Annotated in this window: 38 protein-coding genes (1 of these 38 cut by a window edge); 17 read left to right on the forward strand and 21 right to left on the reverse strand. The window is 55.9% G+C overall.

Annotated features, from left to right (window positions below; genetic code table 11):
* Both ilvA and ACR0NZ_RS08455 read right to left on the reverse strand, forming a co-directional pair.
* Positions 1-1,048, reverse strand: partial view of a threonine ammonia-lyase IlvA gene (ilvA, locus tag ACR0NZ_RS08450; RefSeq protein ID WP_480518215.1) — the 5' portion only. 179 nt of this gene lie to the left of the window's left edge; the window shows 1,048 of its 1,227 coding nt (coding positions 1-1,048); its start codon is at positions 1,046-1,048; its stop codon lies beyond the left edge, outside the window.
* Between the two features lie 58 nt (positions 1,049-1,106).
* Positions 1,107-1,808 (reverse strand): hypothetical protein, encoded by a 702-nt coding sequence (locus tag ACR0NZ_RS08455; RefSeq protein WP_480518217.1) that lies wholly within the window; start codon positions 1,806-1,808, stop codon positions 1,107-1,109.
* Between the two features lie 201 nt (positions 1,809-2,009).
* Between ACR0NZ_RS08455 and ACR0NZ_RS08460 the strand changes: the two genes are divergently transcribed.
* The 4 genes from ACR0NZ_RS08460 (at position 2,010) to msrA (ending at position 4,962) form a co-directional block, all read left to right on the forward strand.
* Complete coding sequence (locus ACR0NZ_RS08460) at positions 2,010-3,236, forward strand: argininosuccinate synthase (RefSeq protein WP_480518219.1); 1,227 nt, start codon at positions 2,010-2,012, stop codon at positions 3,234-3,236.
* Between the two features lie 32 nt (positions 3,237-3,268).
* Entirely contained in the window at positions 3,269-3,673 is a 405-nt protein-coding gene (locus ACR0NZ_RS08465) for a DUF1810 domain-containing protein (RefSeq protein WP_480518265.1), read from the forward strand.
* A gap of 79 nt (positions 3,674-3,752) precedes the next feature.
* Positions 3,753-4,034, forward strand: a complete 282-nt coding sequence (locus ACR0NZ_RS08470; protein ID WP_267363740.1) for an SCP2 sterol-binding domain-containing protein — start codon at positions 3,753-3,755, stop codon at positions 4,032-4,034.
* A gap of 256 nt (positions 4,035-4,290) precedes the next feature.
* Positions 4,291-4,962 carry a peptide-methionine (S)-S-oxide reductase MsrA gene (gene msrA, locus ACR0NZ_RS08475; RefSeq protein WP_480474382.1) on the forward strand — a complete coding sequence of 224 codons (672 nt, stop codon included), beginning with the start codon at positions 4,291-4,293 and terminating at the stop codon, positions 4,960-4,962.
* On the opposite strand, the gene ACR0NZ_RS08480 is transcribed toward msrA, so the two are convergent.
* The gene (locus ACR0NZ_RS08480) at positions 4,959-5,831 is read right to left on the reverse strand and encodes a ribokinase (protein ID WP_480518221.1); all 873 of its coding nucleotides are present in this window, start codon (positions 5,829-5,831) and stop codon (positions 4,959-4,961) included. The two genes, msrA and ACR0NZ_RS08480, sit on opposite strands and share 4 nt — an antisense overlap.
* Before the next feature lie 3 nt (positions 5,832-5,834).
* Positions 5,835-8,090, reverse strand: a complete 2,256-nt coding sequence (locus tag ACR0NZ_RS08485) for an NADP-dependent malic enzyme (protein WP_480494020.1) — start codon at positions 8,088-8,090, stop codon at positions 5,835-5,837.
* A gap of 161 nt (positions 8,091-8,251) precedes the next feature.
* Between ACR0NZ_RS08485 and mutS the strand changes: the two genes are divergently transcribed.
* A complete protein-coding gene (mutS, locus tag ACR0NZ_RS08490; protein ID WP_480518267.1) occupies positions 8,252-10,867 on the forward strand; it encodes a DNA mismatch repair protein MutS in 2,616 nt (871 codons plus the stop codon).
* A 56-nt stretch (positions 10,868-10,923) separates the two neighbouring features.
* Here the strand turns inward: mutS and ACR0NZ_RS08495 are convergent, their stop codons facing one another.
* Entirely contained in the window at positions 10,924-11,487 is a 564-nt protein-coding gene (locus ACR0NZ_RS08495; protein WP_480494021.1) for a nucleotide exchange factor GrpE, read from the reverse strand.
* A gap of 10 nt (positions 11,488-11,497) precedes the next feature.
* Positions 11,498-12,562, reverse strand: coding sequence for a heat-inducible transcriptional repressor HrcA (hrcA, locus tag ACR0NZ_RS08500; protein WP_480494022.1), 1,065 nt, complete (start codon positions 12,560-12,562; stop codon positions 11,498-11,500).
* A 112-nt stretch (positions 12,563-12,674) separates the two neighbouring features.
* Here hrcA and rph point away from each other — a divergent pair, with 112 nt between their 5' ends.
* From rph to ACR0NZ_RS08520, 4 genes are read left to right on the forward strand one after another with little or no spacing between them, the layout of a single operon-like run.
* Entirely contained in the window at positions 12,675-13,388 is a 714-nt protein-coding gene (gene rph / locus ACR0NZ_RS08505; RefSeq protein WP_170326129.1) for a ribonuclease PH, read from the forward strand.
* Positions 13,385-13,999 (forward strand): RdgB/HAM1 family non-canonical purine NTP pyrophosphatase, encoded by a 615-nt coding sequence (gene rdgB / locus ACR0NZ_RS08510; RefSeq protein WP_480494023.1) that lies wholly within the window; start codon positions 13,385-13,387, stop codon positions 13,997-13,999. The genes rph and rdgB overlap by 4 nt, the downstream gene beginning before the upstream one ends.
* A complete protein-coding gene (gene hemW / locus ACR0NZ_RS08515) occupies positions 13,989-15,143 on the forward strand; it encodes a radical SAM family heme chaperone HemW (protein ID WP_480518223.1) in 1,155 nt (384 codons plus the stop codon). The genes rdgB and hemW overlap by 11 nt, the downstream gene beginning before the upstream one ends.
* Positions 15,144-15,145: 2 nt before the next feature.
* Positions 15,146-15,499 (forward strand): YbaN family protein, encoded by a 354-nt coding sequence (locus ACR0NZ_RS08520; RefSeq protein WP_480474389.1) that lies wholly within the window; start codon positions 15,146-15,148, stop codon positions 15,497-15,499.
* Here ACR0NZ_RS08520 and ACR0NZ_RS08525 read toward each other — a convergent pair.
* The 7 genes from ACR0NZ_RS08525 to ACR0NZ_RS08555 all read right to left on the reverse strand — a co-directional run bounded on the left by ACR0NZ_RS08525 (position 15,489) and on the right by ACR0NZ_RS08555 (position 22,860).
* Positions 15,489-16,385 carry a ParB/RepB/Spo0J family partition protein gene (locus tag ACR0NZ_RS08525; RefSeq protein ID WP_480518225.1) on the reverse strand — a complete coding sequence of 299 codons (897 nt, stop codon included), beginning with the start codon at positions 16,383-16,385 and terminating at the stop codon, positions 15,489-15,491. The genes ACR0NZ_RS08520 and ACR0NZ_RS08525 overlap by 11 nt on opposite strands.
* Before the next feature lie 20 nt (positions 16,386-16,405).
* Entirely contained in the window at positions 16,406-17,209 is an 804-nt protein-coding gene (locus ACR0NZ_RS08530; RefSeq protein ID WP_209506882.1) for a ParA family protein, read from the reverse strand.
* Positions 17,202-17,822 (reverse strand): 16S rRNA (guanine(527)-N(7))-methyltransferase RsmG, encoded by a 621-nt coding sequence (gene rsmG / locus ACR0NZ_RS08535; protein WP_480518227.1) that lies wholly within the window; start codon positions 17,820-17,822, stop codon positions 17,202-17,204. The genes ACR0NZ_RS08530 and rsmG overlap by 8 nt, the downstream gene beginning before the upstream one ends.
* Positions 17,819-19,687 carry a tRNA uridine-5-carboxymethylaminomethyl(34) synthesis enzyme MnmG gene (mnmG, locus tag ACR0NZ_RS08540; protein WP_480518229.1) on the reverse strand — a complete coding sequence of 623 codons (1,869 nt, stop codon included), beginning with the start codon at positions 19,685-19,687 and terminating at the stop codon, positions 17,819-17,821. Before mnmG ends, rsmG begins: the two co-directional genes overlap by 4 nt.
* A 12-nt stretch (positions 19,688-19,699) precedes the next feature.
* Complete coding sequence (gene mnmE, locus ACR0NZ_RS08545; RefSeq protein WP_480474393.1) at positions 19,700-20,986, reverse strand: tRNA uridine-5-carboxymethylaminomethyl(34) synthesis GTPase MnmE; 1,287 nt, start codon at positions 20,984-20,986, stop codon at positions 19,700-19,702.
* Between the two features lie 30 nt (positions 20,987-21,016).
* Positions 21,017-22,288: a transcription termination factor Rho gene (gene rho, locus ACR0NZ_RS08550; protein ID WP_480494027.1), complete on the reverse strand. Its 1,272-nt coding sequence runs from the start codon at positions 22,286-22,288 to the stop codon at positions 21,017-21,019.
* Between the two features lie 122 nt (positions 22,289-22,410).
* Positions 22,411-22,860 carry a CopD family protein gene (locus ACR0NZ_RS08555; protein WP_480518231.1) on the reverse strand — a complete coding sequence of 150 codons (450 nt, stop codon included), beginning with the start codon at positions 22,858-22,860 and terminating at the stop codon, positions 22,411-22,413.
* A gap of 405 nt (positions 22,861-23,265) precedes the next feature.
* Here ACR0NZ_RS08555 and ACR0NZ_RS08560 point away from each other — a divergent pair, with 405 nt between their 5' ends.
* From ACR0NZ_RS08560 to dnaQ, 4 genes are read left to right on the forward strand one after another with little or no spacing between them, the layout of a single operon-like run.
* Entirely contained in the window at positions 23,266-23,865 is a 600-nt protein-coding gene (locus tag ACR0NZ_RS08560) for a Maf family protein (protein ID WP_480518233.1), read from the forward strand.
* Complete coding sequence (locus tag ACR0NZ_RS08565; protein WP_480518235.1) at positions 23,862-24,695, forward strand: shikimate dehydrogenase; 834 nt, start codon at positions 23,862-23,864, stop codon at positions 24,693-24,695. The genes ACR0NZ_RS08560 and ACR0NZ_RS08565 overlap by 4 nt, the downstream gene beginning before the upstream one ends.
* On the forward strand, positions 24,692-25,285 hold the full coding sequence (gene coaE, locus ACR0NZ_RS08570) for a dephospho-CoA kinase (RefSeq protein ID WP_480518237.1): 594 nt from the start codon (positions 24,692-24,694) through the stop codon (positions 25,283-25,285). Before ACR0NZ_RS08565 ends, coaE begins: the two co-directional genes overlap by 4 nt.
* Positions 25,278-26,000, forward strand: a complete 723-nt coding sequence (gene dnaQ, locus ACR0NZ_RS08575; RefSeq protein WP_480518239.1) for a DNA polymerase III subunit epsilon — start codon at positions 25,278-25,280, stop codon at positions 25,998-26,000. The genes coaE and dnaQ overlap by 8 nt, the downstream gene beginning before the upstream one ends.
* 24 nt (positions 26,001-26,024) lie before the next feature.
* Here the strand turns inward: dnaQ and secB are convergent, their stop codons facing one another.
* Both secB and ACR0NZ_RS08585 read right to left on the reverse strand, forming a co-directional pair.
* Positions 26,025-26,525: a protein-export chaperone SecB gene (secB, locus tag ACR0NZ_RS08580; protein ID WP_209506872.1), complete on the reverse strand. Its 501-nt coding sequence runs from the start codon at positions 26,523-26,525 to the stop codon at positions 26,025-26,027.
* Between the two features lie 54 nt (positions 26,526-26,579).
* On the reverse strand, positions 26,580-27,080 hold the full coding sequence (locus ACR0NZ_RS08585; protein WP_480518241.1) for an FxsA family protein: 501 nt from the start codon (positions 27,078-27,080) through the stop codon (positions 26,580-26,582).
* 108 nt (positions 27,081-27,188) lie between these two features.
* Between ACR0NZ_RS08585 and ACR0NZ_RS08590 the strand changes: the two genes are divergently transcribed.
* Genes ACR0NZ_RS08590 through ACR0NZ_RS08600 form a run of 3 tightly spaced genes read left to right on the forward strand, consistent with a single transcriptional unit; the run spans position 27,189 to position 29,475 of the window.
* On the forward strand, positions 27,189-27,851 hold the full coding sequence (locus ACR0NZ_RS08590) for a Tim44/TimA family putative adaptor protein (RefSeq protein WP_480474400.1): 663 nt from the start codon (positions 27,189-27,191) through the stop codon (positions 27,849-27,851).
* A complete protein-coding gene (gene mltA / locus ACR0NZ_RS08595) occupies positions 27,848-28,888 on the forward strand; it encodes a murein transglycosylase A (protein ID WP_480518243.1) in 1,041 nt (346 codons plus the stop codon). The genes ACR0NZ_RS08590 and mltA overlap by 4 nt, the downstream gene beginning before the upstream one ends.
* A complete protein-coding gene (locus ACR0NZ_RS08600; protein ID WP_480518245.1) occupies positions 28,888-29,475 on the forward strand; it encodes a Smr/MutS family protein in 588 nt (195 codons plus the stop codon). The genes mltA and ACR0NZ_RS08600 overlap by 1 nt, the downstream gene beginning before the upstream one ends.
* Here ACR0NZ_RS08600 and ACR0NZ_RS08605 read toward each other — a convergent pair.
* The 6 genes from ACR0NZ_RS08605 to ACR0NZ_RS08630 form a co-directional block, all read right to left on the reverse strand.
* Positions 29,472-30,692, reverse strand: coding sequence for an MFS transporter (locus tag ACR0NZ_RS08605; RefSeq protein ID WP_480518247.1), 1,221 nt, complete (start codon positions 30,690-30,692; stop codon positions 29,472-29,474). The two genes, ACR0NZ_RS08600 and ACR0NZ_RS08605, sit on opposite strands and share 4 nt — an antisense overlap.
* Entirely contained in the window at positions 30,689-31,789 is a 1,101-nt protein-coding gene (locus ACR0NZ_RS08610; RefSeq protein WP_480474404.1) for an alpha/beta hydrolase, read from the reverse strand. Before ACR0NZ_RS08610 ends, ACR0NZ_RS08605 begins: the two co-directional genes overlap by 4 nt.
* A 153-nt stretch (positions 31,790-31,942) precedes the next feature.
* Positions 31,943-33,637, reverse strand: a complete 1,695-nt coding sequence (locus ACR0NZ_RS08615; RefSeq protein WP_480518249.1) for a Na/Pi cotransporter family protein — start codon at positions 33,635-33,637, stop codon at positions 31,943-31,945.
* A gap of 4 nt (positions 33,638-33,641) precedes the next feature.
* Entirely contained in the window at positions 33,642-34,439 is a 798-nt protein-coding gene (locus ACR0NZ_RS08620) for an inositol monophosphatase family protein (protein WP_480474406.1), read from the reverse strand.
* A gap of 364 nt (positions 34,440-34,803) precedes the next feature.
* Complete coding sequence (locus ACR0NZ_RS08625) at positions 34,804-35,670, reverse strand: glycosyltransferase family 2 protein (protein WP_480518251.1); 867 nt, start codon at positions 35,668-35,670, stop codon at positions 34,804-34,806.
* Positions 35,671-35,736: 66 nt separating this feature from the next.
* Positions 35,737-38,007: a methyltransferase domain-containing protein gene (locus ACR0NZ_RS08630; RefSeq protein WP_480518253.1), complete on the reverse strand. Its 2,271-nt coding sequence runs from the start codon at positions 38,005-38,007 to the stop codon at positions 35,737-35,739.
* 810 nt (positions 38,008-38,817) lie between these two features.
* On the opposite strand from ACR0NZ_RS08630, the gene ACR0NZ_RS08635 reads away from it, so the two are divergent.
* A complete protein-coding gene (locus tag ACR0NZ_RS08635) occupies positions 38,818-39,978 on the forward strand; it encodes a rhamnan synthesis F family protein (protein WP_480518255.1) in 1,161 nt (386 codons plus the stop codon).
* Positions 39,979-40,373: the final 395 nt, after the last annotated feature.

The following is a 40,373-nucleotide window of genomic DNA, read 5'->3' on the forward strand; positions in this document are numbered from 1 at the left end:
CCTCGGGGCCGAGAATATTCAGGAACTCCTTCAGGGCACCGGGTCGCTGCGGCAGGCGCAAGATGAAGTACTTTTTCACACCGGAATACCGCTGTGCGCGTTCCTTGACCTCGGGCAAGCGTTCGAAATCGAAATTGCCGCCGGATGTCAGGCAGACTACGGTCTTTCCGCGCACAAAGCTTTGGATATCGCCTACTGCCTCGATCGCCAGCGCCCCCGCAGGTTCCAGCACGATGCCTTCGACATTCAGCATCTCGATCATGGTGGTGCAGATACGATCCTCGGACAGGACCAGAACATCCGACAGGTGACGTGATTTCAACAACTCGAACGGCTTTTCACCGATCCGCCCGACCGCCGCGCCATCGACAAAGGTATCCACTCGATCCAGCGAAACAGGATGCCCCGCCGCCAGGGCTGCGCGCAGACAGGCCCCTCCGGCCGGTTCGACGAACAGGCAATGGGTGCGATCCCCGAACCATGTAGCCACACCGGCAGACATGCCGCCTCCGCCCACGGGAAGCACAACGTGATCGGGCGCACCGCCCATCTGCCTTTCGATTTCAACCGCCAGCGACGCCTGTCCTTCGATCACATCGGCATCGTCAAAAGGCGACAGGAAATACCCGCCCTGCTGTACGCACCACGCCTGAGCGGCAGCGAGCGTGTCATCGAAATAGTCACCGATCAGATGAATCTCGACGTTATCCCCGCCAAAAATGCGGGTTTTCTGGATCTTCTGCTGAGGCGTCGTGACCGGCATGAAGATCACGCCCCGGACGCCCAGATGCCTGCACATGAAGGCCACGCCCTGCGCGTGATTGCCCGCGCTGGCACAGACGAACAGGTCCTGCCCCTGCTGCTTGCGCATTGCGTTGAACGCACCGCGGATCTTGTAGGAGCGCACCGGGCTCAGGTCTTCGCGCTTGAGCCAGATATCCGCCCCGTAACGGTCGGACAGGTGGGCATTGCGCTGCAACGGCGTTGCCGGGAAGACAGAGCGCATCGCCTTTTCGGCGGCGCGGGCGCGAGTCATGAAGTCAGTCATGCGGCATTCCCTGCCCCATCAGCGCGATAAGGGCAAGGAATACATATGTGTACGCGGGTCAGGAGAGTTGGCGTTTTTCAATAAAGACGCCATACATGGTTGTCAGGATGCTGACGTTGATCAACGGCAGGATCAGCATTCCAAAAAACAATGTCAGTAAGATGCCTAACAGAGGAATAAACGCCAACCCGGTGAATATTAGCTGAACCAGAAATTGGAACAGAAAATTCACGATCAAAAGAACAATAATAGCCCCCGATGCACCCTGAGTGCTGTTCCATACATCTGCCAGAGTCGCCGGGTGCCCGATAGCTGCCGCTGGCAAGACGATAGAAAGGCGATAAAAGCAGACAACCAGAAAGATGGCATAAACAGCGACAAGCGCGAATCCGATTGAGCCGCCACTCAGTGCTGACATAACAAAGCCCACCGGAAGGAATGCAATGGCCATCAAAATTCCCAACATCAGAAAGCGACCGAAATAGGCCAGAATCCTGTCGAAGCGGAATGTCGGGAGTATTCCCGTGGGATATTCTTCCATCAGGATGAAGCGGTGCCATGACACTGCGATCCAGAACATGGTAACGGACATTACCGCCAGTAAAACGACCACAAAGACAAAGGCTGAACCTGCGGTTGCACCTGGCGGCAACGCGCCTGTGTTGTCTTCAAGCGCCTCAAGCGGAATACCAAGCGCCAAAAACACGCCCACGATGATGATTGTCGCAATTAGAGCAGGGCCAACCGTTATCTGTAGCACCTGCTTGATGTTTCCAAATACCATCCGCACAGAATGCAAGAAAATCTGCCATCCCAACATTTTAAACCGCCCCTTCAACCAATGCTTGTTATTCTCTGCACCCGTTTCACCCCATTTCAGGTACTGCGTCAATCCTCACAACTTGCCCCCGCGTCCAAAACCCGCTAGGGGCCAATCGTTCTACGCATAAAGGGAAGTCAGATGTCCGCGCCCAAGAAAGTTGTTCTGGCCTATTCCGGTGGCCTTGATACCTCGATCATTCTGAAATGGCTGCAGACCGAGTATGGCTGTGAGGTCGTGACCTTCACTGCCGATCTGGGTCAGGGCGAGGAGCTGGAGCCCGCGCGCCAAAAGGCCGAACTGCTGGGGATCAAGCCCGAGAACATCTATATCGAGGATATCCGCGAGGAATTCGTCCGCGATTTCGTCTTCCCGATGTTCCGTGCCAATGCGCAATATGAAGGTCTGTACCTGCTGGGCACCTCGATCGCGCGGCCGCTGATCTCGAAACGCCTGATTGAGATCGCTGACGAAACCGGTGCTGATGCCGTCGCCCATGGTGCAACCGGCAAAGGCAATGACCAGGTCCGGTTCGAACTGGCAGCATATGCGCTGAACCCCGATATCAAGGTGATCGCCCCCTGGCGTGAATGGGATCTGACCAGCCGTACCAAGCTGCTGGAGTTTGCCGAGCAGAACCAGATTCCGATTGCCAAGGACAAGCGTGGTGAGGCGCCGTTCTCGGTCGATGCGAACCTGCTGCATACCTCATCCGAGGGCAAGGTTCTGGAAGACCCTGCCGATATGGCGCCCGACTATGTCTATCAGCGCACCGTCCACCCCGAGGACGCCCCGAACGAGCCTGAGTTCATCGAGATCGGCTTTGAAAAAGGCGACGCGGTCAGCATCAACGGTGAGGCGATGAGCCCGGCTACGATCCTGACCAAGCTGAACGAATACGGCGGCAAGCACGGTATTGGCCGTCTGGACCTGGTCGAAGGCCGTTTTGTAGGCATGAAGTCGCGCGGTATCTACGAGACACCCGGCGGCACCATCCTGCTGGAAGCGCACCGTGGCATTGAATCCATCACCATGGACCGTGGCGCGATGCATCTGAAAGACCAGCTGATGCCGCAATATGCGGAACTCATCTATAACGGTTTCTGGTACAGCCCCGAGCGCGAGATGCTGCAAGCCGCCATCGACAGGTCGCAAGAGCATGTCACCGGCACCGTTCGCGTGAAGCTGTACAAAGGTCTGGCCTCGACCGTGGGTCGCTGGTCGGATCATTCGCTGTACTCTGAGGCGCATGTGACCTTCGAAGAGGATGCAGGTGCGTACGATCAGAAAGATGCGGCAGGCTTTATCCAACTGAATGCGCTGCGTCTGAAACTGCTGGCTGCGCGCAACAAGCGCCTGTCCAAGTGATCGACGAAGACGATAGCGACGACGAACTCGACATGTTCATCGAGGCGCAGGACACGGTTTGGGCCGATGTCCTGCGCGAACTTGAACAGGGGCAGAAAACCAGCCACTGGATGTGGTTCGTGTTTCCGCAACTGGCCGAGCTAGGCCAATCCCATATGGCACAGCTCTACGGCATTGAAGATCTGGACGAGGCGACACGCTATCTGAACCACCCGGAACTGCGCGACCGGCTTAGGCAGGCGGCCTCGCTGATGTTGCTGCACGCAGGACGCGATGCCAGCGACATTCTGGGCGGGATTGACGCGAAAAAGCTGCGATCTTCGATGACATTGTTTTCGTCTGTGGCAGATGCTCCGCCCGAGTTTCGTGCTGTTCTGGACGCCTTCTATGGCGGTAAGCCTTGTGACCGGACGGTTCAGATCCTCGGCGCATCGTGATCAGAAGTTCCAGTTGGGTCAGCCTTGCCTGTTCGGCACCTGACGCATTACGCATTCGGAAACCGTGAAAGGATCCCGAATGCTTCAGGACATCGCCGATGGAATTCAAAAAGGGCTGAACGGCAAAAGCTTTGACGGTTCGCTCAAATTCGATTGCGGCGCGGACGGTGTGATTGTTCTGGCGGACAATCAGGCATCGACGCAGGACCGGGACACGGATTGCACAATCCGCATCTCGCAGGAAAACCTGACCAAGCTGCTGACCGGAAAGCTGAACCCCATGACCGGCGTTGCTTTGGGCAAGCTCAAGATCTCGGGCAATATGGGTGTTGCGATGAAGCTGGGGCAACTGCTGGGCTGAATTTGCCGCAAAGCTGGCCTTTGGTCCGAGTCCAGCCAGACTGGCGGTTCCACCCGCGGTGTATCGCAGTTCCGCATCGGGATACCTGTCGCGCATGATCTGTTGCAAATGAGCGGAGGTTTCGCCCACCCATCAAATGAGCCGTATACAGGTGATCGCAGACGATAAACTCGTCTCACCAGCGCGTGACATTGCATGACAGGCAATTGCAAGGCGGTCGAACCCGCGTCAATCTCATCTTAAAAGGAGACCTGACATGATGCGGACTGCTTATTTCGAAACCGTCAGACCAGCCCTTCTGTTTACACTGATTGCATTGGCTGCCCTGTTGCGCGCGCTGCCTGCCCCGGCTGCAGGAACCGAAACGCTGACGGTGGCCGGAGGGTGTTTCTGGTGCGTGGAATCCGATTTCGAATCCGTGCCCGGCGTTATCGATGCGGTGTCGGGGTACACCGGCGGGACATCTGCGGACCCGACATATGATCAGGTTTCAAAAGGGGGGACCGGCCATTACGAGGCGGTTCAGATCACGTTCGATCCGGCGCGGGTTTCTCGCGCATCGTTGCTGAGCATGTTTTTCCGGTCGGTTGACCCGACAGACGCCGGTGGCCAGTTCTGCGACCGGGGCGAAAGCTATCGAACTGCGATATTCGTCTCTAACACAGGAGAAAAGGCGCTGGCGGAACAAGCCAAAACAGACGCGCAGCAAGCGCTGGGGCAGACCATTGTCACCCCGGTTCTGAGCGCAGGACCCTTTTACCCCGCCGAGGCGTATCATCAGAATTATTACAAAGGCAACAAACTGGTCCTTACCCGCTTTGGACCAAAGCGTCAGCACAACGCCTACAAAGCGTATCGCAAAGCCTGTGGTCGTGACGCGCGCGTCAAGCAGCTTTGGGGCGGGGAAGCGCCATTTGCAGGGTCCTAGTCAAAGGATGCGTCACGCACTTCTTTCAGATCGGGAATGACATCCGCCGTTCCGTGCCGCATGACCATCAGAGCTGCGGCGCGGTTTGCCTGCAATATGGCCTGTTCCATTGGCATTCCGCGATCCATGCCTGCCAGCACATAGCCGGTGAAGGTGTCGCCTGCCCCTGTGGTATCCACCGCCCGCACCTTATGCGCGGGAAACTCGACCGGATCGTTGCCCTGCTGCAAGTACCTCGCGCCTTTTGAGCCGAGGGTAACGATGACATGCCGAACAGGCAGATCGGCGATGCTCAGACCGGTTTCCTGACGCAGCTGCTCGGCCTCCACCTCATTCAGGATCAGAAAATCCAGAAAAGGCAGAACGCCCTGAACGGCCTGTGCCTGAAACGGGGCTGCGGCATAACAGACGGTCAAGCCAAGCTTGCGCCCCAGCTGCGCCGCTTCGACCTGGGCATTGGTTTCATTCTGCAAGATCAGCAGATCACCGGTGTTTGCCGAGGCCAGCGCCTGCCCCAGATGGGCGGGTTCCAATGCGTGATTGGCGCCGGGATACAGGATAATCAGGTTCTCCCCCTCGGCATCCACCGCAATGATGGCGTGGCCCGTGGGAACATCCACCTCAGAGATATGGCGTGTATCCACACCATATTCTGTTAGTCGATCCTTGGCCCAGCGCCCATCGGGCCCCACGGCACCTATATGGCTGACGCGTGATCCCGCACGCGCAGCGGCCACCGACATGTTGGCCCCCTTGCCGCCCAGAAACCGATCCAGCCTACGGGCGGCCAGGGTTTCCCCCGGCGCAGGCAGATGCGGCAGGTCATAGACCATATCCGCGTTGATCGAGCCGAGATTCCAGATCGTCATGATTTATCCGATGTCGCAAGAGGCCAGAATGGCCATATTCAGAATATCGTTCGCGGTCGAGACGGTCGAGCAGATCTGGATCGGCTTGTCGATGCCTGACAGGATCGGGCCAATCACGGTGGCTCCACCCATTTCCTGCATCAGCTTGGTCGAGATTGATGCCGAATGCCGGGCCGGAACGATCAGGATATTCGCCGGACCGGTCAGGCGCGAGAACGGATAGGCCGTTTGCTGTTCGACGTTCAGGGCAACGTCCACCGTCATTTCACCCTCGTATTCAAAGTCAACGCCGCGCCGATCCAGCACAGCCGGGGCCCGGTGCATCTTTTCAGCACGTTCTGACACCGGATAGCCAAAAGTTGAGAAGCTGACAAAAGCCACGCGGGGCTCCAACCCCATATGCCGGGCAACTGCGGCCGAACGTTCGGCAATATTCGCCAGATCGTTTTCGTCAGGCCATTCATGCACCAGTGTGTCGCCAATCAGGACAATCCGGCCTTTATGCAGCAAAGCTGTCACACCGGCGGCACCATTGGCGGCATCGGCATCAAACACATGGTTGATCCGGTCGAGCACATGCGCAGACTTGCGGGTTGCGCCGGTGACCAGACCGTCACCATGCCCATGGGCCAGCATCAGCGACGAAAACACATGCCGGTCCCGTGCGGCCAGACGATGAATATCTTTGCGGTCAAAGCCCTTACGCTGCAAGCGCTGATACAGGAAGTTCGAATAGGTTTCGAGGTGCGTGGTATTGGCGGCATTCACGACCTCGATTTCGCGTACAGCGTCGCCCAGGCCCGTGGCTTCCAGTTTGGCCTTAACATCGTCTGGCCGACCCACCACAAGCGCCTTGCCGAAACCTGACCGCTGATACATGACCGCTGCGCGCAATACCCGGGGATCGTCGCCCTCGGCGAAAATCATGCGGCTTTGCGCCTGACGCGCTCGGGCGTTCAGACCGCGCAGGATGCTGGCGGTCGGGTCCATCCGGGATTTCAGACTCAGCTCATACGCGTCCATATCGATAATCGGACGGCGCGCGGCACCGGTGTCCATCCCTGCCCTGGCAACAGCCGGCGGGATGCGATGGATCAAACGCGGGTCGAACGGGGTGGGGATGATATAGTCCCGCCCAAAAGTCAGCGACTTGCCATAGGCCATGGCGACCTCATCCGGCACATCCTCGCGCGCCAGATTGGCAAGTGCGTGGGCGCAGGCGATCTTCATCTCATCATTGATGGCGCGGGCATGAATGTCCAACGCGCCTCGGAACAGGTAAGGGAAGCCCAGAACGTTATTCACCTGGTTTGGATAATCGCTGCGCCCGGTGGCAACGATCGCATCCACGCGAACCTCGTGCGCTTCTTCCGGAGTAATCTCGGGGTCGGGGTTGGCCATCGCAAAGATGACAGGATTGTCGGCCATGCTGGCAACCATATCCTGCGTGACCGCGCCTTTCACCGAAACACCCAGGAACACATCCGCCCCCTTCATCGCGTCTTCCAATGTGCGCAAGTCGGTTGTGATCGCGTGGGCCGATTTCCACTGGTTCATGCCCTCTGTCCGGCCCTGATAGATCACGCCCTTGGTATCGCAGACAATGCAGTTTTCATGCCGCGCGCCCATTGCCTTGAGCAGTTCGATACAGGCAATCCCCGCGGCACCTGCGCCATTCAGAACGATTTTCACGTCCTCGATCTTCTTGCCCGAGATATGCAGTGCGTTCAGCAGGCCCGCCGCACAGATCACGGCCGTGCCGTGCTGGTCATCGTGAAAGACGGGGATGTCCATCTCTTCCTTCAGTCGCTGTTCGATGATGAAACACTCGGGCGCCTTGATGTCTTCCAGATTGATGCCGCCAAAGGTTGGCCCCATCAGACGCACTGCACGGCAGAATTCGTCCGGGTCTTCGGTGTCCAGCTCGATATCGATCGAGTTCACGTCGGCGAACCGTTTGAACAGGACCGATTTGCCTTCCATCACCGGTTTCGAGCCCAGCGCGCCGAGGTTACCAAGGCCCAACACCGCCGTCCCGTTCGAGATTACGGCCACCAGGTTGCCCTTGTTGGTATAGTCATAGGCCGTTTCCGGGTTTTCCGCGATAGCCTCGCAGGGAACGGCCACACCCGGGCTGTAGGCCAGCGACAGATCTCGCTGCGTTGTCATGGGGACGGTGGCCTGCACCTCCCACTTGCCGGGGGTGGGGTCCAGGTGAAAGGCCAATGCCTCTTCTTTGGTGATCTTCGCTTTGGGCATCTTAAATGTCGTTTCCATGACTTCAGGGCTGACGCCTCATAGCGCAGGAGAACGCCCGCCTCAACGAGAATGAGTTTTCGGCTTTTACAGAAGATGCGGGATTTGTAAGGTCGCGCCCGGAATACGCCAAAAGGGGGCCGCTTTTGTCCACAGTCACGCCAATGATGGCGCAATACCTCGAAATCAAAGAGGCCCATCCGAATGCCCTGCTGTTTTATCGCATGGGTGATTTCTACGAGATGTTTTTCGAGGATGCCGTCAACGCTGCCGAGGCGCTGGATATCGCGCTGACCAAGCGCGGCAAGCACAATGACGAAGACATCCCGATGTGTGGCGTGCCGGTGCATTCGGCCGAAGGGTACCTTTTGACCCTGATCCGCAAGGGCTTTCGCGTTGCGGTCTGCGAACAGTTGGAAAGCCCGGCTGAAGCAAAGAAAAGAGGCTCTAAATCGGTCGTAAAACGTGATGTCGTGCGACTCGTCACGCCCGGAACACTGACCGAGGATGCGTTGCTTGAGGCGCGCCGACACAACTTTCTGGCTGCCTATGCCGAGGTCCGGGACGACGCCGCGCTTGCCTGGGCCGATATTTCGACGGGCGCGTTTCACGTGATGCCACTGACCTCGGTCCGGCTCAGCCCCGAGCTTGCCCGGCTTGCGCCCTCCGAACTGATCGTGGCCGATGGAACGCAGGAAAAGCTGAACGAAACGCTGCTTGATCTGGGGATTTCACTGACGCCGGTCGGGCGCGCCAGTTTCGACAGCACGGCGGCGGAAAAGCGCATCTGCGGGCTGTTTCACGTGGGTGCCTTGGACGCGTTCGGCAATTTCGGCCGCGCCGAAGTGTCCGCGATGGGCGCGCTGATCGACTATCTGGAGATTACGCAAAAGGGCAAACTGCCCCTGCTGCAAACGCCGCTGAAAGAATCTGAGGATCGGGTCGTTCAGATCGACGCTGCAACGCGTCGAAACCTTGAGCTGACCCGTTCCCTATCTGGCGGGCGCGCAGGATCGCTTCTTTCTGTCGTTGACCGGACCGTTACCCCCGGCGGCGCGCGATTGCTGGAACAGCGGCTTTCAAGCCCTTCTCGAAATCTGGATGTGATCCATGCCCGGCTTGACGCAGTCAGTTTCACCGCTGGTGACAGCTTGATCGCGTCTGATCTGCGCGAAGCCTTGCGCAAAACCCCGGATCTGGACCGCGCCCTGTCGCGTTTGTCACTCGAGCGCGGCGGACCTCGTGACCTGACAGCCATACGCAACGGGCTGACACAGGCGGCCACGATTGCCGAAATCTGCACCGATCAGGATTTGCCTGTGTTGCTGGCGACCGCGCTTCAGAACCTTGTTGGTTTCGATGACTTGCTGACTTTGCTGGACGAAGCGCTGGTGGCCGAACCCCCGCTTCTGACCCGCGACGGAGGCTTTATCGCGCCAGGTTTTGATACTGAATTGGACGAGGCCCGCACCCTGCGCGACGAAGGCCGGTCCGTTATCGCCGGGTTTCAACGAAAATACGTCGAACACACCGGCATCACCTCGCTGAAAATCAAGCACAACAACGTGCTGGGCTATTTCATCGAAACCACGGCCACCCATGCCGAAAAGATGCTGAACCCACCCTTTAGCGAAGCCTATATTCATCGCCAGACGACAGCCAACCAGGTGCGGTTTACAACCGTCGAACTGTCCGAGATCGAAACTCGTATCCTGAACGCCGGAAATTTGGCGCTGGAGATTGAAAAGCGGCTCTATCAAAGGCTTTCTAGCACAATACTGGACCTCGCTGCCCGATTGAATCAGGCCGCCCGCGGGCTTGCCGAACTGGACTTGACGACCGCCTTGGCTGATCTTGCACGGGGTGAAAACTGGTGCCGCCCAAAGGTTGACGGCTCTCGCGCATTCAATGTGCAGGGTGGTCGCCATCCGGTTGTGGAACACGCCCTCCGGCAGCAAAGTGGCGGTGCATTCATTTCCAATGATTGCGATCTGAGTGTCCAAGACGGTGCGGCTATATGGTTACTGACGGGTCCGAACATGGCCGGTAAATCAACCTTTCTGCGCCAGAACGCCCTGATCGCACTGCTTGCCCAAATGGGCAGCTATGTCCCGGCCGAAGAGGCGCATATTGGCGTCGTCAGTCAGCTGTTCAGCCGCGTAGGAGCCTCGGACGATCTGGCGCGGGGGCGGTCGACGTTCATGGTCGAAATGGTGGAAACCGCCGCCATCCTGAATCAGGCCGATGACCGTGCATTGGTGATCCTGGACGAAATCGGCCGTGGTACCGCCACCTATGACGGCCTGTCCATCGCCTGGGCCACATTGGAACACCTGCACGCGGCCAACAAATGTCGCGCTTTGTTTGCCACGCATTATCATGAGCTTACGGCTTTGGCCGGTAAACTCGAAGGTGTCGATAACGCCACCGTAGCGGTCAAAGAGTGGGATGGCGAAGTCATCTTCCTGCACGAGGTTCACAAGGGCGCGGCTGACCGGTCTTATGGGGTGCAGGTTGCGCAACTAGCCGGTTTACCCGCTTCTGTTGTCGAACGTGCCCGGATGGTTCTGGACCAGCTTGAAAAAACCGAACGCGAAGGCGGCAAGCAAAAAGCGCTGATTGATGACCTGCCGCTGTTCTCTGTAGCCGCGCCGCCACCCCCACCCGCACCGAAAACTTCGCCAGTGACCAAGATATTGGAGGGTGTCCTGCCCGACGAACTGACCCCGCGCGAAGCGCTGGATCTGATCTACAAACTGAAAGAGGCGGCCAGATCCTGACCGCCCTTCATCTTTTCAAAAATACTCTCGCCGAAGGCTTGGCTTTGAAAAGCCAATCAGCTTGCTGGCGTTGAAGAGACCCCGACTTGAGCCGGACGCAACAGGCGGTCGTGCAGCATGAAACCCTCGGCAGACACCTGAATGATGTCCCCTGCCCGCGTGCCCGGCACCGGGGCCTCGAACATTGCTTCGTGCACATTCGGATCAAACCGGTCGCCAACCTGGGGCGTAATCACTTCGATCCCGTGTTTCTGGAACACATCCTTCAGGGCACGCATGGTCAGTTCGACGCCCTCCAGCAGCCCGGCGGCGACCTCTTTCTGCTCGTCAGTCGCGGCCTCAAGTGCGCGCTTCATGTTGTCGTAAACGGGCAGCATATCACGGGCCAGCTTGGAACCGCCATACTGCTCGGCATCGCGGCGCGCCTTGTCGCCACGTTTGCGTGCGTTCTCGGCATCGGCAAGCGCGCGCATGAATTTGTCTTTATACTCATCCCGCTCGGCGCGCAGCTCGTCCAGCTCGAGCGCCTCGTCACTGATCTCAGCAAACTCCTCGGCCAGCTCTTCCGCTTCTGCCGCCATGATATCGTCCAGAAAATCTTCGTTCTTGGGCTCTGCCATCTCTTACCCTCTAGCTCCGGTCGGATATCAGCTTGCCGACCAGTTGCGCCGTATAATCCACGATCGGCACGATCCGTCCATAATTCAGACGCGTGGGCCCGATGACCCCGACCGCACCGATTATCTTTCGATCAGCGTTCATATATGGAGACACCACCAAAGAGGAACCCGAAAGTGAGAAAAGTTTGTTCTCAGACCCAATAAAAATGCGCACACCCTCGCCGCTTTCCGTCAATTCAAGGAAATCCGCGATGTCGCGCTTGCGTTCCAGATCATCAAACAGGCTGCGAATACGCTCCAGCTCTCCGGCCTGGCCGGGTTCGTTCAACAGATTCGCCCGTCCCCGCACGATCAGACGGGCCGAGTCGGCTCCGTCTCCGTCCCAAGCGGCCAGCCCGCTTTCGACCAGCTCGCGCGCCAATACATCGATTTCCTGCTTGCGCGCCTGAATCTGTTTCTGCATCTGACGGCGTACTTCGCTAAGCGTGCGCCCCTCGATCAGCGCATTCAGAAAATTCGCGGCCTCGCGCATCGAACTGGGCGTCTGGCCGGGTGGTGGTGTGAACAGACGATTTTCGACATGGCCGTCCGAAAAGACCAGAACCACCAAAGCCTTGTCATGCCCCAAGGAAACAAACTCGATATGCTTGATTTCTGCTTCATGCTTTGGTGTCAGGACCAGCGACGCACCTTGCGTCAGGTGTGACAAAGCTGACCCGACCCGATCCAGCATTCCGCCAACATCGCCCGCGTTAGAGCCTAATGTTTCTTCCAGTTTTTGCTTGTCGTCGACGCCCAGATCGCCAACCTCAAGTAAACCGTCCACGAACATACGCAGTCCTTGCTGCGTCGGTACCCGACCCGCGCTGATATGCGGGCTGTCCAGAAGACCCAGAAACTCCAGGTCCTGCATCACATTGCGCACGGTTGCGGCACTGACCTTTTCCGACAGGCTGCGCGTCAGGGTTCGGCTTCCGACCGGCTCTCCGCTTTCCAGATAACTTTCGACGATCAACCGGAACACCTCGCGCGACCGGTCATTCATCTCGTCCAAAATTTTGCTCGCTTCGCTCATGCGTCTTCCCCTGCTGGTTCGTCATTAAATAGCAGGCAAATGAAAGGTCAATCGGGGTTGCATCGTAACGCTGCGGGGCGGTATCCCCAACCCAGCAAACAAAGGATTTCCCATGCGACCCTCTGGAAGAGACTTAAGTGAAATGCGCGCCGTTTCAATCGAAACGGGGTTCACCAAACATGCCGAAGGTTCCTGCCTGATCAAGATGGGCGATACCCATGTGCTATGCACCGCCACGATCGAAGATCGCGTACCCCCTTTCATCAAGGGTTCGGGGCTTGGCTGGGTCACCGCCGAATACGGTATGCTGCCCCGCGCAACCAACACCCGGATGCGGCGTGAAGCGGCCTCGGGCAAGCAAGGTGGCCGTACGGTGGAAATTCAGCGCCTGATCGGTCGCGCCCTGCGGGCCGGTGTCGACCGGGTTGCACTTGGCGAACGTCAGATCACGGTTGATTGCGATGTGATCCAGGCCGATGGCGGCACCCGCTGTGCCTCGATCACCGGCGGCTGGGTTGCTCTGCGATTGGCCGTCAACAAACTGATGAAGGCAGGTGACGTGATTTCAGATCCGCTGGTTGATCCGGTCGCCGCCGTGTCCTGCGGTATCTATGCGGGCCAGCCTGTTCTGGATCTCGACTATCCCGAAGACAGCGAGGCCGGTGTCGACGGAAACTTTATCATGACCGGGTCAGGCAAACTGATCGAGGTCCAGATGAGCGCCGAAGGTTCTGTATTCAGCCGCGCCCAGATGGATCAGCTGATGGATCTTGCGGAAAAAGGTGTTGCCGAGCTGGCCGCAGCCCAGAAAGCCGCCACCGCATGACCCGTAAGTTTGACAGCGACAGGCTTCTGGTTGCGACCCACAACAAAGGCAAGCTTGAGGAGATGGCGCATCTCCTCGAACCTTTTGGCGTGACGGTTGTGGGTGCGGCGGACATGGACCTGCCTGAACCGGAAGAGACCGAGGACACCTTTGTCGGCAACGCCCGGATCAAGGCCCACGCCGCCGCAAAGGCCACCGGGCTGCCCGCCCTGTCAGACGATTCTGGAATCACCATCGACGCGCTGGACGGCGCGCCGGGTGTTTATACCGCTGATTGGGCCGAAACCGGCAACGGTCGCGACTTCCTGATGGCGATGACCCGCGCCCATAATGAGCTTGAGGCAAAGAGCGCCCCCCACCCCCGCACCGCGCAATTCCGCAGCACACTGGTGCTGGCCTGGCCTGATGGGCACGATGAAGTGTTTGAAGGTGTTGCCCCCGGTCATCTTGTCTGGCCCATCCGCGGCGAAGGTGGATTTGGCTATGATCCGATGTTTGTTCCCGAAGGATACGACATTACCTTTGCCGAGATGGATCGCTGGGAAAAGAACAAGATCAGCCATCGCGGACGCGCGGTTGAGAAGTTCGTGAAAGGCTGCTTTGGCGGATGATTGGCGCAACGGGGGCTTTGGCCTTTACGTGCATTGGCCTTTTTGCGAGGCCAAGTGCCCCTATTGCGACTTCAACAGCCATGTTTCCAGAAACATTGATCAAAAACAATGGCTTGAAGCCTATCTGAGCGAATTGCGGCGCTCGGCCGCCGAAACCCCGGATCGGGTGCTGAACACGATTTTTTTCGGCGGTGGAACCCCGTCTCTGATGGACCCGGAAACCGTTGCCGCAGTGACCAGTGAGGCCCGTGCGCTCTGGCACCCCTCCAACACCATGGAAATCACGCTGGAGGCAAATCCCGGATCAGTCGAGGCCGGGCGGTTCGCGGCCTATCGTGATGCAGGCGTCAACCGGATATCGATGGGTGTGCAGGCGCTCAACGACGAAGACCTGCGCCGCTTGGGGCGAATTCACACTTTGGCCGAGGCCCGCGCTGCTTTTGACATCGCCCGTGATTGTTTTGAACGGGTGAGCTTTGACCTGATCTATGCCAGGCAACACCAAACGTTGGACGCTTGGAGGGCCGAGTTGAACGAAGCTCTGTCCATGGCCGTGGATCACCTGTCGCTGTATCAGCTGACAATCGAAGAAGGCACGGCTTTTGGCGATCGTTATGCTGTCGGAAAGCTGCGCGGCTTGCCCGAAGATGACAGTGCGGCCGACATGTACCTTGCAACACAAGAGATTTGCGAGAAACACGGCCTGCCCGCCTATGAGGTGTCCAACCATGCCCGCCCCGGCGCAGAGTCGCAGCACAATCTGGTCTATTGGCGTTACGGGGATTATGTCGGCATTGGTCCCGGTGCTCATGGGCGAATAACGGTGGGTGGTGAAAGACACGCGACCGAAACCCATCTGAACCCGCAGCGTTGGCTTGACGCTGCTGCAAAGGGTGACGGAGAAAAGAAACGCTATGTCCTTTCGCCTGAAGATCAGGCGAACGAATACCTTATGATGGGCATGAGGATATCAGAAGGACTAGATATAAATAGGTGGGAAGCCCTGTCAGGCCATCCACTTTCTGACGAAACCGTGGACCATCTGGTCGGCATTAATATGATTGAACGTGAAAACAACAAACTCAGAGCAACACCAGCGGGGCGCGCCGTGCTGAATGCTGTAATCCGGGAATTGATGGGCTGAATATGCAGTATCTTTGGGCGGGGCTGGGATTGCTTTGCGTTGCGATGGCCGCGATTGGGGTTGTTCTGCCTCTTCTTCCAACGGTTCCGTTTTTGTTGCTGGCAGCGTTTTTCTTTGCGCGATCCTCTTCACGGTTGCATAACTGGCTACTGTCGCACCGGATTTTCGGGCCAATGATACTGGATTGGCAGAGTTCGGGCGCAATACGCCCGGCCGCAAAAAAGGCAGCAACCTTATCGGTCTCCGCCGTTTTCGGGGTGTCTTTGCTACTATCCGTTCCGCCCTTCGTGCTGATCATTCAGATCATTGTTCTGGGTGGCGTCCTGATATTTATCTGGACGCGCCCTAACGGCTGAGCTTTGCACAAAGATCGTCAAGCTGATCCAGGTTTTCATATGTCAGAACAACCTGACCGGATTCCGTTCCCGCCTTGTGGTTGATTGAGACTTTCATTGCCAGAATCGCAGACAGGTCTTTTTCCAGTGCGCGCGTATCAGCATCTTTTCCAGCATCCAGATTCCTGGATCTGGAAGCAGGTCGTGCAGTGTCGCCTTGCTGTTGTTTCTTGACCAACGCTTCGGTTGCACGCACAGACAGGCCATCCTTGACGATCTGTTTTGCCAATTCCGAGGGGTTTTCCGCCGTAATCAGCGCACGCGCATGGCCGGCCGATAATTTCCCTTCAATAACAAGTGTTTGTACGTCTATTGGCAGAGACAAAAGCCGCAACAGGTTCGCAATGTGGCTGCGGCTTTTCCCCAATGCCTCGGCAAGCTTTTCTTGCGTGTGCCCAAAGCGATCCATCAACTGCCTGTAGCCGGCGGCCTCTTCCACCGCGTTCAGGTCAGCACGCTGGATGTTTTCGATAATTGCAACTTCCAGTACTTCGGTATCATCAAACTCACGCACGATCACTGGGATCTCGTGCAGCTGCGCCATCTGAGCCGCCCGCCACCTGCGTTCACCAGCGACGATTTCATATTCTCCGGCCCCCGCCGGACGTACGATCAAGGGTTGGATAATACCTTTTTCCCGGACCGACGCGGCAAGCTCATCCAGTTGTTCGGGTTGAAACGTGCGTCGCGGCTGATTTGGGTTTGCCTTCAGCTTTTCGATCGGAACTTTCAGATCAGGTCTGCGCGCGTCAGATGATACCCGGTTGCCCGCTTCCGGATTAACATCCGCCATGAGTGCGGACAATCCCCGGCCCAACCCTCTGGATTTCGCTTTCCTGGTGCTCATGTCGGCCTCCTCACCACCGCTCATGCTGCGGTTTTGTTGTTCTTATGCATGATCTCACGGGCCAGATGCCGATACGCCATCGCACCAAGTGATCCCGAGTCATACTGCAATACCGGCAGCGCATAGGATGGCGCCTCGCTGACCCGCACATTCCTGGGTATCTTTGTTTTAAAAACCATCTCACCCAGATTGTCACGCGCATCCTTTTCGACCTGGCGGGACAAGTTGTTGCGGTTGTCATACATGGTTAACACAACACCTTCGATTCTCAGGTCTGGATTCGCGGTTTGCCGGACCTCCCGGATCGTCAACATCAATTGCGAAAGACCCTCCAACGCAAAGAACTCACTTTGCAGCGGCACAAGGACAGAATGGGCGGCAACCATCGCATTTACGGTCAAGAGGTTCAGTGACGGCGGGCAATCTATCAGGATGAAATCCAGCTCAAACGCATCCACTGCCGTCTGACGCAGCGCATCGTGCAGCAGATAGCTGCGTTTTTCGTTGGAAATCAGCTCTATATCTGCCGAGCTCAAGTCAACCGTTGCAGGGACAACCAGAAGGTTTTCGATCTCCGTCTCCTGAACCACTGCCTCCAAGGGCGCGTCGTCCAGGATGAGATCATAAGTGGTCCAATCCCGATCTTCGACCCCTAATCCGGTTGATGCGTTACCTTGTGGATCGAGGTCAACCACCAATACCCTGCAGCCAGCTTCGGCCAATCCTGCCGCTAGGTTGATTGCTGTGGTTGTTTTCCCTACTCCGCCCTTCTGATTGGCAACCGCAATTATCCGGGGTCCGGACGGTCGAGACAGATCAACCACGTGATACTCCTTTGATCTTAAGGATAACGGCCTGAGGTTCAGTTAAACTTGTAATAGCCTCAGCATCGAAATTCCATTCCTCACGCGCTTCATCCAGCTCTTTTTTCCAGTTTGCACCTTTAGGCAACAGCGCGGTCCCGTTTTCACCTAAATGTCTGTCACAAAATGATAACAATGTACGCAGATCCGCCAGCGCGCGCGCCGAAACGATGTTTGCGCCCAGGGGTTCAACCACCTCGATCCGCTTGGAAATCACTTTACACGACACGCCACATTCACGGGCGACGTTACGCAGAAAAGCCGATTTTCTCTGGTCGCTTTCCACTAGGGAGAAACTGGCGGTCGGAGCTTCCTCGGCAGCAATAATGGCGCACACCATTCCGGGGAATCCGCCACCGCTGCCAAGGTCCACCCAAGTGTCAAACGTTTCAGCGCATCGAAAAACTTGGACAGAATCCAGAATATGCCGATCCCACATGAATTCCAGACTATTGCGTGAAACAAGATTTATCCTGGGATTCCAGCGGTTCACCAGATCAACATAGATTTTCAGGCGTTCGAATGTTTCACGTGAAACATTCAAGCCATCAAACTTGGAATAATCGACCGTCATGCCTGGCGTGCTCGTTGATCCCGGCGCAATTTCGCCAGAACAAGGGTCAGGGCAGCCGGAGTAACGCCTTCGACTCGGCTTGCTTGCGCTATGTTCGACGGTTTGGCCTGTGACAGTTTCTGCTTCATCTCAGAAGACAGCCCGTCCAAGCCAAAATAGTCAAATTCACGCGGGATAACATAGGATTCATCCCGCTTCATAGCCTCAACATCGCGCTTTTGCCGGTCGATATAGTTCGCATAAAGTGCGTCACGTTCGATTTGAAGCCGGATCGCCACGTCTACATCTTGTAGATCTGGTATCAATGGAAACAAGTCCTCGAAAGATGTATCCGGAAATGCCAGAATTGCCATTCCATCTCGGCGGTTTCCATCCTGGTTGACGTTGATCCCGGCTGAAAGAACTTCTTTGGGTGTGTATGTGCGAGCGGTCAGCTTGGATTTCGCTGCATCAAGCTGGCTCATTTTCTTCTCAAAATGCGCCCGACGCCTCTCTCCGACACAGCCAAGTTCCAACCCAATCGGCGTCAATCGTTGATCTGCATTATCTGCACGCAGAGACAGTCGGAACTCGGCCCTGGAGGTGAACATTCGATAAGGCTCTGCCACACCACGTGTCGTCAGGTCGTCTATCATCACGCCGATATAGCTATCTGATCTGGTGAAAATGACCGGTTCGCGGCCCTGTACGTCCAGCGCCGCGTTAAGGCCAGCAACCATCCCTTGTGCCGCAGCTTCCTCATATCCTGTGGTTCCGTTGATCTGCCCTGCCAGATATAGTCCCGGAACGTCGGGTAGCGACAAGGACGCGGTTAAGACACGTGGGTCCACATAATCATATTCGATCGCATAGCCCGGTTGCAGAATATTCGCCTTTTCAAGCCCTTTGATCGACCGAACGTATTCCAATTGCACGTCCTGAGGCAGTGACGTTGAAATACCGTTGGGATAAATCGTGTGATCATTGACGCCTTCGGGCTCAAGAAAAACCTGATGCGAGTCCTTATCTGCAAAGCGAACAATCTTATCTTCGATCGAAGGGCAATATCTTGGACCTATGCCATCGATATGGCCCCCATACATCGCCGATTTTGAGAGGTTTGCTTCGATGATCTCATGCGTCTTGGCATTGGTATGTGTAATACCGCAGGAAATCTGAGGCGCGACAACCGATGTTGACAGGAAAGAAAACAAGGTCGGGTCCTCATCCCCGTCCTGTCTTTCCAAACCTGACCAGTCGATAGTGCGCCCATCCAGACGCGGCGGTGTGCCGGTTTTCAAGCGTCCCAGCGGAAGGTTATAGCCATCCAACCTCTCGGCCAGTTTTATCGAAGGGCGATCTCCCATCCGCCCACCAGCCCGTGATACGTCGCCGATATGGATGACGCCGCGCAGGAAGGTTCCGGAAGTCAGAACAACGGCTTTGGCATGCACTTCCGACCCATCTCCAAGCAGGACACCGGCGACACGGTGTCCGTCCATCAGGAAGTCTACAACCTCCCCAACGATAACGGACAGGTTTTCCTGGTTGCTGATTTCGTTTTGCATTGCCGCACGATACAGGGCGCGGTCAGCTTGCGTTCTGGGACCCTGAACAGCCGGACCTTTTCGCCGGTTCAACAGTCGAAACTGAATACCAGCCTGGTCAGCGACGCGACCCATTACACCGTCCAGCGCGTCAATCTCTCGAACCAGATGTCCCTTCCCCAACCCACCGATAGCCGGGTTGCAGGACATGACGCCGATATCGGTCGCAGATAATGTCACCAAAGCGGTTTTCGCACCCATCCTGGCAGCGGCGTGCGCGGCTTCCGTACCGGCATGGCCGGCCCCAACCACGATGACATCAAAGTTTGAATGTTTCACGTGAAACAATCCTTATTTTCCCAAACAAAAGCTGGAGAAGATTTCATCCAACAGTGTCTCGACATCAATTCTGCCGACCAGAGATTCAAGCGCCCGTATGGCGGTTCTTAACTCCTCCGCAGCGATATCATACAGGTCCGGGCCTGATTCCAGAACCGTGATCGCAGCAACAAGTGAAGCCGATGCCTTGTTCATCGCAGCGCGATGGCGTTCACGCGTGGCTATACCATGTGTTGTGGTTCTTTCACTCAAGACCCACGAAATCTGGTCGACAAGCGCATCAATCCCCTGTCCTGTCTTTCCTGAAACACCTTCACTCTTATCTTCCCGCAGGTCTGCTTTGGGCAGAACATGGATATCGCCATCCTGCACAGCTACATCCAGCTCTTCCGGGACTTCGGTCAGAAAAACACGCAAGTCTGCCGCTTCTGCCCGTTTTCGAGCCAGCTCGATCCCAAGATTCTCGACGTGATCTTCGGTTTCCCGTAACCCGGCCGTATCCAGCAAAGTCACCGGCAATCCAGCCAGATCCATACGAACTTCGATCACATCCCGGGTTGTGCCTGCGAATTCCGAGGTAATTGCGGCTTCACGTCCTGCAAGCGCGTTCAACAGGGTTGATTTTCCTGCATTGGGAAGACCAACAATAGCCACTTCAAATCCGGTACGAATACGCTCGGCAATCTTCACCCCATCTGCTTCTCGACGAAGATCTGCCAGAACACCACTTGTCAAATCGCGGACTTCCGGCGTGACGTCGGTGGGGACGTCTTCATCAGCGAAATCGATGACGGCTTCCAGCAACGATGCCGCGCGGATCAGATCGCGCCGCCAGCGCTCGGCCAGCGTGCCAAGCTCACCGGCAAGAATGGTCTGGGCCTGCTTACGCTGTGCCTCGGTTTCCGCGTCAATCAGGTCTGCAAGGCCTTCGACCTGTGTCAGATCCATCTTGCCATTTTCAAGGGCCCGGCGTGTGAATTCACCCGGGTCCGCCAGCCGCAGCCCATCGGTGTTCGACAAACAGCGCAGAACCGCATTGACCGAGGCCGTGCTGCCATGGATCTGAAGTTCTGCCACGTCTTCCCCGGTGAAACTTGCCGGTGCCTGAAAGGTCAGAACCAGACCATCATCCAGACGTGATCCGTCCTGATCCCGCAGGGTGCGCAAGACTATTCCCCGCTTGGGCAGTTCCGCGCCGCTCAGACATGCGGCTGCGGAATGCGCTTCGGGGCCAGAGAGGCGGATGACCGCCACCCCTGCTTTGCCTTGCGCGCTGGCCAAGGCGAATATCGTATCCATTCGTAGGCCTCGCGTCGCTTAAGACCTGTGTCAGGTGTTCATTGAATCGAAGAACTCGCCATTTGTCTTCGTCTGTTTCAACTTCGACAACAGGAACTCGATTGCGTCGGTGGTGCCCATAGGATTGAGGATACGGCGCAGAACGAAGGTTTTGGCCAGATCGCCCTTGTCGACCAGCAGGTCCTCTTTCCGTGTACCGGATTTGAGGATGTCGATCGCCGGGAACACGCGTTTGTCTGCAATCTTGCGGTCCAAAACGATTTCCGAGTTACCAGTACCTTTGAATTCTTCAAAGATCACCTCGTCCATCCGGCTGCCGGTATCGATCAGCGCCGTGGCGATGATGGTAAGCGATCCGCCCTCTTCGATGTTCCGGGCCGCGCCGAAGAAACGCTTGGGCCGCTGCAACGCGTTTGCGTCCACACCACCGGTCAGAACTTTGCCCGAGGATGGTACAACAGTGTTAAAAGCCCTACCAAGTCTTGTGATTGAGTCGAGCAGAATAACAACATCTCGTTTATGTTCGACCAGGCGCTTGGCCTTTTCAATGACCATCTCCGACACGGCCACGTGACGCGTTGCGGGCTCATCGAAGGTTGACGACACAACCTCACCCTTAACCGAGCGCTGCATGTCGGTCACTTCTTCCGGGCGTTCGTCGATCAGCAGGACGATCAGGTAACACTCCGGATGGTTCTGTTCGATCGAATGCGCGATGTTCTGCAGGATCACGGTTTTACCAGTCCGCGGCGGTGCCACGATCAGCGAACGCTGACCTTTACCGATCGGTGCAACCAGATCGATCACGCGCGCGGACTTATCCTTGATGGTGGGATCTTCGATTTCCATCTTAAGACGCTCATCCGGGTACAGAGGTGTCAGGTTGTCGAACAGGATCTTGTGCTTGGCCTTCTCGGGATCTTCAAAGTTGATCATGGTGACATTGGTCAGCGCGAAATAACGCTCATTCTCGTCCGGCGCCTTGATCTCGCCCTCGACCGTGTCCCCGGTCCGCAGTGAGTGCAGACGGATCATATCAGGCGAAACATAGATATCATCAGGACCCGGTAGATAGTTTGCCTCGGGCGAGCGCAGAAAGCCGAACCCATCCTGTAGCACTTCCAGTACGCCATCACCGCCGACGGTCCAGCCATCATCGGCACGTTCGCGCAGAATCTGGAACATCATCTCGCCTTTGCGCATGGTCGAGGCGTTTTCGATCTCCAGCTCTTCGGCCATTGCCAGAAGGTCTTTGGGGCTTTTGGCTTTCAGGTCGGCCAAATTCAGGGATTCATTGGACATGATACATACCTTCACCGCTGAAAACGCGGCTTGAAGTGGAATTTCAGTACGGAAAATACGCCGCCCGGACGGGCGTGTTGTGATCTACATAAGCGCAGCGTCGTTCGGAGTCAAATAGGCGTTCAGAACTTCAGAATGACCGCCAGAACGATGGTAACCATCAGAATGGTCGGAACCTCGTTCATCATGCGATATTGCCGCCCAGTGAGCTTATTCTGGCCTGCCAGAAAATCCATTCTTCGGGCCACAAGCCAGTGGTGGAACCAGGTCATCGCGATCACGCCCGCGCCTTTAACCCAGGGCCATGCGAAATCCCATCCGACGATCCCCGGTGTGAACACCATGATCAGCCCGCATAACCAGGTCACAACCATCGCGGGGCGCATGATCACCCGCAGCAGCTTGTCTTCCATTTCAAAGAAGATGTCTTGCGCGCCCTCTACGGCCTGCGCTTTTTCGACGTGATAAACAAACAGTCTGGGTAGATAGAACAAGCCTGCCATCCATGAGATCACGGCCATGATATGTAATGACTTCACCCACGGGTAAATCGTGAAAAGAAGGTCTGTCATGCCGGCTCCGAGCGTTGTTCGGAACTCTCACTAATAAAAAAATAAGAAAAGAAAAAGGATGATGGTTTTGTAGGGTGCCAAATATCCGTGGATTATTATTTTTACCCTAGCGTTTTCCCCAGGGGGACAAAAAATCTGAGGTTCCCAGAGATTCTGTTGATAGTACAAATTATATATATAAATCAATTATTTAAGTTGGATCAGGAAAATCTGGTCTGTGGATAACCCGATGGGTATCGCTGGATACATCTGTTATCCCACGAGTTAGAGTTATCCTTGTCCCGACAGGATGAGATTTGAGCGACTCGGGGATCTTTGCCACAATATTCCCGGGGTTGCGTGTCAACCGGAAAACCATACAAAACACCCCAGAACTCTCATCGATTTGCACACGGGGTTTTCCACATGTCTGTCCCCATTCTTCTGGCTTCGGGATCTGTTATTCGCGCGCAACTGCTAAGGAACGCAGGTGTGCCGTTTGCGGTTCAAACGGCGCGCGTGGATGAAGAGACGGTCAAACGGGCGTTGCTGGCAGAGGATGCCGCACCACGCGATATTGCGGATACGCTGGCTGAGATCAAAGCGCGTAAGGTCAGTGACAAAAACCTCGGCGCCATGGTGATCGGTTGCGATCAGGTGCTGGATTTCGAAGGGCAGCTGCTGTCAAAGCCCGAAACCCCGGAACAGGCGTTGGCCCAACTGAAAGATATGCGCGGCAAGCGGCACATGCTTTTGTCCGCTGCTGTGATCTATCAGGATGGTGAGCCGATCTGGCGGCATGTGGGGCAGGTGCGTTTGCGGATGCGGGCCAGTTCCGATGCCTACCTGAAAGACTATGTTGCGCGGAACTGGGACAGCATTCGCCATGCCGTCGGAGCCTACAAGCTGGAAGAAGAAGGCGTCCGCCTGTTCGCCACCATTGACGGCGACTATTTTAACGTTTTGGGTATACCTCTGTTAGAGCTTCTCAACTTTCTGGCTGTCAAAGGGGTGATCGAGCAATGACAGACAACCGGGTTCCTTTAGCCGGAGTGATCGGGCACCCCATCGGGCATTCGCGTTCACCCAAGCTGCACGGGCATTGGTTAAAGACCTATGGGCTTGTCGGGCATTATATCCCGATGGACGTCGCCTCTGCTGATCTGGAGACTGTGCTGCGAACCCTGCCCAAAGCGGGCTTTGTCGGGGCCAACGTGACCGTTCCGCACAAAGAAGCTGCGTTGAAGATCGCAGATCACGTTTCCGACCGCGCAACGGTGATTGGTGCCGCAAATACGCTGGTGTTCCGAACTGATGGTTCGATCCACGCAGATAACACCGACGGGTACGGGTTTATGGAGAACCTGCGCAATGGCGCACCTGACTGGAATGCGAAAGATGGCCCGGCGGTTGTGTTTGGTGCCGGGGGCGCTGCCCGTGCCGTTTTGCAGGCTTTGTCTGATGCCGGGGTGCCGGAAATCCTGTTGACCAACCGGACGCGCGCACGCGCGGATCATCTGAAGGAAGAATTCGGCCAACGCATTCGCGTGGTCGATTGGGTTCAGGCGGGGAATGTCATTGAAAACGCCGAACTGGTGGTCAATACGACTTCACTGGGGATGCAGGGCCAGCCAGAGCTGCGCGTGCCGTTGGACGGGTTGCAGCCCGGTGCCGTGGTAACGGACCTGGTCTATGCCCCGTTGAAAACCCGCCTGCTTCAAACCGCCGAGGAGGCCGGATGCACCACGGTTGATGGTCTGGGGATGTTGCTGCATCAGGCCGTTCCTGGGTTTGAACGCTGGTTTGGTGTTCGCCCCGAAGTAGACGCGGATACGCGCGCGGCGGCCCTGGCATGAGTTTTACGCTTGGCCTGACAGGCTCAATCGGCATGGGGAAAAGCACCACAGCGCAGATGTTCGTTGAAGAAGGGTGCGCATTGTGGGATGCGGATGCGGCGGTGCATCGGCTGTATGCCATTGGTGGAGCAGCGGTTGAACCAATGCGGGCAGCCTTTCCCGATGCGATACGTGATGGGGTGGTCAGCCGAGACGCGTTGAAACGAATTATCGCGGGTGACCCGGCCACGTTGAAAGCGATTGAGGCGATTGTGCATCCACTTGTCGCTGCTGATCGTGCGGAATTTCGCGAAAGCGCTACAAGCGACATCCTGGTGTTCGATATTCCGCTTTTGTTTGAAACGGGCGCTGATGCAGCAATGGACGCAGTGGCCTGCGTTTCGGTCCCGGCCGAAGACCAAAAGCGGCGCGTAATGGAACGCGGAACAATGACCGAGGCGCAGTTCGAGCAGATCCGCGCCAAGCAGATGCCGAACGATGAAAAATGCGCGCGGTCGGATTTTGTGATCGTGACCGATACTCTGGACCACGCCCGCGCGCAGGTGCAGGATGTGGTCAGGCAGATACGGGCGGGGATGGCACATGCGTGAGATTGTACTGGATACCGAAACCACCGGGTTTGACCCCGACAGCGGGGATCGGATCGTGGAAATCGGCGCCGTTGAGCTGTGGAACCACGTTGCAACCGGTGAAACCTATCACGTCTATATCAACCCCGAACGCTCGATGCCGGAAGAGGCGTTTGGCGTGCATGGTATAGGTCCCGATCTGCTGGAAACCCCGCGCCCGCCGGAAAAGGGCGAAGTGACGCTGAAAGACAAGCCGGTCTTTGCAAAGGTTGGCCATGGGTTTCGCGAATTTGTTGGCGATGCACGGTTGGTGATCCACAACGCCTCATTCGACATGAAGTTCCTGAATGCCGAGCTGAAATGGATGGGTGCCCCGCTTATCCCGATGGAGCAGGCGCTGGATACACTGGCAATTGCCCGGAAACGGTTCCCCGGTTCGCCAGCGTCACTGGATGCGCTGTGCCGTCGCTTCAATATCGACAACTCGAACCGTGTGTTGCACGGCGCGTTGCTCGACTCGGAAATTCTGGCCGAGGTTTACCTGGAATTGATCGGTGGACGGCAGCCTGATTTTGGTCTGTCGACATCCGCATCTTCTGCGGACGGTGGCAGCGATGATTGGCGAGCTACACCGCGCAGCACACCATTGCCATCCCGGATCACCGAGGATGAGCGCGCGGCACATGAAGCTTTCGTGGAAAAACTGGGCGAGAACGCCTTGTGGACCCGCGCCTGATCCGGACGGGCGCGGGTCAAAACATTACGCGTCGGCTTTTTGGGCCTGTTCGGCCTGACGGCGCATCAACTCATTGCGATAGAGCGCAACGAAATCGATATTGTCCAGGTTGACCGGCGGGAAGCCGCCATCGCGGGTGATATCGCTGACGATGCGGCGCAGGAACGGGAACAACATGCGCGGGCACTCGATCATCAGGAACGGGTGCAGCTGATCTTCCGGCACACCTTCCACGTGGAACATTCCGCAATAGTCCAGTTCACACAGGAACAAGATGTCATCCATGCCTTTGGCTTTGGATGTCAGGTTCAGCTTGATCGAAACTTCGAACTGATGGTCCGCCGCGCGTTTTTTGGCATCCAGATTCACCTGAACGGCGATTTCCGGTTGTACGTCTCCGGAAACGCCCTTTTGCGCCATCACGTTTTCAAAGGACATATCACGGATGAACTGCCCCAGAACACGCATCTGAACCTGCGGGGCGGCTTGGGCCGCAGTGTTTTCTGCAGCGTTTTCTTCGGCCATGGATCTACTCCAAAAATGAAATTCGCCACTGCTTAGCAAGTTGGGCGCGGCACCTCAATGCTGGTGGGGGCCTTCCACCCATTTCGAAGGCTTCGAGGGGTCTTTTTTTGGCCGAACTTCGGTGAATTCCCCATCGATGATATCGCCCTGATCGAAAGGGTTCCCCCGGGTTTGATATCCGGGGCCCGGCCCCATCTGGAACTGGGTTACTGTAACCTTGGATTTCAGGTACCGGAAAACGGCGACGCGGATACCGGGAACTAACAACGCAAAACCAACGGCATCAGTGAAAAAGCCCGGTGTCAGCAACAAAGCGCCCGACAACAGGATCATTGCCCCATGGGCCAGGGGTTCGGTCGGATCGTCCAATTCGGCAAAGGACCGTTGCAGCCGTCCAAGCGCCATGCGACCTTGTGTCCGCACCAAAACCGTGCCCAGAACCGCGGTCAGCACTACGATGGCAAGTGTCGGCCACAACCCAATCAAACCACCAACCTGAATAAACAGCGCGATTTCGATTATGGGCACCAACAAAAATGCCAAGAACAGATACATTTGCGTTATCCTTTCCCTTAGGCCGGGCTGTGGACTTGCCACTCACTGTCACCTACATAGTGGCATGAGGCCGTGTATACAAAGTCGCGGCGTTGAAAAGAGAATGAAATGAGCGACAACCCTATGATCCAGCTCCTGGTCCTGGCCGGAATTGCCATTTTCCTGATCCTGCGCCTCAAAAGCGTACTGGGCACGCGTGAAGGCTTTGAAAAACCGCCTGTGCAGCAACAGCCCGAAGCGCATAAATCGCGCCGCGGTTTCGAGGTGATCGATGGCGGCCCGGATCATGACATTACCGACCATGTCGCCGAAGACAGCGAACAGGCGCAAACCCTGGCTGCAATGAAACGTGTCGAGCCCGGCTTCTCGGTCGGCGAGTTCGTTCAGGGTGCGCGCGGTGCGTATGAGATGATCGTGATGGGGTTTGAAAGGGGCAATCTGGATGAAATCCAGCCTTTCCTGTCGGAAGAAGTGTTCGAGACTTTCGTTTCGGTCGTGGCAGCACGTGAAGATCAGGGCCTGACCATCGAGGCTGAATTCATCGGCGTGCGGGAAACCACCCTGACGGATGTGAAATTCGACAAGGACTCAAACCAGGCCGAAATCACGATGAAGTTCGTGGGAGAGCTGACCTCGGTCGTGCGCGATCGCGGAGGCGACATCGTCGAAGGCAACCCGAATACCGTGAAGCGCCAGAAGGACAGCTGGACCTTTGCCCGTGTCATGGGCAAGGACGATCCGAACTGGCTGCTTGTCGCCACGGACGCATGATTGCAACGCTTCGGTCGCTTTTACTGGTGGGCGCAATGACCACCGCCAGTGCTGCCGGAGCCGAGGCAACGCGATCCATTCTGTCGTTTGACGATCTGCAGGGCTGGGCGGAGGACGACCACGGCTCGGCCCTTTCCGTTTTTCTGAACACGTGCGCTGATCTGGATGACCCGGATTGGCGCGCCTTGTGTGGTGTGGCCAGAACATATGAACCGGATGCTGCCCGCGCCTTTTTCGAGTTATTCTTCCGCCCTGTTCTGGTCGAGGATGACAAAGAGGGCCTGTTTACCGGCTATTTTGAACCCGAGCTTGACGGCGCGCGCACCCGGACAGACCGTTTCAAATACCCGATCTACAAGATGCCACCCGAAGCCCGTGCGGAAGGACCATGGCTGAGCCGTCGTGACATCCTGACCGGCGATGTGATGCAGGGCCGCGGGCTAGAGATTGCCTGGGTCGACGACCCAGTTGAGCTGTTCTTTCTGCAAATTCAGGGCTCGGGGCGTATTCGATTGTCGGATGGCGGTGCGCTGCGGGTTGGATATGGTGGTGCGAATGGTCACCCCTATCGGTCGATCGGTGTCGAGTTGGTGCGACGCGGGGTTCTGGGTGCGCATGAGGTCAGCGCCCAGATGATCCGCGCCTGGGTGCGCAAGAACCCCGAGGCCGGTGCCGAGTTGCTGTTTCACAACCCGTCATACGTGTTTTTTCGCGAAGTTTCACGCGTTGCCCCCGAATTTGGACCTTTGGGGGCGATGAACCGGTCGATCACGACAATGCGCTCGATTGCGGCGGACCCCGCCTATACACCATTGGGCGCACCTGTCTGGGTGGAAAAGGACGGTGAAAACCCGTTGCGACGGCTAATGATCGCGCAGGACACAGGCGCGGCCATCAAAGGCGCGCAACGGGCGGACATCTTTTTCGGTACCGGTGAAGAAGCCGGACAGGCTGCGGGCAGGCTGAAAGATCCGGGTCGGATGGTTCTGTTGTTGCCTATTCAGCGCGCCTATGCCCTGTTACCGGATGAATTCTGATGACCCGGCGCAAACTGACAACCGATGAGATCGAGCTTTGGCGCAAGGTCACCAAACAGGCCGAGCGTCTGCATCCGGACTGTCCTCAGACCGTCCATCCGACCACCCTGCCGAAACCCAGGCCCAGAAAAACACCAAAACCCCGGTTTGAGGTGTTTGAGCTTGGTCAGAACCTTCAGCCGAACTCGAAGCCAAACGATCTGAAACCATCGTTGACGGACGCGCTGCGTGCCGCGCCTGTTCAGATGGATATCAAGGCTTTTGGCCGGATGAAGCGCGGTAAGCTAAAGCCCGAAGGCAAGCTGGATCTTCACGGTATGCGGGTTGATACGGCCCATCCTGCGTTGATCCGTTTTATCCTGAGCGCGCAGGCACAAGGTAAACGACTGGTTCTGGTGGTAACCGGCAAGGGCAAGGACCGCGACGAACCCGGCCCAATCCCGACGCCGCGTGGCGTATTACGCAATCAAGTGCCGCATTGGCTGTCCATACCGCCGTTGGCGCAGGCGGTGATGCAGATCAACCCCGCGCATATCAGTCATGGCGGCGAGGGTGCTTATTATGTCTATCTCAGACGAATGCGCTAAAAATCCCGACGGGCGCGGGAAATACCTGTTCGGACCAGAACGCAAACCAGCACGAAGAACACCCCAACCCAGATGAACTGTGTGTTCAGCGAAACGCCAAGGTCAATCAGAACGCCGGTCAGGCCGGGGCCGATGGCCGACCCCAGCACCATGACAGCCGCGGCCATCGCCTTGATCGCACCGATATGCCGGGTTCCGTAGAATTCGGCCCAGAATGCGCTGGGCAATGTGCTGTTTGCTCCAACGGTCAAAGCCAGGAAGACCAGCCCCAGGGTCGCGCCGCTGATCGAATTGGTTGTGCCCAGAATGACGAACCCAAGTGCGATCGGAAGCTGGTAGTAGGGCATGATCCGGGCGGTCCCCCATTTATCCAGCGCCCAGCCTGCGACAAACATGGAAAACAGAGATATTCCGGTAAAGATCGGGAATAGAGCCACCAGTTGGATATGCTGCCATCCCTTCACATCGGCCAGAAAAACCTGATGGAAGAAAAATGCGGTGATGAATGCGGATGGCCCAAGCACTGATGGCACCATAAACCAGAACAAAGGATGGAACAGAGCGTCCCGCCGGGTCCAGTGTTTTCCCTGCATTCCCGATGCTGAAAACGCGTTGGCGAGGCTTTGTGGAGTTCTCTCTTCTCGCAGCAGCCGCATCAGAACCGGAATACCCAGTACCGTGATGCCCGCCGCGGCAACCCACAGCCAGCGCCAATCCAGATAGGCCATGGCGCCAACAAAAATCAGCGGCAACAACGCCTCGCCAAGCGCATAGCCGGTGGACGCGATGGAAAGTGCTTTGCCCCGCGTAACCGTGAACCAGCGGGCCATTGCGACCACGGCAAGATGCGTGCTCATCCCCTGCCCAAATAACCGCAGCAGAAAGATCACCAGTGGTAACAGCAGCAGCCAGGTGTTCAGCGCCATTGCAATGGCGGCCAACGCCAGTCCCGCCAACACAACTGGGCCCAATACCCGTACGCGGAAGATATCCGTCAACCCTCCAGCCCAGATCATCACGATTGCAGACAGGGTCGTGCCTAACGTGTACAGCCCACCCCATGCGCCGTGGCTGAGGCCATATTCAGAGCGGATTTCACCAGCAAAGACCGAGATGAAAAAGGTTTGCCCGAAACTGGACAGAAATGTCAGCAGAACGCCGGTCGCAAGCCAGGTCGCGTTGTCCACAAGAAACCGGTGCAGGGAAACCCGCGTCACGGATTGCTCACCTGGGCCTGGCCGGTTTCAGTCAGCACGATTTCTGTTGCGCCAACAGGATTGCGCTGGCTTGGCGGTACGAGGATGTCGATCCCGCGCCGGTCATCGCGCCCAAAGGTTTCGCTGACCCGGCGCACGGAGCGGAGGATAGTCAACAGGGCCGGAGAAGTGGCGGCCACAAAATGGGAAGATTCCGCATCGCTGTTGAAGGCAGTCGTATCCACGATTTCAATCGGATATTCGGACAGTTTCTCGGCCGATCCGATATTGCCCAGCCTTTCACCATCGGCGGTTCCCCTCAGCCGACCTGAAATGTTCAGGATCTTATCTTTCTTGGACACCATCACGACAAAAGGATCAGGAGGATTGTCGATACTGTTCATCTGCGACCGAAAAACATCCACGTCCAGATCGGGAGAGATCAGAATAACACCTTCCAGATTTCGCTTTGCCCAGCCCGGCTGTTTCAGTTCGGTTTGCCGTATCATCTCCATAGCCAGCGCGCCGCCCATTGAATGCGCCACAAGGGCCACCCGCCTGACCCCCATCGACTTGAGAAGACGAATGGTTTCCTCCAGCCCATCACGGGCAAACAACATGCTGTCCAGATCATAGGCATAACCATAGCCTGTCGCGCGGCTGGGCCATGAATAGACAAGGATTTGACCGGGAATACCGATATCATGTGACAGCTGAGCAGCCCTGAACAATGTCTCTGTCTGAGTGGAGTTATAGCCATGCACAAAAATCGTGACTTCGTCAGCCCCACTCAGCCTGTCCTTCAACTGTTGCGGCCCGCTTAGCTGATCGACCTCTGCCAGTACGAACTGCTTTCTCGGGTCAGGGTTTGCGTATGAAAATTTAAGGCTTCCCGGTGAACGGCCCGGTGGTATCGACACGGTCGTTTCCAGAAATTGCAGGCGTTCTGCGCGGCGGAATCCATACGCGCCATCGGGCTCGCGCGCACGTGTGGTGGCCGCAAAAACCGTTTCGGGAGTTCCGATTTTCAATGCAGATGGGACCGTTTCGGATACCGTCCGGTCGACGCAGGCCGCCAGCACGACCGGACACAGAATGAAGATTAAGAAACGCAGCACGGATAGCCCCCGGAAACAAGTGCCGACACGCTACCTTATTCTAATCCCGCGTCCAGCACGGCTACGCGCAAAAGCGGCAGAAACCGGCCTGAGCGGGTACAATCTGTAACAGACCGTACCCCTACGAAACCGACCTTTGCCGGTACCGATAGCCTAGACCTCTGTGTCCTCGCCCTGCTCTTTGCGCGGCATTTCTTCGATCAGGCGTGTTTCCAGCAATTGCCCGTTTCGATACAGGATCGGATAGGCCACCGCAGCGATGTGGCTGTTGAATTCCCGGAACGCGCGCAGGGTTTCCAGGTGGATATCGCTGGTCTCGAAGCTTTCCGTACTGCCGTGCTGCAAGCGTTTGAGGTGGCGTTTGCGGCTGTCACGCTCGGCCCGTTTGATTTCGGTTTTCTCAAGGCTCAGCAGACGGGCGCTTTCCAGATCGTCCGAGATCAGAACGTTTGAGGCCAGTTTGAGGTTGGCGAGGATGCCTTCGTGCATCTCAACCAGTTCCGACCAGCCGTCTTTTGAAAATGAAGCACCTTTCTTCCGCATGTCGCCCGCCAGAACAGTCAGCCGCTTGGCAACAACGTCGCCCGCAGTTTCCAGCCGGATTGCATATTCCATCAGGTCGCGCGCCACTTTTGCGTTCTGCTTTCCGAATGTCTCCTCGGGAATGGCAGCCACGAATTTTCGAATACCCGACAGGCAGTCGTTCACATCTTCGTCCATGTCCCTTACGGCGCGTATCTGGTCCTTGTCGCCGCTGCGGTACAATTCCAGCGACGGGCGGAACATCGACTCGACCAGATCACTCATTCGGAGCAGTTCACGCTTGAGGCTGGACAGCGCCTGGGACGGGCTGCCAGCAGTGCGTACGTCCAGCGCACTGGCCGGGCGACCTGACTGGGCCAGCGCGTTCGCAGATTTCGGGTCCGGAAAAAACTGCTCGAACGGCGCGCGCAATCGCCCGCAGAAGGGCAGCGCCAGCACCAGCAACGAGGCATTGAATGCCAGGTGCGCATTGACCAGCATCTGACCGCCCTGCAAATCCCCCAGAACACCGGCACGCAGTGCCGCAGTCGCCGCGAAAAGGGTGACTATCGCCCAGCTGCCGCGCAAGGCTAGGTTGGCAAAAGGTATGCGCCTGGCAGGCATCTCCATCCCCCGGCTCAGCCAAACAGGTATGAAGGCTGAACCGAAATTGGCCCCCAATACCAGCGACAGCCCGGCGGCAAACGGAATCGCACCAATCTGGACCAGCGTCACACACATCAGGATTGCCGCGACCGAGGAATGCATGACAAAGGCCAGCGCGCCGCCGACCAGAAACGCTGTAATATAGTCGCGTGCCAGATACTCGGCGACGGCAGGCAAAAAGGCACTGTCCCGGATCGGGTCCATGGCTTCGCGCAAAAAGCGCAATGAAATCAAGATGAACGCAATCCCCATCAGGATGCGCCCCAATTGCCGGGGCCTCTTGGCCTCGGTCTTGACAAACAGATACCCGCCAACCGCCAGAAGCAAAGGTATCAGCCAACCCAGCTGGAATGACAACACCTGAATAATCAGCGCCGAACCGAGATCAGCGCCCAGCACGATTGCAAGACCGGTGGGAAAGGTCAGGAACCCCCCAGCAGCAAAACCCGATGTCAAAAGGGCAACCGCTGCCGAGCTTTGCAGAACCACCGCCATCACAATACCCACCATTGACGCCTGCGCATAATGGCTTTGGCCCGTCATGAGGCGCTGGAACGAAGCTCCATAGCTGCGCTCGATCCCAGTGCGGACCATCCGCACTGCGTAAAGCAGCAGCATCGTGGCTCCGGCCAGGCTGATGAGAAAGCTTACTATCGCCATGATCCTACCCGTTCACCAAGTCCAACATTTCCCCGTGCAGCTCGGGTGTAGCCGCTGAAATTACCCGGCCGTCAGAATTCAAGTCAAGCGGCTGACCCTGCCAATCTGTCATCACCCCACCCGCAGCTTCAACCACGGCCAGCACTGGCAGGTAATCATAGGGCTGTAGATCATAGTCGATCACAGCATCCACATGACCCGCCGCCAGCAGGGCATGGGGGTAGCAATCATAGGCGAACCGTCTGGTCTGTCCAGATTGCATCAGCCTGTCGAATAACGCCGGATGATCGCGATAGATCTTGTCCCCTTCGTTTACAAAAAGAATGGACTGATCCAGCCGCGTTTGGGCCGAAGTCGTGATCGCATGGCCATTCAACGTGGCGCCCTGGCCAAAAACGCCGGTAAACACTTCATTTATCGCCGGCATGCCGATCACGCCGATATCGGGTTTGCCGTCAACCAGATGCCCCAACAGAAATCCAAACAGCGGATGACCTGACAGGAATGACCGGGTTCCATCGATCGGGTCGATGATCCAAACCTCGCGGCATTCCTGCCCTTCGAACCCATGTTCTTCTCCAAAGACGCCGTGATCGGGGAAATACTGTTCAAGATAGGCGCGAACCTGGGATTCAACACCCTTGTCGGCCTGTGTCACCGGGCTTTCATCCGATTTGAACTCGACCCCCAGCGCGCCACGAAAATACCCCCGCGCTGCTTCGCTGGCCAGGTCAGCTATCTTTACCGCATGAGACAGCAGGTCGGCGCTTTCGTCGGTCTGTGAGGTCCTTGGATTCAGCATTCGATTCTATCCTGTTTAGCGATGAAGCGCGGGTATTGGAGGCGATAAGTTAGAAAGCCCCTTGTCGGCGTCGGTTTGGGTAAAGCCCAAACAAAAGCCTTTGACACTCACTTTTTGTCTGAAGTGAGTCTTGCTGCATCGGGGTCCTCAAATTCCACCACAAGTTTCCACAGTAATCCCACAAAACCACCCAAATACAACAGAAAAATCTTACATTACCTCGTATTCAAGATAAATGTGTGGATTTAGAGAAATACCACGCCGACTGTTTTATGCAGACTCAGGCCGGTTGTCTGCAAAACAGTCAAACCCCAATGTCAGAGGTCCGTTGGGGGCCGGAAAGCTTGAAAAAAGCCGTGTGTTTTTACTCGTGCTGTTTGCCCGAAGTCGATGAAGACAAGTTCCGCGTTGACCATACAGCTCGTAGAAAAGCCACCTGTTTGGCGCGTTTTCGTTTTGAAAACAAAACCAGAGGAGAAGCCACCTGCAGCAAAGCACTTATCAATGCATTCAAAAAAGGAGCCGGGCGTTTGTGTTTGCGCGCTGTGTAAACACGTGAGCGACCCATGTGCCAGGCTTTGATCGCAGCTATCTTTGGGTTCTTGGGAGAAGATTCTCCACCAATATGGGTCACTTCCGCGTCGGGAAGGAATATCAAAGGCCCCACTTGTTCATTCAAACGCAGACAGATGTCGTCATCTTCGTGGTACAAGAAGATATTTGCATCGAATCCACCGACCTTCTCGAACGCCGACTGGCGCACAAGCAACGCTGCGCCAGACAATATCGGAACCTGTAAATCAGTATCGGTTTCAATCCCGCGCAACCACTTATTACGTGGTAGCAAGACACTGGATCGTTTCAGCAATCCTTTGCCAGACTTTTGAGTAAATGCGGGGTTGAACGCTGAAGCAGTTTTGTGACGGTCTGCACCGGCCAGCAACTTCTCCAAGCTGCCGCTCGTTAAGCGCGCGTCCGGATTCAAAAACAGCAAGTATTCCGTCTCTACCCCGGCTGCACCCTGGTTACACCCTACTCCAAAACCCATGTTCTGGTCGTTTAGAATGAGTTTGGCGTTCTTGAGTTGTGCAAGCCGCTTTAGCTCTTCTAAATCGCCTGAACCATTGTCGACCAACACTATCGGAACACCATCGGGTACCGACGCCAGCATCTGAGGAAGAGTGCTGGCGCTGTTATAGGTTACACTGATAATCGTAACACGCGGTTCCAATGCTTATCCGTTCATTTACATCTCGGAGTTTGATAAGACTGGAGGAATCTCCCGGTCGTCTGACCTTTAGGAAGATTTACCTTTCTCAGCAAGCCTCCGCTTTCTCACTTTGAGGCGGGCACGATTCAGTTCGCGCAACAAGCTATAGAAACCCGTTCCTGTGTTGTTTTTAGAAGAACCCCTGCGCGGAGACCGAATTTTCCGCGAGGTTTTGATGCTGTCCTTGAACATGGTAACGTCAGCGCCAAAGTGCTCCAACAAATCATACACTGTGTCGAGAGGCAGCTTCATCGGATTGTCCCGCAGAAGCTCAGCCTTTACAAACGGAAATCCACTTTCGACAAGACGGTCCCAGAAGAAATGGCACGGATTCCACTTCCGGAGCTGATCGACAGGGGCCGATCCGAATAGAGTATCGCACCCAAACAGCGTTGCAGATCTGAGGTCGGGATCGGCGGCTACGACCTCTCCGAGGTTGATTTCGTAGTTTTCGATTACGTCCGACTTGTTCCTCAAATTCTCAACGCGATCCCAGAAACGTCTCAGCTTTTCAGACTTCTGCGCATTGTTTTGCAAGGCAAAGAAGTAGCTCTGGGTGTGTGGTTTGGGCAGGCTACAGTCAGTCAACGCGACAAAGTCGGCCTCAGACTCTCGGATCTTCCGGATCATCGGACCAAAGAGTTTGGGGATAACAAAGACGCTGTCATTTGCAAAAAACAGCCGTTTGGAGCGCCAGAGATGCGGGCATTCACGCAAGATATCTGCCCACATGCCGAAGTCGTAGCCGGAATTCTGGCGAAAAACGATGAGGGAAGACCCATCCAGTGACTCCCGATCCACCGCGTCCACGATTAGCTGCGCTGTGTCGGTTGATTGATCTTTTGCGGCAAGTATTGACGCAGGTTTTCCTTCCAGAGCAACACCTGCGACAACCTTAATGCCGTTTGCAGCCAGCGATTTGATGTAAGCTTGAGTTGTAGGGAGTATTTTGCCGTCAGGTGCATAAATCGAAAGAATGCATACTTCTGCGTCTTCCAATGGCTCAATCGGGGCAACCTCCTCAATGGCAAAGGGAGGCGTATTTTTAAAAGTGCTCTGAAGTTCCGACAGGCGTTTTTGTGCAAATGGAAGAAAGTGTGCCGGCTCTCCGGCAAACTGCGCAGCTAATTCCAGCTCTTGGTGCATAGTTTCCACAGCGGCGGAAAACAACTCAAACTGAACCTGTTTGCTTAGGCCACAGTTTTGAGCATGCAAGCCAGCAAAATAAAAGGCACATCCCATCCATGAAGGGTAGGTCTCATTTTCAAGACCGGTGCGCTTGCGGCGCCAGTTTTCGGACGCAGCGACGTCCATGAAGTCGATATTGAATTCTGATTTCAACAATGCCTCGAAGCGAGGATAGATTTTTTCAGCCTGTTTCGTCCGGCCAAGATTCAGGCTGTCCTTGAACAAACGGTACATTCCACCACTGGCAATGTGCTTGTCCGGATGGTTGGAAAGCTTCTCCAGGTATTCCAAGTAAACATCCCAGTCGCGGAATCCGTCTGATATCTTGGGTAACGGCGCGTGCGACGCCCAGGCAAACAACCTGTGTCCGGCGTCTCTTACTACGACATGTTTAAAGCCAACGCTCTTCAGAAGGTTTTCCAGCGCACTTCGGGACGCGATGAAATAGTGAAAACCCGGGGACAGCGTGGCGATCAGTGTTGTCGGTTCGCAGTCCGGAGTAATCGTCGTCGCACTCGGTGTGGTCAGAACTAAAACGCCATCATCCGACAGGCCTTGACTGATTTCATCCAGAAACTCACGTGGGCGTGTCACGTGTTCGATCACTTCACTACTGAAGACATAATCAAACTTCCGACCGCGAATTTCCTCGGCATCATTGTAGTACTTGTGAATGATATTGGTACCTAGCATTTCCCGACCAATCTGGCCGTACCTGCTGGTCTCGAGGCCTACAGCTTCGCCGTAACCCATTTCCTGCCAAAAATGCGGCACAAAGCCAAAACCACAACCAACATCCAACACGGATCCCTGTCGCGGTTTGTCGAGCCCCAGCAGGGGTTCCAACATAGCCGAAATTCCCGCACCATTCTGTACGTAATTGTACCAATAGTTTTCGTTGAAGCCCTCAAAGTCGTAACCAACTACGGGATCGTCGCCCAAAAAATACACACTGGCGCAAGATTTGCACTTTACCAGGGTTAGGTCATCTTTAAGGAACTGCGCTTTTGAGACGGTCAGAACGGGTTCAAACTCAGTCGCACCGCACACGTAGCACGTACCAGCGTTTGGAGCAGAGGAAGTCTCAGTATCAAATGTGACTTTATGCATTTGGGGTCTCCGTGATATTCATTGCCGGTGTCGTAGGAGCCTAATGTTTTCCCGCGCAGACCGTTATAATAACTAAATTTCAAGGCTCAAAACTCAACCGGAACGGCCCTATGTCCCAGAAGGTGAGGCATGTTGCAACCCACCATATTGAGCTGTTAAGCAATCTTTCGCCACCTAGATCAGAGTGTCCCGCATTTTCATCAGGTCGCGTCGGAACTTTCACATTTTTAATCGGCTTCGACGAGGAATGCTCGTGCTGATGCTTCGTGGTTGTAACATCTGCGCCAGCCCTCCACCTTTTCGCAAGTAACCAGCGGCGACTGTAACTCATAGCCCAGCCAGGCGCGCCGCCCGTAACAAGGCCAACCTATAACACAGACACCAAGGCAAGCTGGCAATTAGCGACTTCTTCGCGACCGATGTTTTTTTACGACCCAAATTTATTATACCTGCAAACGCATCTGGCGAGGGCCGAGACGACTACTAGTACCCTCATTGGCTGGAAAGGCATTTGCAGGCCTTGGCGGGGCGCGACATTGTCTACAACCGCTCGGGAACTAAGTACAAATTCCGCAAAATAGTTAACCTGCAAACTAAGGAAAAGTCCGAAACCGCCGTTAGCGTTGCCCGCTTTCTTGTTTGGGGTTTTGAAACCCAAGGTCGTGTGTTAGAGGCAACCCAAACCAATCAGTATCAGCTGAGACATAGATCAAGAGTGATAAAGTTGCTTTTCACTGCTGTTTTCGGTCTGCTGGTGACAGGCGGATCTGGCTGGAAACAGAAATCGAAACGACAATTGGACGAGAGTGGATGAATTTACCACCGGTATGGAAAATTCAGCGAGAATTCGCGCGCGCGGGTCGCAAGCTCATGCACCTACCCGCCGAACTTCTGCGGCATGTATATCTCCGCCGGTATTACGATTGGGTGTTGTCTCGCCAAGTGAAGCGTTCTCCAGGCGCAATTTCATTTGGTTCAGAAATCGGGATATTTCTTATCTTTCCTAAAACGGGAGTCTTGCCTTCCCATCTGTATGCCTTGGAGCAGATGGTTCAGGCAGGTATTTCCCCAATCGTCGTATCCAATCTCCCGCTCAGCACGACAGATTTTGCTGAACTTACCCCTCACGCTTCACTGATTATAGAACGTCCAAACTTCGGATATGATTTTGGCGGGTACCGGGATGGCGTACTGGAGGTGGCCAATCGTTTCCCAGAGCTGACTCGGCTTTGGCTCTTAAATGATTCCGCATGGTTGGTCCCACAGCAACGCAGTTGGTTTGATGACGCCCGCGATTTAAATGTCGATTTCGCAGCTGCTACATCCAATTTTGCGATGCCTCGGGTCGATCCGGCGAATTTTCGGGAAATTACGTGGAAGTTTCGAGTGACGCATCGAAATTTCCACTATGCTTCTTATGCGCTTGGTATTGGTCCAGCAATCTTAAGAAACCCAGATTTTGTAAAGTACTGGCGAAAACTCGAAATTCGAAATGACAAAACAAGAACGGTACGCCGTGGCGAAATTGGGTTGTCACAATGGATTCTGAAGCATGGGTATACGCATCGTGCCACATGCGAGGTTGATGCGCTTGACCGCGAATTGGCAGCCCTGACGGACAAGGAAGTCGATAGGGTTGCGCGGGAACTTATCATTCCCGGCGACGTTGCCTTGGATACAGTAAAAGAGCAAGTTTTGAGCCTTGACGCACACAGCGCAGATGGGCGTTCCGATCGTATTGCTTTTATCCTGACAACTGTGTCGCGTTACGCCTGTGCGTATTGCCTGCCAGCCTACACCCTGTCTAATCGTGGTTTTCAGTTTCTCAAAAAGTCTCCGCTGTGGCTATCTCCGAAGGGGGCTGGGTTGATGTTGGCAATTATTTCCCGAATCCAAGGGCCGGTGGGCCAGGACATTCAACAAGAAGCATCCAGAATAGTACGCCAAGACGCGGAAGCTCATATACAGTGAAGTAAACAGGCTTCAGGATTCCGGCTGTGACTGGGCAAAGCAAGACTGAACCGCTCCACGAAAATTGAACGGGATCTGTTAGTGTTTAGTGGCTCTTCTCTTATGCCGATCAGTTTGGTTTTGATCCGGTTTGTCCGACAGATCATGATTGACGATCCACCGGCAAGCGCAGGAGAGCGCGCGAGACACCTTACCGCCAGTGAAAGCCATAATGTTCAGTTGCGGGATCAGGAACGAAATCCTCTTTATTCAATTTACGAAGTTTCTGGGATCGCCTTACCGAAGCAGATGCCGCTGGCTTAGTCTACTGGTTGAGCAGGTTTTTGAGGTATTTTCCGTATTCGTTTTTGCCGAATCTTTGGGCGCGGGCTTCGAGGTCGTGGTCGTTGATCCAG

This window comes from Ruegeria sp. AE3 (assembly GCF_056542225.1).

What these genes read in the sequence shown, in the direction of transcription:
- ACR0NZ_RS08620 (WP_480474406.1), bottom strand. Translation starts at nt 34,439, where the DNA reads ATGCTGAATCCAAGGACCTCACAGACCGACGAAAGCGCCGACCTGCTG.
- ACR0NZ_RS08465 (WP_480518265.1), top strand. Translation starts at nt 3,269, where the DNA reads ATGTTCATCGAGGCGCAGGACACGGTTTGGGCCGATGTCCTGCGCGAA.
- dnaQ (WP_480518239.1), top strand. Translation starts at nt 25,278, where the DNA reads ATGCGTGAGATTGTACTGGATACCGAAACCACCGGGTTTGACCCCGAC.
- ACR0NZ_RS08635 (WP_480518255.1), top strand. Translation starts at nt 38,818, where the DNA reads ATGAATTTACCACCGGTATGGAAAATTCAGCGAGAATTCGCGCGCGCG.
- ACR0NZ_RS08470 (WP_267363740.1), top strand. Translation starts at nt 3,753, where the DNA reads ATGCTTCAGGACATCGCCGATGGAATTCAAAAAGGGCTGAACGGCAAA.
- hrcA (WP_480494022.1), bottom strand. Translation starts at nt 12,562, where the DNA reads ATGAGCGAAGCGAGCAAAATTTTGGACGAGATGAATGACCGGTCGCGC.
- ACR0NZ_RS08495 (WP_480494021.1), bottom strand. Translation starts at nt 11,487, where the DNA reads ATGGCAGAGCCCAAGAACGAAGATTTTCTGGACGATATCATGGCGGCA.
- ACR0NZ_RS08600 (WP_480518245.1), top strand. Translation starts at nt 28,888, where the DNA reads ATGACCCGGCGCAAACTGACAACCGATGAGATCGAGCTTTGGCGCAAG.
- rsmG (WP_480518227.1), bottom strand. Translation starts at nt 17,822, where the DNA reads ATGACGGTCGATTATTCCAAGTTTGATGGCTTGAATGTTTCACGTGAA.
- mltA (WP_480518243.1), top strand. Translation starts at nt 27,848, where the DNA reads ATGATTGCAACGCTTCGGTCGCTTTTACTGGTGGGCGCAATGACCACC.
- rho (WP_480494027.1), bottom strand. Translation starts at nt 22,288, where the DNA reads ATGTCCAATGAATCCCTGAATTTGGCCGACCTGAAAGCCAAAAGCCCC.
- ACR0NZ_RS08560 (WP_480518233.1), top strand. Translation starts at nt 23,266, where the DNA reads ATGTCTGTCCCCATTCTTCTGGCTTCGGGATCTGTTATTCGCGCGCAA.
- msrA (WP_480474382.1), top strand. Translation starts at nt 4,291, where the DNA reads ATGATGCGGACTGCTTATTTCGAAACCGTCAGACCAGCCCTTCTGTTT.
- ACR0NZ_RS08590 (WP_480474400.1), top strand. Translation starts at nt 27,189, where the DNA reads ATGAGCGACAACCCTATGATCCAGCTCCTGGTCCTGGCCGGAATTGCC.
- secB (WP_209506872.1), bottom strand. Translation starts at nt 26,525, where the DNA reads ATGGCCGAAGAAAACGCTGCAGAAAACACTGCGGCCCAAGCCGCCCCG.
- ACR0NZ_RS08525 (WP_480518225.1), bottom strand. Translation starts at nt 16,385, where the DNA reads ATGAGCACCAGGAAAGCGAAATCCAGAGGGTTGGGCCGGGGATTGTCC.
- rph (WP_170326129.1), top strand. Translation starts at nt 12,675, where the DNA reads ATGCGACCCTCTGGAAGAGACTTAAGTGAAATGCGCGCCGTTTCAATC.
- ACR0NZ_RS08615 (WP_480518249.1), bottom strand. Translation starts at nt 33,637, where the DNA reads ATGGCGATAGTAAGCTTTCTCATCAGCCTGGCCGGAGCCACGATGCTG.
- mnmE (WP_480474393.1), bottom strand. Translation starts at nt 20,986, where the DNA reads ATGGATACGATATTCGCCTTGGCCAGCGCGCAAGGCAAAGCAGGGGTG.
- coaE (WP_480518237.1), top strand. Translation starts at nt 24,692, where the DNA reads ATGAGTTTTACGCTTGGCCTGACAGGCTCAATCGGCATGGGGAAAAGC.
- ACR0NZ_RS08630 (WP_480518253.1), bottom strand. Translation starts at nt 38,007, where the DNA reads ATGCATAAAGTCACATTTGATACTGAGACTTCCTCTGCTCCAAACGCT.
- ACR0NZ_RS08485 (WP_480494020.1), bottom strand. Translation starts at nt 8,090, where the DNA reads ATGCCCAAAGCGAAGATCACCAAAGAAGAGGCATTGGCCTTTCACCTG.
- mutS (WP_480518267.1), top strand. Translation starts at nt 8,252, where the DNA reads ATGATGGCGCAATACCTCGAAATCAAAGAGGCCCATCCGAATGCCCTG.
- rdgB (WP_480494023.1), top strand. Translation starts at nt 13,385, where the DNA reads ATGACCCGTAAGTTTGACAGCGACAGGCTTCTGGTTGCGACCCACAAC.
- ACR0NZ_RS08555 (WP_480518231.1), bottom strand. Translation starts at nt 22,860, where the DNA reads ATGACAGACCTTCTTTTCACGATTTACCCGTGGGTGAAGTCATTACAT.
- ACR0NZ_RS08460 (WP_480518219.1), top strand. Translation starts at nt 2,010, where the DNA reads ATGTCCGCGCCCAAGAAAGTTGTTCTGGCCTATTCCGGTGGCCTTGAT.
- ACR0NZ_RS08585 (WP_480518241.1), bottom strand. Translation starts at nt 27,080, where the DNA reads ATGTATCTGTTCTTGGCATTTTTGTTGGTGCCCATAATCGAAATCGCG.
- ACR0NZ_RS08480 (WP_480518221.1), bottom strand. Translation starts at nt 5,831, where the DNA reads ATGACGATCTGGAATCTCGGCTCGATCAACGCGGATATGGTCTATGAC.
- ACR0NZ_RS08565 (WP_480518235.1), top strand. Translation starts at nt 23,862, where the DNA reads ATGACAGACAACCGGGTTCCTTTAGCCGGAGTGATCGGGCACCCCATC.
- ACR0NZ_RS08520 (WP_480474389.1), top strand. Translation starts at nt 15,146, where the DNA reads ATGCAGTATCTTTGGGCGGGGCTGGGATTGCTTTGCGTTGCGATGGCC.